At 67.8% G+C, this 55,864-nt stretch carries 53 protein-coding genes (1 of these 53 cut by a window edge); 30 read left to right on the top strand and 23 right to left on the bottom strand.

Annotation, left to right across the window (positions count from 1 at the left end; translation table 11 throughout):
* Positions 1–1,486, bottom strand: partial view of an ATP-dependent DNA helicase gene (locus VSR71_RS28805; RefSeq protein WP_342917065.1) — the 5' portion only. Its footprint begins 836 nt before the window's first position; 1,486 of the gene's 2,322 nt are visible here — the first part of the coding sequence; the start codon lies at positions 1,484–1,486; its stop codon lies beyond the left edge, outside the window.
* Positions 1,487–1,625: 139 nt separating this feature from the next.
* A complete protein-coding gene (locus tag VSR71_RS28800; protein WP_342917064.1) occupies positions 1,626–2,588 on the bottom strand; it encodes a DNA-binding protein in 963 nt (320 codons plus the stop codon).
* A 100-nt stretch (positions 2,589–2,688) separates the two neighbouring features.
* On the opposite strand from VSR71_RS28800, the gene VSR71_RS28795 reads away from it, so the two are divergent.
* Entirely contained in the window at positions 2,689–3,798 is a 1,110-nt protein-coding gene (locus VSR71_RS28795) for a site-specific integrase (RefSeq protein WP_342917063.1), read from the top strand.
* Positions 3,799–4,024: 226 nt separating this feature from the next.
* On the top strand, positions 4,025–4,450 hold the full coding sequence (locus tag VSR71_RS28790; protein WP_116322148.1) for a hypothetical protein: 426 nt from the start codon (positions 4,025–4,027) through the stop codon (positions 4,448–4,450).
* A 126-nt stretch (positions 4,451–4,576) separates the two neighbouring features.
* Here the strand turns inward: VSR71_RS28790 and VSR71_RS28785 are convergent, their stop codons facing one another.
* The 3 genes from VSR71_RS28785 to cls form a co-directional block, all read right to left on the bottom strand.
* Positions 4,577–4,906, bottom strand: a complete 330-nt coding sequence (locus VSR71_RS28785) for a hypothetical protein (protein ID WP_342917062.1) — start codon at positions 4,904–4,906, stop codon at positions 4,577–4,579.
* A 314-nt stretch (positions 4,907–5,220) separates the two neighbouring features.
* A complete protein-coding gene (locus tag VSR71_RS28780) occupies positions 5,221–5,865 on the bottom strand; it encodes a TetR/AcrR family transcriptional regulator (protein WP_342917061.1) in 645 nt (214 codons plus the stop codon).
* 112 nt (positions 5,866–5,977) lie between these two features.
* A complete protein-coding gene (gene cls / locus VSR71_RS28775) occupies positions 5,978–7,414 on the bottom strand; it encodes a cardiolipin synthase (protein WP_342917060.1) in 1,437 nt (478 codons plus the stop codon).
* Between the two features lie 485 nt (positions 7,415–7,899).
* On the opposite strand from cls, the gene VSR71_RS28770 reads away from it, so the two are divergent.
* Positions 7,900–8,655, top strand: a complete 756-nt coding sequence (locus VSR71_RS28770) for a response regulator transcription factor (RefSeq protein WP_428979470.1) — start codon at positions 7,900–7,902, stop codon at positions 8,653–8,655.
* Here VSR71_RS28770 and VSR71_RS28765 read toward each other — a convergent pair.
* A complete protein-coding gene (locus VSR71_RS28765; protein ID WP_342917058.1) occupies positions 8,652–10,490 on the bottom strand; it encodes a phosphodiesterase in 1,839 nt (612 codons plus the stop codon). The genes VSR71_RS28770 and VSR71_RS28765 overlap by 4 nt on opposite strands.
* Positions 10,491–10,746: 256 nt before the next feature.
* Here VSR71_RS28765 and VSR71_RS28760 point away from each other — a divergent pair, with 256 nt between their 5' ends.
* The 3 genes from VSR71_RS28760 (at position 10,747) to VSR71_RS28750 (ending at position 13,685) form a co-directional block, all read left to right on the top strand.
* Entirely contained in the window at positions 10,747–12,366 is a 1,620-nt protein-coding gene (locus tag VSR71_RS28760) for a methyl-accepting chemotaxis protein (protein WP_342917057.1), read from the top strand.
* 211 nt (positions 12,367–12,577) lie between these two features.
* Positions 12,578–13,174: an HAD domain-containing protein gene (locus VSR71_RS28755; RefSeq protein WP_342917056.1), complete on the top strand. Its 597-nt coding sequence runs from the start codon at positions 12,578–12,580 to the stop codon at positions 13,172–13,174.
* A gap of 142 nt (positions 13,175–13,316) precedes the next feature.
* A complete protein-coding gene (locus tag VSR71_RS28750) occupies positions 13,317–13,685 on the top strand; it encodes a 5-carboxymethyl-2-hydroxymuconate Delta-isomerase (protein ID WP_342917055.1) in 369 nt (122 codons plus the stop codon).
* Positions 13,686–13,932: 247 nt separating this feature from the next.
* Here the strand turns inward: VSR71_RS28750 and VSR71_RS28745 are convergent, their stop codons facing one another.
* Together VSR71_RS28745 and VSR71_RS28740 are read right to left on the bottom strand one after the other, a co-directional pair.
* Positions 13,933–14,391, bottom strand: a complete 459-nt coding sequence (locus VSR71_RS28745) for an HU family DNA-binding protein (protein ID WP_029047420.1) — start codon at positions 14,389–14,391, stop codon at positions 13,933–13,935.
* A 270-nt stretch (positions 14,392–14,661) separates the two neighbouring features.
* Entirely contained in the window at positions 14,662–14,901 is a 240-nt protein-coding gene (locus VSR71_RS28740) for a hypothetical protein (protein WP_342917054.1), read from the bottom strand.
* Positions 14,902–15,008: 107 nt separating this feature from the next.
* On the opposite strand from VSR71_RS28740, the gene VSR71_RS28735 reads away from it, so the two are divergent.
* From VSR71_RS28735 to VSR71_RS28725, 3 genes are read left to right on the top strand one after another with little or no spacing between them, the layout of a single operon-like run.
* Positions 15,009–15,371 (top strand): PepSY domain-containing protein, encoded by a 363-nt coding sequence (locus VSR71_RS28735; protein ID WP_342917053.1) that lies wholly within the window; start codon positions 15,009–15,011, stop codon positions 15,369–15,371.
* Positions 15,372–15,410: 39 nt separating this feature from the next.
* Positions 15,411–16,109: a response regulator transcription factor gene (locus VSR71_RS28730; RefSeq protein ID WP_342917052.1), complete on the top strand. Its 699-nt coding sequence runs from the start codon at positions 15,411–15,413 to the stop codon at positions 16,107–16,109.
* On the top strand, positions 16,110–17,453 hold the full coding sequence (locus VSR71_RS28725) for a sensor histidine kinase (RefSeq protein ID WP_342917051.1): 1,344 nt from the start codon (positions 16,110–16,112) through the stop codon (positions 17,451–17,453).
* Between the two features lie 18 nt (positions 17,454–17,471).
* Here VSR71_RS28725 and VSR71_RS28720 read toward each other — a convergent pair whose 3' ends face one another.
* Entirely contained in the window at positions 17,472–17,969 is a 498-nt protein-coding gene (locus VSR71_RS28720; RefSeq protein WP_342917050.1) for a DUF962 domain-containing protein, read from the bottom strand.
* A 187-nt stretch (positions 17,970–18,156) separates the two neighbouring features.
* On the opposite strand from VSR71_RS28720, the gene VSR71_RS28715 reads away from it, so the two are divergent.
* The 5 genes from VSR71_RS28715 to VSR71_RS28695 all read left to right on the top strand — a co-directional run bounded on the left by VSR71_RS28715 (position 18,157) and on the right by VSR71_RS28695 (position 23,613).
* Positions 18,157–18,927, top strand: a complete 771-nt coding sequence (locus tag VSR71_RS28715; protein ID WP_342917049.1) for a Crp/Fnr family transcriptional regulator — start codon at positions 18,157–18,159, stop codon at positions 18,925–18,927.
* Positions 18,928–18,954: 27 nt separating this feature from the next.
* On the top strand, positions 18,955–19,812 hold the full coding sequence (locus tag VSR71_RS28710; protein ID WP_342917048.1) for an arylamine N-acetyltransferase: 858 nt from the start codon (positions 18,955–18,957) through the stop codon (positions 19,810–19,812).
* A 266-nt stretch (positions 19,813–20,078) separates the two neighbouring features.
* Positions 20,079–20,843, top strand: coding sequence for an SDR family oxidoreductase (locus tag VSR71_RS28705; RefSeq protein WP_342917047.1), 765 nt, complete (start codon positions 20,079–20,081; stop codon positions 20,841–20,843).
* A 141-nt stretch (positions 20,844–20,984) separates the two neighbouring features.
* Positions 20,985–22,733: a class I adenylate-forming enzyme family protein gene (locus tag VSR71_RS28700; protein WP_342917046.1), complete on the top strand. Its 1,749-nt coding sequence runs from the start codon at positions 20,985–20,987 to the stop codon at positions 22,731–22,733.
* Between the two features lie 37 nt (positions 22,734–22,770).
* Complete coding sequence (locus VSR71_RS28695; protein ID WP_342917045.1) at positions 22,771–23,613, top strand: phosphatase PAP2 family protein; 843 nt, start codon at positions 22,771–22,773, stop codon at positions 23,611–23,613.
* A gap of 16 nt (positions 23,614–23,629) precedes the next feature.
* Here VSR71_RS28695 and VSR71_RS28690 read toward each other — a convergent pair whose 3' ends face one another.
* The 3 genes from VSR71_RS28690 to VSR71_RS28680 form a co-directional block, all read right to left on the bottom strand.
* Positions 23,630–24,106 carry a CreA family protein gene (locus tag VSR71_RS28690; protein WP_428979469.1) on the bottom strand — a complete coding sequence of 159 codons (477 nt, stop codon included), beginning with the start codon at positions 24,104–24,106 and terminating at the stop codon, positions 23,630–23,632.
* A gap of 16 nt (positions 24,107–24,122) precedes the next feature.
* Entirely contained in the window at positions 24,123–24,608 is a 486-nt protein-coding gene (locus VSR71_RS28685) for an acyl-CoA thioesterase (protein ID WP_029047410.1), read from the bottom strand.
* A gap of 169 nt (positions 24,609–24,777) precedes the next feature.
* A complete protein-coding gene (locus VSR71_RS28680; protein ID WP_029047409.1) occupies positions 24,778–25,059 on the bottom strand; it encodes an HU family DNA-binding protein in 282 nt (93 codons plus the stop codon).
* Positions 25,060–25,554: 495 nt separating this feature from the next.
* Here VSR71_RS28680 and VSR71_RS28675 point away from each other — a divergent pair, with 495 nt between their 5' ends.
* Both VSR71_RS28675 and VSR71_RS28670 read left to right on the top strand, forming a co-directional pair.
* A complete protein-coding gene (locus tag VSR71_RS28675) occupies positions 25,555–26,757 on the top strand; it encodes an ammonium transporter (RefSeq protein WP_342917044.1) in 1,203 nt (400 codons plus the stop codon).
* Between the two features lie 174 nt (positions 26,758–26,931).
* A complete protein-coding gene (locus VSR71_RS28670; RefSeq protein WP_342917043.1) occupies positions 26,932–27,774 on the top strand; it encodes a mechanosensitive ion channel family protein in 843 nt (280 codons plus the stop codon).
* A 4-nt stretch (positions 27,775–27,778) separates the two neighbouring features.
* On the opposite strand, the gene VSR71_RS28665 is transcribed toward VSR71_RS28670, so the two are convergent.
* Entirely contained in the window at positions 27,779–28,996 is a 1,218-nt protein-coding gene (locus tag VSR71_RS28665; protein WP_342917042.1) for a Bcr/CflA family multidrug efflux MFS transporter, read from the bottom strand.
* A 407-nt stretch (positions 28,997–29,403) separates the two neighbouring features.
* On the opposite strand from VSR71_RS28665, the gene VSR71_RS28660 reads away from it, so the two are divergent.
* Positions 29,404–30,006 (top strand): hypothetical protein, encoded by a 603-nt coding sequence (locus VSR71_RS28660; RefSeq protein WP_342917041.1) that lies wholly within the window; start codon positions 29,404–29,406, stop codon positions 30,004–30,006.
* A 162-nt stretch (positions 30,007–30,168) separates the two neighbouring features.
* Here VSR71_RS28660 and mdoH read toward each other — a convergent pair whose 3' ends face one another.
* The 3 genes from mdoH to VSR71_RS28645 form a co-directional block, all read right to left on the bottom strand.
* Positions 30,169–32,778, bottom strand: a complete 2,610-nt coding sequence (mdoH, locus tag VSR71_RS28655) for a glucans biosynthesis glucosyltransferase MdoH (RefSeq protein ID WP_342917040.1) — start codon at positions 32,776–32,778, stop codon at positions 30,169–30,171.
* Positions 32,751–34,346, bottom strand: coding sequence for a glucan biosynthesis protein G (locus VSR71_RS28650; protein WP_342917039.1), 1,596 nt, complete (start codon positions 34,344–34,346; stop codon positions 32,751–32,753). The genes mdoH and VSR71_RS28650 overlap by 28 nt, the downstream gene beginning before the upstream one ends.
* A 401-nt stretch (positions 34,347–34,747) precedes the next feature.
* Entirely contained in the window at positions 34,748–35,113 is a 366-nt protein-coding gene (locus VSR71_RS28645) for a hypothetical protein (RefSeq protein WP_342917038.1), read from the bottom strand.
* Positions 35,114–35,385: 272 nt separating this feature from the next.
* On the opposite strand from VSR71_RS28645, the gene VSR71_RS28640 reads away from it, so the two are divergent.
* Positions 35,386–35,820 (top strand): RT0821/Lpp0805 family surface protein, encoded by a 435-nt coding sequence (locus VSR71_RS28640; protein ID WP_342917037.1) that lies wholly within the window; start codon positions 35,386–35,388, stop codon positions 35,818–35,820.
* 39 nt (positions 35,821–35,859) lie between these two features.
* On the opposite strand, the gene VSR71_RS28635 is transcribed toward VSR71_RS28640, so the two are convergent.
* The 3 genes from VSR71_RS28635 to VSR71_RS28625 form a co-directional block, all read right to left on the bottom strand.
* Positions 35,860–37,581, bottom strand: coding sequence for a mechanosensitive ion channel family protein (locus tag VSR71_RS28635; protein ID WP_342917036.1), 1,722 nt, complete (start codon positions 37,579–37,581; stop codon positions 35,860–35,862).
* A gap of 333 nt (positions 37,582–37,914) precedes the next feature.
* Positions 37,915–38,148: a hypothetical protein gene (locus VSR71_RS28630; protein ID WP_342917035.1), complete on the bottom strand. Its 234-nt coding sequence runs from the start codon at positions 38,146–38,148 to the stop codon at positions 37,915–37,917.
* Positions 38,149–38,293: 145 nt separating this feature from the next.
* A complete protein-coding gene (locus VSR71_RS28625) occupies positions 38,294–38,857 on the bottom strand; it encodes a surface-adhesin E family protein (RefSeq protein ID WP_342917034.1) in 564 nt (187 codons plus the stop codon).
* 359 nt (positions 38,858–39,216) lie between these two features.
* On the opposite strand from VSR71_RS28625, the gene VSR71_RS28620 reads away from it, so the two are divergent.
* Positions 39,217–39,765 (top strand): acyloxyacyl hydrolase, encoded by a 549-nt coding sequence (locus tag VSR71_RS28620; RefSeq protein WP_342917033.1) that lies wholly within the window; start codon positions 39,217–39,219, stop codon positions 39,763–39,765.
* Here the strand turns inward: VSR71_RS28620 and VSR71_RS28615 are convergent.
* On the bottom strand, positions 39,740–40,669 hold the full coding sequence (locus VSR71_RS28615; RefSeq protein ID WP_342917032.1) for a helix-turn-helix transcriptional regulator: 930 nt from the start codon (positions 40,667–40,669) through the stop codon (positions 39,740–39,742). The two genes, VSR71_RS28620 and VSR71_RS28615, sit on opposite strands and share 26 nt — an antisense overlap.
* A 180-nt stretch (positions 40,670–40,849) precedes the next feature.
* On the opposite strand from VSR71_RS28615, the gene VSR71_RS28610 reads away from it, so the two are divergent.
* From VSR71_RS28610 to VSR71_RS28600, 3 genes are all read left to right on the top strand, one after another.
* Complete coding sequence (locus VSR71_RS28610; RefSeq protein WP_342917031.1) at positions 40,850–42,166, top strand: hemolysin family protein; 1,317 nt, start codon at positions 40,850–40,852, stop codon at positions 42,164–42,166.
* Between the two features lie 287 nt (positions 42,167–42,453).
* The gene (locus VSR71_RS28605) at positions 42,454–43,794 is read left to right on the top strand and encodes a GGDEF domain-containing protein (protein ID WP_342917030.1); all 1,341 of its coding nucleotides are present in this window, start codon (positions 42,454–42,456) and stop codon (positions 43,792–43,794) included.
* 150 nt (positions 43,795–43,944) lie between these two features.
* Positions 43,945–44,076 carry an entericidin A/B family lipoprotein gene (locus tag VSR71_RS28600; protein WP_010814145.1) on the top strand — a complete coding sequence of 44 codons (132 nt, stop codon included), beginning with the start codon at positions 43,945–43,947 and terminating at the stop codon, positions 44,074–44,076.
* Between the two features lie 123 nt (positions 44,077–44,199).
* Here VSR71_RS28600 and VSR71_RS28595 read toward each other — a convergent pair whose 3' ends face one another.
* The 3 genes from VSR71_RS28595 to VSR71_RS28585 form a co-directional block, all read right to left on the bottom strand.
* On the bottom strand, positions 44,200–44,844 hold the full coding sequence (locus VSR71_RS28595) for a bifunctional 4-hydroxy-2-oxoglutarate aldolase/2-dehydro-3-deoxy-phosphogluconate aldolase (protein ID WP_342917029.1): 645 nt from the start codon (positions 44,842–44,844) through the stop codon (positions 44,200–44,202).
* 75 nt (positions 44,845–44,919) lie between these two features.
* Positions 44,920–45,858: a sugar kinase gene (locus VSR71_RS28590; RefSeq protein ID WP_342917028.1), complete on the bottom strand. Its 939-nt coding sequence runs from the start codon at positions 45,856–45,858 to the stop codon at positions 44,920–44,922.
* 13 nt (positions 45,859–45,871) lie between these two features.
* Entirely contained in the window at positions 45,872–47,140 is a 1,269-nt protein-coding gene (locus VSR71_RS28585; RefSeq protein WP_342917027.1) for an amino acid deaminase, read from the bottom strand.
* A gap of 206 nt (positions 47,141–47,346) precedes the next feature.
* Here VSR71_RS28585 and VSR71_RS28580 point away from each other — a divergent pair, with 206 nt between their 5' ends.
* The 8 genes from VSR71_RS28580 to VSR71_RS28545 form a co-directional block, all read left to right on the top strand.
* Positions 47,347–48,252 carry a MurR/RpiR family transcriptional regulator gene (locus VSR71_RS28580; protein WP_342917026.1) on the top strand — a complete coding sequence of 302 codons (906 nt, stop codon included), beginning with the start codon at positions 47,347–47,349 and terminating at the stop codon, positions 48,250–48,252.
* Positions 48,253–48,254: 2 nt separating this feature from the next.
* Complete coding sequence (locus VSR71_RS28575) at positions 48,255–49,709, top strand: D-aminoacylase (RefSeq protein ID WP_342917025.1); 1,455 nt, start codon at positions 48,255–48,257, stop codon at positions 49,707–49,709.
* Positions 49,710–49,760: 51 nt separating this feature from the next.
* Positions 49,761–50,153, top strand: a complete 393-nt coding sequence (locus VSR71_RS28570) for a RidA family protein (RefSeq protein ID WP_063240271.1) — start codon at positions 49,761–49,763, stop codon at positions 50,151–50,153.
* 234 nt (positions 50,154–50,387) lie between these two features.
* The gene (locus VSR71_RS28565; protein ID WP_209761678.1) at positions 50,388–51,749 is read left to right on the top strand and encodes a GntP family permease; all 1,362 of its coding nucleotides are present in this window, start codon (positions 50,388–50,390) and stop codon (positions 51,747–51,749) included.
* A gap of 148 nt (positions 51,750–51,897) precedes the next feature.
* Positions 51,898–52,815 (top strand): aldo/keto reductase, encoded by a 918-nt coding sequence (locus VSR71_RS28560; protein WP_342917024.1) that lies wholly within the window; start codon positions 51,898–51,900, stop codon positions 52,813–52,815.
* A gap of 15 nt (positions 52,816–52,830) precedes the next feature.
* Positions 52,831–54,207, top strand: coding sequence for an NTP/NDP exchange transporter (locus VSR71_RS28555; protein WP_342917023.1), 1,377 nt, complete (start codon positions 52,831–52,833; stop codon positions 54,205–54,207).
* A 238-nt stretch (positions 54,208–54,445) separates the two neighbouring features.
* Complete coding sequence (locus VSR71_RS28550; protein ID WP_342917022.1) at positions 54,446–55,552, top strand: S-(hydroxymethyl)glutathione dehydrogenase/class III alcohol dehydrogenase; 1,107 nt, start codon at positions 54,446–54,448, stop codon at positions 55,550–55,552.
* 10 nt (positions 55,553–55,562) lie between these two features.
* A partial coding sequence (locus VSR71_RS28545) for an alpha/beta hydrolase-fold protein (protein WP_342917021.1) occupies positions 55,563–55,864 on the top strand: 302 nt, incomplete at its 3' end.

The raw sequence follows: 55,864 nt of genomic DNA, 5'->3' as shown, positions 1-55,864 counted from the left end.
CATCGAGCTGCTCTGACAGCCGGCTGAAATGCAGGGCATCGAAATAAAACCGCTGCAGCGCCGGGGCGATCGCCGCGGGCTGTTCGGTCATGTGCGCCAGCACTGCCGCGCAGCAATCATCGAGCGCGCGCAGCAGGGGCGCGGGCACTTCCGGCAAGACTTCATAGGCCACGTCGGCCTGCCGCGCCAGCGCGCTCCAGTGGCGCGCCAGCCGGGCCAGCGGCCTGGCCACTGCAGCGGGAGCGCTGCGCCGGGCTTCGCGCAGCGCCTGCGGATCCAGCTCGGCGGTGTACATGGCGCGGCCGCGCTCGACCAGGTTGTGCGCCTCGTCGACCAGCACGCCCGCGCGCCAGCCGTTGGCAACGGTCAGCGCGTACAGCAGCGCGCTGCGGTCGAAGTAATAGTTGTAGTCCGCCACCACTACATCACTCCAGCGCACCAGTTCCTGCGCCACGTAGTAGGGGCAGATGCCATGCGCCAGCGCCAGCGTGCGCACCGCGGCACGGTCGCGCACCGGCACCTCGCCGGCGGCTTCGCGCGCGGCGGGCAGGCGATCGTAGAAGCCGCGCGCGAGCGGGCATGATTCGCCGTGGCAGGCAAGTTCCGGATGCTCGCAGGCCTTGTCGCGCGCCACCAGTTCGATCACCCGCAGCGGCTGCGCGCCGTGGCTGCGCAGCGCCTGCGCCGCGTGCAATGCGACGCCGCGGCCGGTGGAGCGCGCCGACAGGAAGAACGCCTTGTCGATGCCATGCCCCGGCATCGCCTTGAGCAGCGGGAACAGCGTGGCGATCGACTTGCCGATGCCTGTCGGCGCCTGGGCCAGCAGGGTGCGCCCGGCGCGGTTGGCGTTGTAGACCGCCTGCGCCAGCTCGCGCTGGCCGGGGCGGAATACCGGATGCGGGAAGGCCAGTCGCGCCAGCGCGGCATCGCGGGCCTGCCGGTGTGCCAGTTCGGCTTGTGCCCATTGCAGGAAGCGTTGGCAGGTCTGGACGAAGAACGCATCGAGATCGACCGCGGTGAAATGCTGCACCACCGGGTGCTCGCGCTGCCCCACGATGTCGAAATAGACCACGGCCACGTCGATCCCGGGTAGCCCGAGCTTGCGGCACATCAGGCATCCATAGATCTTTGCCTGCGCCCAGTGCAAATGGCGGTGGTTGTCCGGCACGGCGGCCTCGCCGCGCACGGTCTTGATTTCTTCCAGGCGGTTGGCGTCCGGATCGTAGCCATCGGCCCGGCCGCGCACGTGCAAGGGACCGAAATCCGCCGACAGCGGCACTTCCGCCTGGTAGCCCGGGCCGCGCCTGCCTGTCACCAGCGCGTGGCCGGCGACGCCTTCCTGCGCAGTTGGCGTCGGCACGAAGCGCAGGTCGAGATCGCCTGCCTTGGCGGTGAAGTCGCACAATGCGCGCACGGCGACGACGTAGGCAGGGGCCTGCGCAGGGGCTGGGAGCGGAACGGGGGCGTCAGGTGGGTCGACGGGCACGCGGCTGGAACGGCTGGAACGGCTGGAACGGCTGGAACGGGAAGGCTGTATGAATATACAGTATCGGAGCCGATTCACCCGTCCTGCGCGGCAGCGGCGGCATAAGACGCGCTGGCGGAACAGTGAGCCGCGCCAAGATTCAGCCGCCCGGGGCCGCACGCGTCCGCAGCAGGCCGCTCGCGCCGCCGGCCAGTGCCCCACGCGCCGGGCGCCCACGCCGGCCCGCAGCGGCAACGCTCCGGATGCCGGCTTCCTTCTGTTCGCGATACTCGACCAGCATCGCCTCGCGTTGGCGGATGCGTTCTTCCAGTACGGCAATCGACTGGCTCAATCGCGTCATTTCGCTGCCCTGGCGCGAAGCCGATTCGGCAGCATGCGCGAGCCGCTCGAGCGCGGCCTTGCGTTCTGCTTCCAGCAACTTCTGCGCTTCCTTGCCCGCCACGCGGGCCGCATCCAGTTCCAGCGCCAGCCGGCGTTCGCTGGCCGTGGCGCGGGCGGTCATGGTTTCGCGCTCCTGGTCCCACGCGGCGCGCTCGGCGGCAAATTCCCGCTGCAGGGCGGCACGGGCCCCCAGCGCGGCGCCAGCCTCGGCGCGTAACGTTTCGACCTGCTGCTGCAAGACGGTAGCGCGGGATTCAGCCTGCGCGCCCCGCTCCAGCGCCTCGTCCCGCGCGCGCGTCATCTCCGCCATTGCCGCTTCGGCACCGTCCAGCCGCGCCTGCATGAGCAGGCGCTCCTGCTCCAGCGTTTCCCGTTCCCTGGCCAGCGTCGCCTGCGCCTCGGCCAGCGTCGTCTCCCGCTGGGCCAGCGCGGCTTCGGCCTGTGCCCGGGCGACCTGCAATGCGGCCTCCCACAGGTAGCGCGCCGCTTCGCTGACCGGTTCCGGGCAACCCGGTTTCGGCGCGAAGCCTTGCGGATCCTGCAATCGCCCGCCGAGCGCGGCAAACCATGCGTCGAGGTGGGGGCTGACGGTGTTGGGCGAACCGCGCCCCAGATGCAGGCGGATGCGTTCGATGGTCGGACGCTGGCCTGCCTTGAGCAGGCTGTCGGCGGCGGCCCAGACGTCGTCGCGGGTGATGCCTCGGGAGCGGAGTGTTTCCATGGTCAGTCCGGGAAAGCCAAATTAAGGTTCGATAATGGAGACTTATCGAGCGCTATCTGATATTTATGTATGATATAATACAGCATACATCATATTTATTATGATACCAATCAACCCATCCCAGCCTGTCTCCGATGTCGAATTTCCGGCGCCGCTTCGCCCGTCTGAACTGGATCCACTCGCCGAGCAGGCCGCGAACGCGCTTCGCCGCGAAGGCGAGTCGCCCAACACCGTGGCGAGCTACCGGTCTGCCCTGCGCTACTGGGCTGCCTGGCATGGGCTGCGCTACCGCCAGCCGATCCGGCTTCCGCTTGCTGCTGCCGTCGTGGTTCAGTTCATCGTCGACCACGCTACGCGGCAGACGCCGCACGGGCCTGTCTGCGAACTGCCCCCGGCGATCGATCAGGCGCTGGTCGCTGATGGATACAAGGCACGACCCGGCGCGCCCGCGCTGTCCACGCTGACGCACCGCCTTGCGGTGCTGGCCAAGGCCCACCGCTTGCAGCAGTTGCCCAATCCCTGTGCCGACGCCTCGGTGCGGGAGCTGATGTCCGGCATCCGCCGCGCCTATGCGCGCCGCGGACAACGTCAGGCGCGCAAGGCCGCGCTCACGCGCGACCCGCTGCTGCGGCTGCTTGCTGCCTGCGATGACTCATTGCGCGGCGTGCGCGACCGCGCGCTGCTGCTGTTCGCATGGGCCAGCGGCGGCCGCCGCCGTTCCGAGGTCGCACGGGCGACGGTGGAGAACCTGACGCGTGTCGCACCGGGCGAATTCGTCTACGTGCTGGGCTGGTCCAAGACCAACCAGTCGGGCCGCGATCATGCCGATGCCGCCAAGCCCGTGACCGGTGCAGCGGGCCAGGCGCTGGAGGCATGGCTGGCCGCCTCGGGCATTGCCGACGGACCGCTGTTCCGCCGCATCCGGCGCGGGGGCCATGTGGGTGAAGGATTGTCCGACGCTGCCGTGAGCCGCATCGTCAAGGCGCGCTGCGCGCAGGCGGGACTGGAGGGCGACTTTTCCGCGCATTCGCTGCGCGCGGGCTTCGTCACCGAAGCAGCATCGCAACAGGTGCCGCTGGCCGAGACCATGGCGATGACTGGCCACGCCAGCGTAGCCACGGTGGTGCGCTATTTCCGCGCGGCGGACATGCAGCGCTCGCGCGCGGCGGACCTGCTCGGGTCGGCACAAACGGAAGAGACAAAGCGCTAGCGGGCGCAGAACGCGCCGCAAATGCGGGTATTTCGCTATCCCCGTGCGCTGGCCCGGCATGCCTCAGGTGCCTATACTGGCAGGCGCGCCGGACATTGCCAGATGCGCTGGCCGGCAGCACCCTGAGGTCCGGGGCAGGTGATGGCGGCCCGCCCGGACGAACCCACGATGTGCGCCGGAACGCGTGCCGGAGCGGCTGCCGGGCCAGACCAGTGGAAACGCGGAGATGGGCATGCCCAACGAACAATTCCTCGCCACCCAGGAAACTCGCCGCTCGGGGCTGCAAGCCTTGCGGGCGGCCTTGCTGCAAGTTCACAAGGAAGTCATCGGCTACGACCGCAGCCAGTACGAACGGCTGAACGGCCCGATCCCGGCCGGACTGTTTGTCCAGCTGGTCACGGAGGACAACTTCTTTCGCTGGCTCGATCCGCTGTCGCGGCTGATCATCGAGGTCGATGAGGAGCTTGAATCGAAGGAGCATCACGACGACACCTGCCGCGCCGTGGCGCGCGCGGCCGAGAAGCTCTTCAGCGACGGTGCCGATCCTGGCTTTCGCAGGCGCTATCAGGAAGCATTGCAGGACGAATCGGGTGTCATCGTGGCGCACGGGCGCCTGATGTCCGTGATCGGCCAGTTGCGCCAGCTGCCTTAGCTGTCGTGGTGTCCGCCCGGGACGCAGCGCCAGGCGCGCGGCCGTAGCACACCTCGCCATCAAACGAGATGGCCCGGAAGCCGTGCGCCCTGGCCATCCCCACCGGCCATCCTGGCCGGACAGCCGTCACCGGCCCCTGCCTCCGCCACGTCCGGCCCACCCGCCTCTGCCACGACCGCCGCCGTGCCAGCCGCGGTGTCCATGGTGACCGTGCTTCCAGCCGTGACCGCCGCCGCCATAGATAAAGGCAAAGCTGCCGTAGTAGCTGCCGTATCCGGGGCCGTAATAGGGGTAGCCGGGCGACACCGGATAACCGCTGTAGTACGGATAGCCGCTGTAGTACGGCGAGCTGACCGGGTATGCGGGATAGGCCAGGTAGTCGTCGCCGGCATAGGGATAGGCCACGCACCCGCTGACCAGCGCGGCCGCCAGCAACACTCCATATCCGTAGCGCATGGGTCCCTCCTTGCATCGCCAGCCTGGATTGCGGGCACAGGGTTAGACCGCCGCGGCCGGCACGCAATTCCACCAGCACCCGGCCCGCAATTTGCGTGGCCTTGACTGGCACCGCGCCCAGCAAAATGCGACTAACGACAATTCACGCACATAATTAGGAATTGTCCGATTTTTGGATGAGAAAGCCCGTATTACATTGCCTTTGCACCCGGCCCGCGGGTGCCCCGACAGAGCCAGGTTGACCCCCTTCCTGGCTCCTTTCACTGCCACGATGGTCCCCGCCATCGTGGCAATTTTTTTGTCCGCGCCGCGGGTTACAGGCCCTTCTCGACCATTTCCAGCAGCCGTTGCCCGAGCGGCTCCGCCATTTCGCGCGCGCGGCTGCGCAACGGGCCGTCGATCAGCAGGATCGCCAGGCCGTGCACTGCGGACCAGGCCAGGTATTCGGCCCCGGGCCGCCGCTCGGATGGCAATGCGCCGGCTTCCACCAGCTTGTCGAGCGCAGCGCCAAGCAGCTGGAACGGGTTGAGACCGCTGTTGCCCGCCTTGGCGGGATCGGCGTCATCCTCGACTTCATCCGGCACGGAAAACGCCGTGCGGAACAGGCCGGTTTCCGCCAGGGCGAAGCGCAGGTAGCCCGTGCCGACCGCGCGCAGGCATGCACGCGCATGGGCGGCGGCACCACGGCCCGGGCGCAATCCGCCGATCTCGGCCTCCATGGCGATCGCCAGCGACGACAAGGCCGATGCTCGCACCGCCTGCAGCAAGTCCTGCCGGCTGGCAAAGTGCCGGTACGCCGCATTGGGAACGACGCCGGCGCGGCGCGTGGCTTCGCGCAGCACGATGGCTTCAGGGCCGCCTTCGCGGGCCAGGTCGATGCCTGCGTCAAGCAAGGCGCGGCGCAGGTCGCCATGGCGGTAAGTGGCGCGCGCCGGGGGCGCGGGGACGGCCGGCTTCATGCGGCTCCCCTGTGATGCTGGATTCGGTTCATTATCTGTAGGCGCTTATAGTGAACAGTGTACACAAACATAGCGCCACCGGCTTGCCGCAGGCCGACATCCGCAGCCGGTATCAGAGGATGGGGGCGAACAGCTTGGCCACGTGCATGGCCACGCGCAGCGGCGCGGGCGCGCCCAGGAACTCGTCCGGCCCGATGCGTTTCGCGTTGGCGAAATCGGTTTCCAGCATGGCCGCCACGTCGCCAGCGAAGCCCTTGTCCGCCGTCATCACCATCAGTTCGAAGTTGAGCCGGAACGAGCGATTGTCGAGGTTGGCCGTGCCCACCGCGGCGGCTTCATCGTCGATCAGTATCACCTTCTGATGCAGGAAGCCCGGCTGATAGCGATACAGCTTGATTCCCGCGGCGACAGCCTGATACGCATAGATGGTCGATGCGGCGTAGACCACCAGGTGATCGGGACGCGCCGGTATCAGGATGCGCACATCGACGCCGCGCAGTACCGCCAGCCGCAGCACGGCGAACACCGCCTCGTCCGGCACGAAATACGGCGACGTGATCCAAAGCCGGTGCCGCGCCGACTGGATCGCCTCGACAAAGAACAGCGAACACGTTTCCTGCGAGTCCGCGGGACCGGTCGGAACCACCTGGCAGGTCATGCGGCCGCCCACCTCGGGTGGCGGCATCAGCAGGTGCGGAACTTCGCGCGCGGCCCAGTACCAGTCTTCGGCAAAGGACATCTGCAGGTCCAGCACCGCGCTGCCGCGCAATGCGATATGGGTGTCGCGCCACGGCGCCAGCGGCGGACGCTCGCCCAGGTACTCCACGCCGACATTGTGGCCACCGATAAACGCCTCGCGCCCGTCCACGATAACCAGCTTGCGGTGGTTGCGGAAGTTGAGCTGAAAGCGGTTGACGAAGCCGCGATGCGTGGAAAACGGCCGGGCGTCGACGCCTGCCTCGAGCAGGGTGCGCACGTAGCGTCGCGGCATCGCATGGCAGCCGATGCTGTCGAACAGGAAGTAGACCTTGACGCCGGCCTGCGCGCGCTCGCACAGCAGTGCCTGGAGGCGCCTGCCCAGCGCATCGTCGTGCACGATGAAGAACTGCACGATCAGCACCTGCCTGGCCTGGGCGATCGCGGCAAAGATGGCATCGAAGGTCTGCGCGCCGTTGACGAGCAGGCGCACGTCGTTGTTGGCCAGGCACGGCATGCCGGTCAGCCGCGGCAGCGCGCGCATGCAGACCTGCGTCGGCGCGTGCACCACGCTGGCGCTGCGGGCCTCGCGTTCGCGCGGGGTCATGCCGTGGCGGATCTCGCGCAGCCGGTCGTCATTGAAGCGGCGTGCATCGACATAGCCGGCAAAGGTGCTGCGCCCGAAGATCAGGTACGGGACCAGCGTGAAGTACGGCATCATCACCAGCGACCCTGCCCAGGCGATGGCGCCAGGCGCCGTGCGCACCGTCATGACGGCGTGCAGCGCCGCCATCACGCCGACGACGTGAAAGGCCAGGAGGATGAAGGCGATGACACTCGGGCTCTGCAGCATCGGTGGCTTGAGTCCCCGGACCGGAACACGATGCGCGCTATTTTGGCACACCACGGGCCGGATGTTGATGCCGCGCCGCACGCCTGCCTTCTTTTTTGGCACGCCGATGGGATGACGGTGTCATGCGGCCGCCAAGCCTGGGGCCAGCCCGTTGTCCACAGGATCTGTGGACAACTTCGCCCCCCTCGCAAGCCCCTCTGGCCATCAATGGCTGCCCGTTACCGCACCGGAACAAGAATGGCAAAAACGGCAGGCTTTTCGGAAACGTCCGATTGCTCCACGGCACGCGGCTTTTTACCCTTTGAGGCCGCGAGGTGCTCCTCATTCGCAGCCTGGCATGCGCGGCGCTTCGGTTCCGATCCCGTTCAACGCTGTCCGAAAGCCGCCCGCATACCCGTCCGATAGTCGCCCGATAGTCGTCCCATAGTTCGTCACCTTCCTGCCGTTCTCACACGCCGTCACGCTCGCTTCGTATGCCGTCGCCGATCACTATTGCGCTGCTGCTGGGCAGGTCGCCCCAGTTGCAGGACGTTCCAGACCTGCTGGTGCGCTCGGGTTTTCGCTGCAGCGTCTTCGACGCAGGCCGCGACCTGATCCACAGCGCCCTGCAGCAAACCTACGACATGCTGCTGCTTCCCGACGAAGTTGCCGACATCCCGGCCATCGACGTGATCCGCGCGGTGCGCAGCGCACGCTCGCGCGATGTGCCGATCATGATGCTGGGCGGCGACAGCTGCGAAGACCGACTGGTCGATGCGCTCGATGCCGGTGCCGACGACTACATGTGCCGTCCGCTCAGCCACCGCGTGCTGCTGGCGCGCATCGCCGCGCTGCGCCGCCGCGTGACCGGCGAGCGTCTGCGCCAGGGATTGGTGGTGCGTGCCGGCCCGTACCAGCTCAACAGCGTCGGGCGCTTCGCCACGCTGCGCGACGAGCGCATCGAGCTGACGCCGAAGGAGTTCGACCTGGCCATGCTTCTGTTTTCCAATGTCGGCCGGATGCTGCCCAACAGGCGCATCGAGCAGACGGTATGGCGCCATGAATTGCCGCCGCTGTCGCGGGCGCTGGCGGGGCTGATGTCACGGCTGCGCAAGACGCTCCGGCTTGGCATCGAGAACGGCATCATCGTCACCGTCGTCTACGCCCATGGCTACCGGCTCGATGTGCTGGAGGAAAGCAGCCTGCCGCGGCTGCCGGCAGCCGGCCGCGAGCCGGCCGAGCGCAAGCCTTCTGGCAGCTAAGCCTGCAGCGCTGCCGCCAGCGACAGGAAGTCGAGCACCGCCATGCCCGTGGCTGAACGCTTGGCCTCGCGCTTGGCGACTGCGGCGGCGGCGCCGATTTGCTGGCTGCCCAGGCGCTGCAGCGCAGCCACGCCCTCCCCGCTGACGCACACCACGCCCGCCGCCATCGATACCGGAGGAAAGAACACTGGCTGGCCGTGCCGGTCTTCGCCCTGCATGCCGCCCGCGGCACGATCTCCCGGCGCATACATGGCGAGTGCCGCATCGTTGAAGCGCCGCACCGCCTCTTGCGTCCGCGCCGGCCAGTCGCTGCTCTGGAACAGCACCAGGAAGTCGTCGCCGCCGACATGGCCGATGAAATCGCGCGCCGGGTCGCACGCCTCGACCAGGATCGCGGCAGCGCCCTTGAGCATTTCGTCGCCCTTCCAGTAGCCGTACTTGTCGTTGAACGGCTTGAAGTGGTTCAGGTCGACATAGCACGCGTGGAACTCGCTGGCGGCGTCGATCAGGCGCTCGATATGCTGGTTGAGCGGGATATTGCCCGGCAGGAACGTCAGCGGATTGGCATAGCGTGCCGCCTCCATGCGCACTTCGGTGATTGCGCGGATCAGGTCGGCGCCTGTGCCCAGCCCGATATAGCGGCCTTGCTCGGTGATCAGGAAGCCATCGGCCAGCGAGCGGGTGTTCTCTCCGGCCAGGATCTGCGCCATTTCCTCCAGGGTCGCGTGGCGCTCGAAGCAGGCCGGTTCGCGGTTGGCCATGGCAATGCAGGCCTTCTTGCCATACAGCTCGCGGTGGAACGGTGCGGCGTAGCGGTCGATAAAACCCTGGCGGCCGATGATGGCAAGCGGCCGTCCATCGTCATGGACCACCGCCATGGCATGCAACTCGGGCTGGTCCTGGAACATGCGCAGCACCGCGTCGTTGCTGGCGGCCGGCGATACCGTCGGTGCCGGACGCAACAGCCGCCCGGCGGTCATGCCGGACCAGCCCGATCGCACCAGTTGCGGAAACACGGCGATATGCCGGGACGCCAGCGTGCGCCGCACCTGCGGGGCCACCTGCGTATCCGGGCGCGCCGACGGCCTGCCGATGTAGTAACCCTGCGCGCCGGTCACGCCGAGGTCGCGGACCACCGCAAGTTCATCCTCATGCTCGATTCCCTCGGCAATGACGCGCCCGCCGAAGGCGCTCATCATGCGCATCACCGCACGCAGTATCTCCAGCCGTCGCGAACACGAGGCGATGCCGCGTATCAGCGACTTGTCGATCTTGACGAACTGCGGCGACAGTTGCGCCAGCAGATCCAGGTTGGCATGGCCGGAGCCGAAGTCGTCCAGCGCATACTGCATGCCCAGCTCGCGCAGCAGCGACATGGCCGTGCCGAAGCTGGCGGCATCGCCGATCGGAGTCTGCTCGGTGACCTCGACCACCAGCCGCGACGGTGCGATACCGGCTCGCAGCAACGCCGCCGACAAGCGCTCGCGATCGGCCAGCAGATGCCGCAACGTCATCGGACTGAAATTCAGGAACAGCTTGCCGGGCAGTTCCAAACCGCGCCAGGCGGCCAGCGCGGTGCGCGCCGCCTCGATTTCCAGCGCGATGGTGTCCTCGACACCCTGCGCAAGGCGAAACAAGGCTTCCGGCAATGCGTAAGGCGAGTCCGCCGGGCCGCGGACCAGTGCTTCGTAGCCGAGCAGCTCGGCATTGCCAGCCTGCACGATCGGCTGGAATACCGCATGCAGCGGCGGGATCTGCACGCGTGGCACCGCCGGCCCGGCAGGGATGCCCGGGATGAGGTGGAACGGTGGCAGTGCGGCGTCGTGGCCGGGCATGATGGATCCGGGAGGCAAGGCAGATTGGCAGGGCACAAGACCCCGCGGCGGGCCACATTGCATGACATACATATGACAAGACGATGACAGTCCCATGTCTGGAATGTCACGCGGGCGTCACGTTTATCCGTGACAATGCGCGCGCCGCCCGCGACCCTCCCGCACGAGGAAGGCGCGACGGCAAACCGGGTCAAGCCCGGGCTGCGCTGCCGCCCGCTGCGGTTGGCTGGACGCGCGCCCGTCAGGAGTCATCTCCGTGTTGCACGTCATCAAGTCAAGCCTGCCGGGCCGCCGCCCGGTTTTTTCCGCGCTGGGCCGGGCCGCCTCGCGTCTGAACCGCCTGCCGCTGGTCGCACGCCTGTGCGCCGCCTTTGCCCTGGTCTACCTGTTCGGGGCCGCGGTCGGGTTGACCGGGATCGCCAACCTCGTCTCGATCAAGGCGCGCACCGATACCCTCTACCAGCAGGACATGCATGGCGCCATGTCGGCCGAGCGCGCGCATTCGGCGCTGGCCGTACTCGGGCGCGCCCAACTGGCGCTGACGATGGCCACAAGCGGCACCGAGCGCGACACCGCCGCCGGCGAGATCGAACAGGCGCTGGCGCGGCTCGACGCGGCGCTGGCCGGCGTGCGCCAGGCCAATGCCACGCTGGCGGGGCCGCTGCTCGACGCGCGGCAACGCGCCGCCGAGCTCGTGCAAGGCTATATCGCGCTGCTGCGCAAGCAGCCGCTCGATCCGTTGCAGTTCGACAGCGCGGTCTCGGTCGAGGGCCACTTCGTCACCGAGCAACTGCAGGCCCTGAGCCAGCGTATCGAGGCGGTGCGTGTGCAGCAGGAGCGGCAGGCCGCCGCGACCGTGGCAAGCGTCGCCAGCAGCCAGCTGCGCGCGCAGGCATGGATGGTGGCCCTGCTCGGCGCCAGCCTGCTGGCCGCCGCAGGGCTGGCGTGGATCGCCGCGCGCAGCCTGCGAGCGGAGCTGGGTGGCGAGCCGCGCGACGCCGCCGAGATTGCGCGGCGCATTGCCGCCGGCGACCTGACCGCCACGATCGCGCTGCATCCCGCGGATCGCAGCAGCATGCTGCACCACGTGGCGGGCATGCGCGACCAGCTCGCCGGCGTGCTGGCACGCATTCATGGCTCCGCGCAGGAGATCGCCGCGGCCAGCCAGCAGATCGCCGCCGACAATCACGCATTGTCGGCCCGGACACAGCTGCAGGCCAGCGCACTCGATGCCGCCGGTGCCAGCATGGAGGCGCTGGCGGGGCGCGTTGCCGACGCGCACGCCCAGGCAACCGAATCGAGCCTGCTGGCCGACCAGGCGCGCGCCGCCACCGATGCCGGCGCGGACGTGGTGCGGCAGATGCGCGGCGCCATGGATGCGCTGCACGGCCACTCGCGCCACATCGCTGAAATCGTCAGCGTGATCGAGGCCATCGCGTTCCAGACCAATATCCTCGCGCTCAACGCCGCCGTCGAGGCCGCCCGGGCGGGTGCGGCCGGACGCGGCTTTGCCGTGGTCGCGCAGGAAGTGCGCGCGCTGGCCCAGCGCAGCGCCGACGCCGCGCGCGAGATCGGCGGCATCATCGGCACCGCCACGCATGAAATCGGCCTGGGCGCGCGCCTGAGCGGTGACGTGGTGGCAGCCATGGAGCGTATCGCCACTGCCGTCCAGCGCAGCCATGCGCTGGCCGGAACCCTGTGCACGCTGGCCGACCAGCAGGCCGCCAGTGTGCAGGCGGCTGCCGGATCCGTCACGCAGCTGCGCCAGACCGCCCAGCAGAATGCCGGGCTGGTCGATGAGCTCGGTGGACAGGCCGGACGCCTCGATCACCAGGCCGCGGTTCTGGCCAAGGATGTGGCGCGTTTCCGCTTCTGAGCGGCAAGCCTTGTCGCTTCCCGGATTCGCCAATGCGTCTGGCAGATGTGTCTGCGCGAAACATTTGACATGGCGAGGTAACCGGCATTTACGTCTTCCTCGACAAAGTTACAGATCTGTTTCAACTGAAGCGGTGCCGGTTACGTGCAAGCCCCTGGCTGCCTAGTAATCTTGCCTCACACCAACTGAACTGGCATCCGCCCAGGAAACCATGGCTGAACGACTGATCATGCTGGACGTACCGGGCGTCCTGTACTCCGACCGCTCCCGTGCCCGCCTCGGCGGCATTCCGGATTCAGGCACGCTGCGCGATGTCAGGTTCTTCGACCCGATCGCGCTCGGCTTCGTCCGCCGCCTGTTCGGTGTCGCCGGTGCGCGCGTGGTGGTGTCCGATGCCTGGCGGCGCGGCACGCCGGCAGCGATCCTGCAGCAGCTGGACCTGCAGATCGAAGCCATGACCCCGGCCGCCACGGGCGGCCATGGCGCAGAGATCGCCGCTTACTTTGCGCAGGCTGCGGCGCCCGTCCATTACGTGATCCTGTCATGCGCCGCCCCCGAGTCCATGCCGGAAGCCATGCGCGATCACCTGGTCAGCGTCGATCCGGCGCTCGGGCTGACGCTGGAAAACTTCCAGCAAGCGCTCGGCATCCTTGGCGTGGCCTGCCCGTCCACGGTGATGCCCGCGCCCAAGCTCGATGCCGGGCTGAAGGCCAAGCTGGAACAACTGCAGCAGCTGGCGCGCGAGAACCCGGCGCGCTTCGCCACGGAGCAGGCTGCGCAAGTCATGCGTGAGTACGTCCACGTCTGATCCGCAGCCACCTGTGCGGCAAGCCAAGCGGGGCGCCTTCGGGCGCCTCGTTTGCATTCCGCGTAACGCGCGATCCCGTATCATGCTCGCTGCCGCCGGCATTCCCGCCGGCACCACCGCCAGGATCATCCAGGATATAGCCATGCCCCACCTCGTCATCGAACTCACGGAAAACACCCGCCTGAACTGCTCGCAGGAAGAGTTGCTCGATGAAGCCAACGCCGCGTTGCTGGCGTCGGGGCAATTCCAGGAGGCCGATATCAAGTCGCGCTGCATCACGCTGTCGACCTACCGGCAGGGTGTGGATGCGGCGGATCGCGCGTTCGTCCATGCGCGCCTGTCGATCCTCGATGGCCGCGACACCGCGGTGCGCCAGGCGTTGGGCCAGGCCGTCTGCGACGTGATCGCCGATGCCGTGCGCACGGGCGTGGACGGTGGTCAGTCGGTGCAGGTCTCGGTGGAAGTGTGCGAGATGCAGCGCGCCACCTTCGCCAAGCAGGTCATTGGCTGAGCCACGGCGACGCGCCAATACTTGCCGGCCAATAAAAAGCCCGCGGCCCTCTCAGGCCGCGGGCACCAGCTTCGGGGAAGACGCCGAAGCCTGTCACGGGGAGCGCCCCCGCACCCATGACGTCTGGAATTCTAGGGGGACGTCCGCGCCGGCGGATTGACCTGGATTAAATGCCCCACATTGTCCCAGCCATGAAAAAAGGAGCCGCGAGCGGCTCCTTTTTCATTGGGACAGGCTGTGGCGCAAATCAGGCCGCGGCGTCCTTCAGCTTCTTCAGCGGGCGCACCTTCACCTTGACGCTGGCCGGCTTGGCCGGGAACCAACGCTCTTCACCGGTGAACGGGTCCTTGCCGAAGCGCTTCTTCTTGGCCGGTACTTGCTGCGCCGTCACCTTCAGCAGGCCCGGCAGCGTGAATTCACCAGCGCCCTTCTTGTTCAGCGCGCTGACGATGGTGTTTTCCAGATGGGCCAGAACCGTCTTCACGGTCTTGGCTTCCAGTTCCGTCTGGGCTACCAGGTGAGCGACCAGGCTCGACTTGTTGAAGGTGTCCTTCAGCGGGCGCGCAACGGGCGCAGCGGCGGGAGCAGCCTTCTTGGCCGGCGCGGCCTTCTTGGCGGCAGCCTTCACGGGTGCCTTGGTTGCCGCAGCCTTCTTGGCAGCGGGCTTGGTTGCAGTCTTCGCGGTCGGTTTCGCTTTGGTCGCCATATCGATATACGTAAGTTGAACGATGGATGCCGGCTCATCGTTTTGCATCGCTCAGCAGCGCTGCGCAAAACGCCTTGTCGGCGCCCACTGAATCATAGCGGAAACAGCCGTAAGTCAAGGGGTTTTCGTGCATGCGAAGCGCAAAACCCCGTGAAAACCCCGGGTTTTGTCGCGGCTTTGCCTCAGTGAAAACGCGAAAAGGGCCTACGTACCCCCGTTTTGGCACTTGCGCATGCTGCGCGACGAGACCACGCAACCGGATTCAATGCCTCAGCCGGGCACCGCAAGCGCAAGCAGCGGGCCTGCAAACAGCGCGCCGAGCGCAAGCAGCGGCAGCGATGCATCGGCCTGCGCCCATGCGCGCGACAGTGCCGGCAGACTGGCCTGCATGCCGAACACGCTGGCCACGCACAGCAGCGAAACCGGCGCAACGGCGAAAAGCGCCAGCGTGCGCAGAGGCCTGCCGCCAAGGGTCGGCGCATTGCTCGCGAGAGTCTTGGATCGGGACATGTCCGCTTCCTGGGATGAGATGCGGGCATTGTCGGCGGCGCTGGCTGAACCCGGCCTGAGCGTTTCGTTCAGCCAGCGTTCAGGCATTTTGATGCAAACTTCGGGCCATGAAGCGTTTTCGCGCGCCGCTGGAGCGCCCTGCCCGCCTGCTGTCCGCTGCCGCACTGGCAGCGCTGCTGGCGCTCGCGGCCGTGCCTGCCGCGCATGCCGACAAGGATGCCGACCGTGCCCGCGCGGCGGTGCAGTCGGGCGAAATCCTGCCGCTGTCGCGCATCCTCGAGACCGTCTCGCGGCAGTATGCCGGCGACGTGATCGGCGTCGAGCTGGACCGCGACGACGGCATCTGGCTGTACGAGGTCAAACTGCTGCTGCCCGGCGGCTCGGTGGCCAAGCTGGAATACGATGCGCGCACCGCCGCGCTGATCAAGGCCAAGGGCCGCGGCCTGGAAGAGGCGCGCAAGAAGCCGTGAGCGCGCGCCGCCCGCCAACCTGCCCACGGGGAGACACTGATGCGCATCCTGCTGGTTGAAGACGAAGCTGCCCTGGCTGCGCAGGTCCGGACCAGCCTCTCCGATGCGGGCTACGCGGTCGACGTCGCCGCCGACGGCATCGATGCCTGCCACCTGGGCGAGCACGAACCGTACGACGCCGTGATCCTGGACCTTGGCTTGCCCCGGCTCGACGGCCTGTCCGTGCTAAGACGCTGGCGCGCCGGGCAGGTCAATGTGCCGGTACTGATCCTGACCGCGCGCGACAGCTGGACCGACAAGGTCGAAGGCATCGACGCTGGCGCCGACGACTACCTGGCCAAGCCGTTCCGCATGGAAGAACTGCTGGCGCGCATGCGTGCGCTGATCCGGCGCGCGCACGGCATGGCCGTGCCGGAGCTGCAATGCGGTCCGGTGCGGATGAACCCGCGCGCCGGCACCGTCACCGTGGACGGCGCGACGGTGGTGCTGACCTCGCATGAGTTCCGCGTGCTGGACTACCTGATGCACCACCCGGGCGCGATCGTCAGCAAGACCGCGCTGACCGAACACATCTACGCCCAGGATTTCGACCGCGACAGCAATACCATCGAGGTCTTCGTCGGCCGGCTGCGCCGCAAGCTGGGCGTGGACGTGATCGAGACGGTGCGCGGCCAGGGTTACCGACTGCGGCCGCCACCGGGCCCCGGCAGCGCGGGCGCGCCTTCGGCCCGGGCATAGATGCCCATCCGCCTGCGCCGTTCGCTCGCGCTGCGCCTGCTGGCGCTGGCCGCGATCTGGCTGGCCGCTGCGCTTGGCGGCAGCGGCTGGCTGCTGTCGGCGCTGTTCGAGCGCCACGTCAACGATACCTATGTGCGCCAGCTCGACCACCAGCTCGCCAGCTTGGCCGCGGCGCTGGACTGGGATGCCAGCGGCAAGCTGGTGCTGACGCGCGCGCCCGCCGATCCCCGCTATGAATTGCCTTACTCCGGCGCCTACTGGCAGGCGCGCGCGCCGGGCGCACTGCTGCGCTCGCGCTCGCTGTGGGACACCGAGATGCCCACCGCTGTGCAGCGGCGCCTGGCCGGCTCGCAGGCGGAAGTGCGCCCCGGGCCCAACGATCAGTCGCTGCTGGTGGTGTCGCGCCGGCTGGTGCTGGCCTCGGCGGATACCCCGGTGGAAGTCTCGGTCGCGCTGGATCGTACCGAACTGCGCACCGCCCGGCGCAATTTCAACCGCATGCTGGCATGGTCGCTGACGGCGCTGGGACTGGGCCTGATGCTCGCCGTGGCGGCACAGGTGAAATTCGGCCTGGCGCCGCTGGCACGGCTGCGGCGCGCGCTGGAAGCGATGCAGTCGCGCCGCGAAGCGCGCCTGGGCGGCGACTGGCCGACGGAAGTGGAACCGCTGGTCAGCGAAATCAACGCGCTGCTGGCGCGCAACGCGCAGGCACTGGAACGCTCGCGCCGCCAGGCGGCGGACCTCGCGCATGCGGTCAAGACGCCGCTGGCGGTACTTGCCAATGAGTCGGCGGCGCTACCAGGCAATGCCGCCTCCGCCGTCGTCGCCACGCAGGTGGAAGCGATGCGCCGCCAGGTCGACCGCCATCTGGCGCGGGCCCGCGCCGCCGGGGCGGCAGGCGCGCGCGGCGTGCGCATCGAGGCCGGGCCCGCCGTGCGCGAGCTGGTGCGCGCGCTGTCGCGGCTGCATGCCGCGCGCGCGCTGGCGCTGGAAGTGGAAGGCAACGGTCATTTTGCCGGCGACCGCCAGGACCTGGTCGAGATGCTCGGCAACCTGCTGGACAACGCCTGCCAGTGGGCGCGCACGCGCGTGCGCGTCACGCTGCGCGAGGCCGGCGGCGAACTCGAAATTACGGTCGAGGACGATGGGCCGGGCATGCCGCCCGAGGCACGCGAACTGGCCACCGCCCGCTTCGGCAGGCTGGACGAGTCGGCAGCCGGCAGCGGACTGGGCCTGGCGATCGTCACCGAAATCGCCGCGATGTACGAAGGCAGCCTGGGGCTGGCGACCAGCCCGTTGGGCGGGCTGTCGGCACGCCTGCGGCTGCCGGCGGGCCTGCCCTGATCCGATTCGAAATGCCCGTCAGTGCGCGCGTGCCTCCATTTCTTCGCGCGTATCGCGCGCCAGCCCCAGCGCGAAAGCGGTTTCCGCCACCAGGAACAGCGGGCCGATCAGCAGGCCCACCAGGTCGTCGACAAACGCGGGCTTGCGGCCTTCGTAGTAATGGCCGACAAACTGGATGATCCACCCCAGCACGAACAGCCCGACCCCGGCAGCCAGCCACGCGGCGGTCGGCATGGCGGCGATTTGCGCGCCGGCATAGAGGAACAGCGCCAGGATCGACGCCATCGCCACGCCGAAGCCCAGCGACAGGCGCAGGTAGAACAGGCACGACAGGATATACACCAGCATCGCCGGGGTCAGATGAGCCGAGCCGTCACCCAGCGGCATCGCCGGCCGCGCCAGCAACGTGGTCACCGCCAGCACGATCATCGGGATGCCGATGAAATGGGTGACGATATTGCGCGAATCACGGTGGTAGGCGGCGTAGTTGGCCAGGTGCTCGATCAGGGTTTTCACGGGGCGTCTCCTTGTGTGCGCAGGCGTGTGCGGAAGCTGCCGCCTGCTGCTGTGCGCGCTCATGTCGCAAGGTGGATTTATAGTAATGAGCGCGTACCGGCGGGTCTGTCTGGTTTTTGACAATCTGCCGGCACACCGGCTTTGTTATGGCCGGCTTTGACGACCTTGCGCCCCACAGGAGACCGGGATGGGATCCGCGCCCCCGCCGCACCGCCACACCCCGCTGCCGGCCAATGCCGCGCCAGCGCGCGCCCGGCCGGACGCCGCGCTGCCGGATGATGATCCGCTGGCCGCGGTGCGCGCCGGCGCCTGGTTCAGCCAGCTGCCGCCGGCGCTGCGCCAGGCGCTGCTCGACGATGGCTGCCTGCGCCGGCTGGTGCCAGGCGAAACCTTGTTTGCCCGCGGCGACCGCTTCGACGGCCTGTACTGCGTGGCCAGCGGCACCGTGCAGATCCATGCCAGCGGTGAATCGGGCAAGGCGGCGCTGCTGGGGCTGCTCGAGCCCGGTACCTGGTTCGGCGAGATCTGCCTGTTCGACGGCCTGCCGCGCACGCACGACGCGCGCGCAGTCAGCGCCGCCGCGCTGTGGCACGTGCCGCGGGCGCCGCTGGAGCGCCGCCTCGCGCAGCATCCGGCGTGGTGGCAGGCGTTCGGGCGGCTGCTTGCGGCAAAGACGCGCCAGGCCTTTGACTATGTCGAAGAGACGCAGCTGTTGCCGCCCACGGCACGCATTGCCCGGCGGCTGGCCGCTATCGCGCATGGCTACGGCAACCTGCCGGCGCATGCCGATGCGGTGCTGCGCGTGCGCATCCCGCAGGAGCAGCTGGCGCAGATGCTGGGGCTGTCGCGCCAGACCGTCAACCACGCCCTGCGCGAGCTCGAAGCCCGCCGCCTGCTGCGGCTGGAATACGGCGGTATCGAGCTGCTCGACCTGGCCGCGCTGGAAGCGCTCAACTGAATCCGCCACCGTGGAGGCTTGCCTGTCATGACCACACTCGATGCCGCCCGACTCGACGCCTATTGCGCGCGGCTGGGCATCTCCGCCCCGCCCTCGCCCACGCTTGAGGCGCTCGACGCCGTGATCGGCGCGCAGCTGGCCAGCATTCCGTTCGAGAACATCGACCCGCTGCTGCGGCGGCCGGTCAGCATCGATCTCGACACCGTCTTCGACAAGCTGGTCACGCGCGGGCGCGGCGGCTACTGCTTCGAACTCAACACGCTGCTGGCGGCGGCGCTGGGGGCGTTCGGCTTCGGCGTGACGCCGCTGGCCGCGCGCGTGCGCTGGGGCGTGCCGGATGCGGTCGAGACCGTGATATCGCACATGCTGCTGCGCGTGGAAGTAGCGCATCGCAGCTATCTCGCCGATGTCGGCTTCGGCGGACCCACGCCGTTCCGCGCGATGGCGCTGTCCGCGCCTGCCGATGACGACTTCCCCTATCGGCTCGCCAGCTCCCCGCCGGAAGCTGCCGGCAGCGCGTTCCACAGTTTCGACCTCGAGGCGCGCGGCGACGCGGGCTGGATCAAGGTCTACCGCTTCGACCTGACGCCGCAGCCATGGATCGATTTCGGGCCGCGCAACTGGTATGTCTCGACGCATCCGGACAGCCTGTTCCTGCGCCGGCTGACGGCCGCGCGCACCGACGGCGGCACTCGCGTGACGCTGGCAGATGGCGATCTGGCCGAGCGCGCGCCGGACGGCAGCGTGCGGCGCCAGCGGCTGGAAACGCCCGAAGCCGTGGTGCAGGCCCTGGACGAGCGCTTCGGCATACGGCTCGACGATGCGCTGCGGCAGGGGCTGATGACGGCGCTGCCGCAGCTGCTCGCCGCTGACGCGCGCACATGAGCATGGATTGCGCGGCTTGTGGGCCACCTTACGGTAATGCCATGCCGCGCTGCACCAGACCTCCATGCACGCCGCGCATTGCCCGCAGAAAGAATGCTGATATGAGCGCCAACGGGGCCGCGGCGCTGTGGACTCGGCTGGCGCGGCACTACCATAATGATCCGTCGATGCAGCGTTTGCGCCGCATCGCCAGGACAACAGCGCGGCACACCCGCCGCCTGCATGAAGCCGGCCGCTGACGCCGGCGCAGCTATACAGGAGACTCCATGTCATTGTTCGATCTGACGGGCAAGGTTGCCATCGTCACCGGCTCCTCGCGCGGCATCGGCCGTGCCATCGCCGAGCAGATGGCCGTCCAGGGCGCCAAGGTAGTGATTTCTTCGCGCAAGGCAGAGGCCTGCCAGGAAGTGGTTGACGCGCTCAATGCACGCCATGGCGCCGGCACCGCCATCGCGGTGCCCGCCAATATCTCGTCGAAGGAAGACCTGCAGCATCTGGTCGACGAAACCAACCGCACCTTCGGCAAGGTCGACGTGCTGGTCTGCAATGCCGCGTCCAACCCTTACTACGGGCCAATGGGCGGCGTCTCGGACGATCAGTTCCGCAAGGTGCTGGACAACAATGTCATTTCCAACCACTGGCTGATCCAGATGGTGGCGCCGCAGATGATCGACCGCAAGGACGGCTCGATCATCATCGTGTCGTCGATCGGCGGCCTGCGCGGCTCGCCGACCATCGGCGTGTACAACATCTCCAAGGCCGCGGATTTCCAGCTGGCGCGCAATCTCGCGGTGGAATTCGGGCCGCACAATGTGCGCGTCAACTGCATCGCGCCGGGCCTGATCAAGACCGACTTCGCGCGCGCGCTGTGGGAGGATCCCGAGCGCTACAAGCAATCGACGCAGGGCGCCCCGCTGCGCCGCATCGGCGAGCCCATCGAGATCGCCGGCGCGGCCGTGTACCTGGCTTCCGCCGCAAGCAGCTTCATGACCGGCCAGGCGCTGGTGGTGGACGGCGGCGTGACGATCTGACCGCTGTCCTGGCCGCATCCGAGTTGTCCCTGAGTCGTACCTGAGCTTCTGACGCAAGCGTTGCGCGTGCGCCGGCCTGTCCGGCGCACGCCGCTTTCTCTGCATTGCCCTCAACCTGCAGCGCAGTTACGGGAGGCAGTCATGTCAAGCAATCCGCAAGCGGCCGGCAACTGGCCGGTCATGTCCCTGGCCGAGGCCCATGCCCGGCTGACCGCGCCCGGCTCGCCCTTCGAGACCGAGTCGCGCGTGATCCGCGGCATCCCCACCACCGTCTGGAAGCACGCACCCGCGACGCTGTGCGACCTGCTCCACGCGACCAGTGCCTTCGGCGGCCGCACCTTCGTGGTCTACGAGGACGAGCGCGTTTCCTACGATGCGTTCCGGCGCGCCGCCATCGCGCTGGCGCACGCGCTGGTGCGAGACGGCGTGCGCAAGGGCGACCGCGTGGCACTGGCGATGCGCAACCTGCCGGAGTGGCCGGTGGCGTTCTACGGCGCGCTGCTCGCGGGCGCGATCGTGACGCCGCTGAACGCGTGGTGGACCGGCGCCGAGCTGGAATACGGCCTGGCCGATTCCGGCAGCCGCGTGGCCATCGTCGACGCCGAGCGGCTCGACCGCATCCTCGAGCATCTGCCCGGCTGCCCGGCGCTCGAGCGTGTCTATGCTTCGCGCATCGGCGCGGCCACGTGCGATGCCCGCGTCGCCGCACTGGAAAGCGTGATCGGCACCAGCGCCGACTGGGCCGCGCTGCCGCAGCAATCGCCTCCACAGGTCGAAATCGATCCGGAGGACGATGCCACGATCTTCTATACCTCCGGCACCACCGGCAAACCCAAGGGGGCGCTGGGCACGCATCGCAACTCCGCCACCGTCGCGGCCGCGGGCAGCTTCAGCCCGCTGCGCAACCTGCTGCGCCGCGGCGAGCCGATTCCGGCGCCGGATCCCGCCGCCCCGCAGAAGGCCATGCTGCTGGCGGTGCCGTTCTTCCATGTCACCGGCTGCATGGCGGTGCTCAACGGCGCGCTCGCCAGCGGCGGCAAGATCGTGCTGATGCACCGCTGGGACGCGCTGCGCGGCATGGAACTGATCGAGCGCGAGCGCTGCACCGCTGCCGGCGGCGTGCCCACCATCGCCTGGCAGATCCTGGAGCATCCGGAACGCGCGCGCTTCGACCTGTCTTCGCTGGAGAGCGTCAACTACGGCGGCGCGCCAGCGTCCCCGGAACTGGTGCGGCGCATCGGCGACGTGTTTCCGACGGCCGCGCCTGGCATCGGCTGGGGCATGACCGAGACCTCGTCGACCTTCACCAGCCACAGCGCCGAAGAGTACGTGCTGCGCCCCGACAGCAGCGGTCCGGCGCTGCCGATCGGCGAAATGAAGGTGGTCGACGGCCGCGGCCAGGCGCTGCCACCGGGCGAGACCGGCGAACTGCTGGTGCGCGGCGCCAACGTCGTACGCGGCTACTGGAACAAGCCGGAAGCCACGGCGCAGACCTTTGTCGACGGCTGGCTGCGCACCGGCGACATCGCGCGGCTGGACGAGGAAGGCTATGTCTATATCGTCGACCGTATGAAGGACATGCTGATCCGCGGCGGCGAAAACATCTACTGCATCGAGGTGGAAAGCACGCTGTACGAACATCCGGCGGTGATGGACGCGGCGGTGGTCGGCATCGCGCACAAGACACTGGGCGAGGAGCCGGCGGCCGTGGTCAGCCTCAAGCCAGGCATGCAGGTATCCGAAGCCGAACTGCAGGCATTCGTGCGCGAGCGGCTGGCGGCGTTCAAGGTGCCGGTGCGCATCCTGCTGTACCAGGAGATGCTGCCGCGCAATGCCAATGGCAAGATCCTCAAATCGAACCTGCGCAAGCTGTTCGACCCGGCAGCCTGACCCGCCGGCGGCAAACCATCACAACAAGGAACAAGAATTGACGGACCAAGCAAAGCGGGATCGAACCCTGCCCCATCCCTTGCGCCTTGGCGCCACCGTGGCGGCAGCCGCGCTGCTGGCCGGCTGCGCGGCCGGCGGCACCAACCTGTCCGCGGTGCCGGAATTCCGCCCGGGCGTGCCGGCCGGCTACCTGGCCGCCGATGCGCGCCCGGACAGCCTGAAGCTGCTGCCCGCCCCACCGGCACAGGGTTCGCCCGCGCAGGCGCTGGATGACGATGCGGCGCGGCAGGCCGGCACGCTGCGCGGCTCGCCTCGCTGGCAGGTTGCGGCCACCGACGCAGTACTCACCTTCCCGCAGGCGGCCAGCGCGTTTTCATGCGCGCTGGGAGTGCCCGTCAGCGCCCGGGACACGCCCTACCTGAACATCCTGCTGCGCCGCAGCCTGGTCGATGCCGGCCTGTCCACCTATGGCGCCAAGGACCGCTACAAGCGCACCCGGCCGTTCGTCGCCAACAAGACCGGGATGTGCACGCCGGATGAAGCCACCAAGCTGGAGAAGGACGGATCCTATCCCTCGGGCCACAGCGCCATCGGTTGGGCCTGGGCGCTGATCCTGGCCGAGGTGGAACCGGCCCGCGCGGATGCCATCCTGGCGCGCGGGCGCGCCTTTGGCCAGAGCCGGGTGGTGTGCAACGTGCACTGGCAGAGCGACGTCAACGAAGGCCGCATGATGGCCGCCGCAACCGTGGCGCGCCTGCATGCCGACCCGACCTTCCGCGCAGATCTTGAACAGGCGCGCCGCGAAGTGGCGGCCGCGCGTGCCGCCGGCGCCCGCGCGCCGGGCGATTGCCAGGCCGAAGCCGCGGCGCTGGCACCCTGATCGAGCCGGCAGCGCTTTACTTGACGGGAATCGCCGTGCCGGCCGGCACTGGCACGGCGGTCACGCTGTTCTGCGGGCTGCCGCTGACGATGCGGTCCGAATAGGTCAGGTAGACCAGCGTATTGCGCTTGCGATCGACCGCGCGCACCACGTGCAGGGTCTTGAACAGCACCGACATGCGCTCGGAAAAGACATGGTCCTGCTGCTTCAGCGGTCCCTTGAAGGCGATGGTTCCCACCTGCCGGCAAGCGATCGAGGCTTCCGGCGGGTCTTCCGCCATGCCCAGCTGGCCCTTGATGCCACCGGTGCGGGCCCGCGACACGTAGCAGGTGATACCGTCGACCTGCGGGTCGTCATAGGCTTCGATCACGACCTTGTCGGAGCCGGTCACGCGGAAATTGGTGCTGACGCTGCCGATCTCTTCGGCATGCGCGCCGCCCGTGGCCGCCGCGCAGGCGGCCAGGGCCAGGATCGTGCAGGATCGCTTCATCATGGCGTGGGGCAACGTGTCAGGTCACCGACGACTTGATGTCGCCGTGGCGCTTTTCCATTTCCTGGCGCAGTGCACGGCGCTGCTGGGCGGCGGCAAAGCGCTGGCGCTCGACCTCGTCGCGCGGCTCGAGCGGCGGCACTTCGGCCGGGGCGCCGTTGTCATCGACCGCCACCATGGTGAAGTAGCAGCTGTTGGTATGGCGCACCAGCTTGCTGCGGATATTCTCGGTCACGACCTTGATGCCGATCTCCATCGAGCTGCGGCCGGTAAAGTTGACCGAGGCCAGGAAGGTCACCAGCTCGCCCACGTGGATGGGCTGGCGGAACACCACCTGGTCTACCGACAGCGTCACCACGTAGCGGCCGGCATAGCGGCTGGCGCAGGCATAGGCGACCATGTCCAGGTACTTCAGGATGGTGCCGCCGTGGACGTTGCCGGAGAAATTGGCCATGTCCGGCGTCATCAGCACGGTCATGGAAAGCTGGTGGGACTGGTCGTTCATGATGCGTGGGAGTTCGGATTGCGGGGGCGGTCGCCCGGGCCGGCTGACGGCATCCGGGCGCCGGCAGTTTAACCCGGATCGGCCCAGCCGTTGCCGGTCATCGCGGCACGGCGCGGAAAACAAAAAAGCGGCCTGCCTGGCCGCTTTTCACGCTGTGGACGCAAACTGCTTACTTCTTCTTGTTCACCGCGTCCTTGAAACCCTGTCCGGCGGAAAACTTGACCGTCTTGGCGGCCGGGATCTTGATGGTTTCGCCGGTGCGCGGATTGCGTCCGGTGCGGGCTGCGCGCTTGCCGGCGCTGAAGCTGCCAAAACCTACCAGCGTAACCGAATCACCCTTTGCCACTGCCTTCTTGATGCTGTCCAGCGCTGCGTTGAGCGCGCGCTCAGCGGCGGCGTTGCTCAGTTCTGCTTCCGTGGCGATGGCCGATACCAGTTCACCTTTATTCATGGCTGATTTCCCTTGTTGGTCGTCGTCACCGATGTGCCTGCCTGACGGCAAAACATCGATCGGCGCAGTCTAATCTGCCCCTTGTGCGTTGAGCAATCCCCAGTGGCACCAATGCAACGAAAAAACCCGCAAATCCTTGCTTGAGGCCGGTTAGCGGGCAATTTCCCGCTCTATTCGCACTTGTCACGGGCCGGATTTGGGGGGCTGCGGCGTTATGGCGCAAGTCGGCGCCCGACTCGGTCCCGGATGGAACAAATGCCCGGAATTGGGGCGTTGCACCATAACGGATCAGCCGAGCATGCCGGCGAAGCGCCATTCTGGCGCATTTCCGGCACTGCCGGTGGCGCCCGCCTCCCCACGCCCTGCGTGCCCGCTTCGCTGCGCGCGGCATTCCGGTGCGGATCCTGCCCACTCCGGTGCAATCAGCACCAGGATGCAGCCGGAACTGGAATGCTTTTTGCATACTCATGCGCCCATTTTGAGCATGAGGTCACTATGGACAACTGGAAGACCGGCACCGACGCCATGTTTATCCTGCTTGGCGCCATCATGGTGCTGGCCATGCACGCGGGCTTTGCTTTCCTTGAGCTGGGCACGGTGCGCAAGAAAAACCAGGTCAATGCACTGGTAAAGATTCTGGTGGATTTCGCCGTTTCCACGATCGCCTATTTCTTTATCGGTTACACCATTGCCTACGGCGTGGAATTCATGTCAGGGGCAGAAACGCTGGCCCGGAAAAGCGGCTACGACCTGGTCAAGTTCTTTTTCCTGGCTACTTTTGCCGCCGCCATTCCGGCGATTATCTCGGGCGGTATTGCCGAACGTTCGCGCTTCAATCCGCAACTGGTGGCGACATTCGTGCTGGTCGGTTTTGTCTATCCGTTCTTCGAAGGCATTGCGTGGAACCAGCGCTACGGCGTCCAGGACTGGATCACGCAGGTTGCGGGCGCGCCCTTCCATGACTTTGCCGGCTCGGTGGTGGTGCATGCGCTGGGCGGCTGGATCGCGCTGCCCGCGGTGCTGCTGCTGGGCGCGCGGCGCGGGCGCTACCAGAAGGACGGGCGCATCAGCGCCCATCCACCCTCCAATATCCCGTTCCTGGCGCTGGGGGCGTGGATCCTGGCAGTGGGCTGGTTCGGCTTCAACGTGATGAGCGCGCAGACCGTCGACAAAATCAGCGGCCTGGTCGCGATCAATTCGCTGATGGCGATGGCCGGCGGCACCCTGGCGGCATGGGCCGCGGGGCGCAATGATCCGGGCTTTGCCTACAATGGCCCGCTGGCCGGGCTGGTGGCGGTATGCGCGGGCTCGGACCTGATGCACCCGCTGGGCGCGCTGATTACTGGCGGTATTGCGGGCGCCCTCTTCGTCTATATGTTCACGCTGGCGCAGAACAAGTGGCATATCGACGACGTGCTGGGCGTCTGGCCGCTGCACGGCCTGTGCGGCGCCTGGGGCGGCATCGCCGCCGGCATCTTCGGGGCCAGGGCGCTGGGCGGACTGGGCGGCGTGTCGCTCGGCGCGCAGCTGATCGGGACGGTGCTGGGGATCGTCGTGGCACTGGCGGGCGGCACACTGGTATACGGTGCGCTCAAGAAGCTGGTCGGCATCCGGCTCGATGCCGAAGCCGAATTCAACGGCGCGGACCTGACGCTGCACCGCATCTCCGCCACGCCGGAGCGCGAAACCAACTGGTAAGGCGAATGCGCCGCCCGGCGGCGCCTGGACAAGCTGGCCTGCCGGCCCGCTTGTCTTGACAATTATTTGCTTGCACTTCCAGGCACGGCATTCCAATAATTGCCGTGCCCACGTATTGCGCCGCGTCAGCGCGCAGGGGCCTGCACCACTCACCCAAACCGAGAGGACACGCCAATGGATGCCACGACTTTCGACAACCTCAAGACCCTGGTGGTCGCCTATGCCACGCAGTTCGGGGTCAAGATTCTGGCAGCGCTAGCGTTCTGGGTCATCGGCCGATGGCTGATCCATTTTGTGGTACGGATGGTGCAGAATGCGCTCGGCAAGCAGAAGGTCGACCCGACGCTGCTGCGCTATGTGGGTTCGATCGTCACGGTCACGCTGAACGTGGTGCTGGTGATCGGCATCCTCGGCTACTTCGGCATCCAGACCACCACCTTTGCCGCGCTGATTGCCGCCGCCGGGGTAGCCATCGGCATGGCGTGGTCGGGGCTGATGTCGAATTTCGCGGCGGGCGCCTTCCTGGTGGTGCTGCGGCCGTTCAAGGTGGGTGACTTCGTCACCATCGGCGGCGTCACCGGCACGGTGCGCGAGATCGGGCTGTTCGCGACGTCGCTCGATACACCGGACAACGTGCAGACCGTGATCGGCAATAACAAGATCTTCAGCGACACCATCCAGAACTTCACCGCGAACCCCTACCGGCGCGTGGAACTGAAGGCCCAGCTGGCGGGCAGTACCGACGTGGCCGACGCGGTGGCCCTGCTCAAGTCGCGCATCGCGCAGATCCCGAACGTGCTGCCGGAACCCGCGGTCGACGTGGAGATCCTGGAATTCACGCTGGTCGGGCCGGTGCTGGCGGTACGCCCGTATTGCCACAACGACCATTACTGGCAGGTCTACTTCGACACCAACCGCGTCATCCGCGAGGGCTTCGGCCAGGCCGGCTATGCCGCGCCCATGCCGGCACACATGGTGGTCGTACAGCAGGCCGCTGCCTTGCAGCAGGCCGCCTGATGCGTCAGGCAGCCGCCCGGCCAGCGCCGGAGCGGCCGTAGCAGCGCATCAGCACCGCGCCAGCGCCGCATAGCGCCATCACCACGGCCAGCGGCAGCGCGGTGCCGTCGCGCCACACGCTGACAGCCGCCCCGCCGAGCGTGCCCAGCGAAAACTGCAGCGTACCCATCAGTGCCGAAGCCGTGCCGGCGCGATGCCCCTGGTGTGCCAGCGCCAGTGCGGAAGCATTGGGCGTGACGCAGCCCAGCGCACCGATAAAGACGAAGAACGCCGCCAGCAGCACCGGCAGCGTCGCCAGCCCGGCCAGCGCCGCCACGGCCAGCACCGCCCCGGCCGCGCAAGGCGCCAGCAGTGCCCGTCCCAGGACATGGTCGAGCGTGCGACCGCGCACCAGCCGGCTGTTGAACTGCGACATGACGATCAGGCCCAGCGCATTGGCGCCGAACACGAAGCCATAGTGCGACGGCGCAATGCCGTGCAACTCGATCAGCACGAACGGCGAACCCGAGATATAGGCGAACATCCCCGCCGACCCGAAACCTGCCGACAGCGAGTAGCCGACGAATTCACGATCACGCAGCAGCTCGCCGTAACTGCCGGCGACGGCGCCAAGCCGCAGCGGTGCCGCCTGGCGCCGGTCCAGCGACTCCTCCATGCGCCAGTGCACCAGCAGCAGGATGGCCAGGCCGGCCGCCGCCAGCACCCAGAAAATCGTGCGCCAGCCGGCCGCCGTCAGGATCGCCCCGCCGATGACCGGCGCGAGGATCGGCGCCAGCCCCATCACCAGCATCAGTGACGAAAACGCGCGCGCCGACTCATGGGCCTCGAGCCGGTCGCGGATCACGGCGCGCGCCATCACCATGCCGGCGCAACCGCCCAGCGCCTGCAGGAAACGCCACAGCATCAGCGTCTCGGCACTGCGCGCCAGTGCGCATCCGATCGCCGCAACCACATAGAGGCCCAGTCCCAGATACAGCGGCGGCTTGCGGCCAAAGCGGTCGCTGAACGGCCCGTAGAACGCCTGCCCCAAGGCAAGGCCGACCAGGAACGTGCCGAGGGTCAGCTGTACCTGGCCGATATCGACGCCAAGGTCGCCCGCCAGTGCGGGAAAGCTTGGCAGGTACATGTCGATCGACAGCGGCGCAATCGCCATCAGCGAGCCGCAAATCAGAAGCCAGGCAGGAAAGCGCGCGTTCGAGGCAGCGCTCGGGGAACGGGACATGGAAAAGATCCGGTGCATCGGTTGCGTGGCGCGCACCGCCGCGGGCGAAGCCGGGGCGCGGTCGCAAGCCGTTGGAAAGGGGCAATTGTTGCACAGCATAACGAAAGCGATGCCGCAGCAGGTTGCACAGGTTTGAAACTCTCGTTCAGGAATATTGCCCTGCCAAGGTCGGGTTCGATGCAATCGCCAGGATTGGCAAACTTGGCAAAGGTGGAATCAAGCGAGCATCTGCCCGGAATGCATGGCATGCGTGCGCTGACGCGGAGCATGATGGCAAGCGTGGCGCGCCTTTCACGCCTGGCAAGGTGAAGGGTACAATGCCAGCCTGTCGGCGTGAGTGTCGCGTGACATGCGCCGCCGGCCACGCAGAGACGGACGACAGTACCGCCCCGGCAACGTTAGCCTGCATGAGAACACGACACACGCCGATTTCCGCTTCGCCTGGCCTCGCCGCCCTTGCATGGGTGGCCGCGCTGCTGTTGCCGCTGCCGCTGCATGCGGCGCCGGTGCCGGTGCCGCCGCGCAATGTCGCCGCGGCGTCGGCGTCGGCGCCGGTTCCCGCAGTCGACGAAGCCGAACCCCTGTCGCGCATGCTCAAGGGAGCGGCCACCGGCCAGAATACCGGCGCCGCCGGCGTGCCGGAACTGTTGCGCAACACCACTCGTCCCGATAACGTGCTGGCTCGCGCCTGCCGCCAGCTCAACGACGCCCTGCCGATCGAAATCGACGGCGAGACGCGGCTGCGCCGCTGCCAGTCGGTGCCCGGCAAGCACGTGCTGTTCCAGCTGGAACTGACCAATTACCGCGGGCCGATGCTGGATCTCGCCAGCTTCGAGGTCAACTATGCCGCGCCGCTGCAGCGCAATATCTGCGCCAACCGCGACGTGGAAATCCTGACCAAGCTCGGCGTCAGCCTGATGTTCCGCTACATGACCCGCAAGGACCGCGGTGAGCGCCGCATCGGCGATGTCTACATCAATGCGCCGATCTGCACGTCGGCGCTGCGCTGAAGCGGCAACCGGCCAGGAAACAAGAATCGATTGCAAGTGACACGCCGGCAATGCCGGTTGGTGCCGCCGTGCCGCCCCTGCCAGCAAAAAAATCGGCCCGCATCAGCGGGCCGTTTCTTGTTCAGCAGGCAATCGGCGTAGTCGGCGTATCCGACGGCGGCCTCATGCCGCACGCGGACGCAACGGCAGCACATTGGCCGCCCTGCGCACCAGCAAGCGCGTATCCTTCCAGCCGGCATCGGCCAGCGGCGAACCCCACACCAGCTCATGCAGCCGGGCCAGCGCGAACGGGTTGCCCAGCAGCAGGTGCTTCTGCGCCGCTGTCAGCGCGCGCGGACCATGGGTCAGCGCATGTTCGACCAGCGTTTCGTGGCGCCGGCGTGCCGCTTCGGGCTGCACCGGCCGCGCCGTCGCGGTCGCGCACATCAGCGCATTGGTGACCGGGTCCACCACCGCATCGACAAAATCAGGCGTGTCCGCGGCGTTCTCGACATGCTGCTGCGTCTCGACGATCTCGCGCGGCACCAGCGTTTCTTCCGGGATCATGAACAGGCCCGCATTGCGCGAGGCACGGCCCAGCGACACGCGCGACAGCATCACCGACAACGGGATCGACATTGCCAGCGACCCGACGATCGGCAGCAGCCACAGCACGTACGCCGGGTTCAGCCAATAGACCAGCCCGCCCCACGCAAGCCCCAGCGCGGTATGCCAGCCGTGGCGGCGGAACGCCTCGCCCCAGGTGGTCTCGGCGTCTTCGCGCGGCGGCGATTTCCACGAGATGCCCCAACCGCTGTAGGCGGCAATCACGAACTTGGTATGGAACAGCATCCGCGTCGGCGCCAGCAGCGCTGACAGCAGCACCTCGACCAGCATGCTGGCAAAGAGCTGTACCGCGCCGCCGTAGCGCCGCGCCTGCTTCATCAGCAGCACCACGCTGGCGAGCTTGGGCAGGAACAGCAGCGTGGCGGTCGCCGAGAACAGCGCCAACGCCTTCTCCGGGTGCCATTCGGGCCAGGTCGGGAACATCTGGTACGGTTGCGTGAAGTACTCTGGCGGCACCAATGCATGCTTGGCCAGCATTGCCGTGGACAGCAGCAGGAACAACAGCCACAGCGGCGCCGACAGGTAGGCCATGATGCCGGTCAGGAACACCGCGCGGTGCACCACGTGGAAGCCCTGCTTGAGCCACAGCCGGAAATTCATCAGGTTGCCCTGGCACCAGCGGCGGTCGCGCTTGACTTCGTCGAGCAGGTTGGGTGGCAGCTCTTCGTACGAACCTTCGAGGTCGTAGGCGATCCACACACCCCAGCCGGCCCGGCGCATCAGCGCGGCTTCGACAAAGTCGTGCGACAGAATTTCGCCGGACAGCGGGCCGCGGCCCGGCAGCGGCGCCAGCGCGCAATGCTCGATGAACGGCTTGACGCGGATGATGGCGTTGTGGCCCCAGTAGTGCGATTCGCCCAGCTGCCAGTAGTGCAGGCCCGCGGTGAACAGCGGCCCGTACACGCGCGTGGCGAACTGCTGCACCCGTGCATACAGCGTCTCGCGGCCCACGGCCAGCGGCGCGGTCTGGATAATGCCGGCACCGGGGTTGGCTTCCATCAGCCGCACCAGCGTGGCCAGGCAGTCGCCGCTCATCACGCTGTCGGCATCGAGCACCACCATGTAGCGGTACTTGCTGCCCCAGCGGCGGCAAAAGTCGGCGACGTTGCCGGTCTTGCGCTTGACGCGGTGGCGGCGCCAGCGATAGAAGATGCGGCCGAATCCGCCGACCGCGCGGCACAGTTCCATCCACGCGTCGTGTTCGGCGGTGCGCAGGTCCGGGTTGCCGCTGTCGGACAGCACGATGAAGTCGAAATTGGACAGGTGGCTGGTGCGCGCCATCGATTCGTAGGTCGCGCGCAGCCCCGCGAACACCCGCGTCACGTCCTCGTTGCAGATCGGCATGATGATCGCGGTGCGCGCCTCGGGCGCAAGCGGCCCCTCGGGTGCGGCGGAGCGCGAGACCAGATGGCGGTCGCCGCCCTTGGCCAGCACCAGGAAGCCCATCATCGCAGTCCAGAAGCCAGCCGACACCCACGAGAACAGGATGGCGAACAGGCCCAGGATCGCAATCTCGAGCGGATCGGCGCCGTGGTACGGCAACACGCTGGTCATGAAGTACGTCGCCAGCACGGTCTGGATCACGACCAGCGCCAGCAGGAACCAGCGGCGGTGCGAGCCGGCCGGGTGCCACTTGCCTTCGGCATCGGGGCCGTCGTGCAGCGTGTCCCAGGTCTCAGGCACGGGCGGGCGGCCCAGCATGCGGCGCCACGTATTGCGCAGCCATCCGGTGACGATATGCGGCGGCCACTGGCGCGGCACCATCGAGCTGCGCTCAGGCTCGGGGCCGGTGTCAACCTTGACGGTGCCATCGTCGCGCCGCTGCAGCAGCGGCTCGCCACCAATCTGCGGGTTGCCATAGGCGATGGTGAAACGGCGGCCGACCGATGCGTAGGCACCGCCGCCCTGCGCGGCGGGCGCGTCCTTGGCGGCAAGGCGCGACTGCAGGCGCGAGATCGCTTCCTGCGTGTCGCGCCCGTCGCCGCTGACCGGCATGATCGGGCTGACCGGCGCCAGCGATGCCACCGGCGCCGCGGCCGCGCCGGGCATATCGGCCAGCAGTTCGCTGCGGATTTCAGGCGATACGGGCAGGCGGTCGACATAGCGCTCGCATGCCGCTGCCTGGGCCGGTCGCTGCTTTAGCCTGGGGGTAAGATGTAGCTCCACGTCTCGGATAGGGTTGTATTGCCGTTGCGAAGATAGCCGCGCAACTCTACCGGCTTGGTTTCATCCTTGCGGCGCATCACCATGGTCATGCGCCAGCCGCCGGTCGCTTCATTGCGCTGTACCGACGTCTTCAGCAGTTCACCGTTGGCATCGGCCGAAACCACCGGGTCGATGCGAACGTCCGCGGGCAACTTGCGAAAGCCTGGGCCTTCGAAGTCCACCACCAGCGAAAAGCTCGTGTCCTCCTTGCTCGCCGACTGGCCCTGGCCCAGCCGGGTCTGGCTTACCCACGACAGCGGCGGCAGTTGTTCGCCGTCCTTCTGCCACAGCAAGCGGTACTCGTAGTCGAAGGGCTGCTTCGGCTTGGGCGGGTTGTCCGGCACCCAGTACGCGACGATGTTGTCATTGGTCTCGTCCGGTGTCGGGATCTGCACCAGTTCGACCCGGCCCGAGCCCCAGTTGCCGCGCGGCTGCACCCAGCCGCTCGGGCGGCGTTCATACCAGGCGCCCAGTTCCTGATAGCTGTTGAAGCTGCGGTCGCGCTGCATCAGCCCGAAGCCCTGCGGGTTGGTCGCGGCGAAGGACGTCACCAGCAGGCGCTTGGGATTGACCAGCGGGCGCCAGACCCATTCACCGGTACCCAGGTGGATCGACAGGCCGTCCGAGTCATGCACCTCGGGGCGGAAATCCTGCGTCGGCGCCGGCTGGTTCTCGCCGAACAGATACATGCTGGTCAGCGGCGCCAGGCCCAGCTTGGTCACGTTCTCGCGCAGGAACAGTCGCGACTTGACCTCCATCGCGGTCTCCGCGCCCGGCTTGATGGTGAAACGGTAGGCGCCGCTCATGCGGCGCGAGTCCATCAGCGCGTAGATGGTGATTTCCTTGGCGTTGGGGCCCGGCCGTTCGATCCAGTATTCAACGAAGCGCGGGAATTCCTCGCCGGAATTGAGCGCAGTGTCCACCGCCAGGCCTCGCGCCGAAAGGCCATACCACTGGTCCTTACCGAGCGCACGGAAATAGCTGGCACCAAGGAACGACGCCAGTTCGTCCTTGCGCTTGCCCTGGTTCAGCGGATACAGGATGCGGAAGCCGGCGAAGCCCAGCCCTTTGAGCTTGGCGGCGTCGACCTTGTGCGGTCCGTAGTTGAACGCGGCGGGATCGAAGCGGAATTCACGCACGCTGTTGCCCACCACTTCATGGATGCGCACCGGCTGGTCGAACACCATGCCCTCATGGAAGAACGACAGCTCGAACGGCGAGCGCGTGCCGCGCCAGGCGAAACGCTCGGGCTTGTATTCGATCTCGCGGTAGCGCTCGTAGGTCAGTTCGCGCAATTCGCGCGGCAGGTTCTGCGGCGGAGCCTTGTATGGCGATGCCGCCAGCTGCCTGGCACGCGCGGCGACGGTATCGAAGTCGAACGCCTGCGCCGTCATGGCGCACAGTGCCAGGATGCTGCCGCCCAGCCATGCCGCGATCCTTGCGCCGGCTCGCGCGCTGCGGCGGCGGGCCGGCCCGGGGGCGGGCACGGTAGATTTTGCGGACAAGCGTGGCGTGGCGATCTGTGACATGTATGCCAGGAGGAACAGTTAAAACGGGGTGACCGGCATCGGCGGTCGGGGCGAAGAGCCTTGCAGGCGGCACAGCAAGGCACGACACAGCGAGAGACAGGCCGGGCCAAATATGGCGTGGCCCGGACACGGGTCTCGGCGCCCGCGGGCACTGTGTCCGGTTTGTTGCGATGCGCAATAAACCATAACAATTCGAGACGCCAAAGTCACGTTTCGATCACGCAAGGTTTGAAACAAATTGTTGGTGAGGTTGCCCGAAAGCCGCTCCGGGCAAGGCTTTGCGGGCGTTCAGGTCACACCGTCGCAAGCGCAGGCGAGCGCTAAGCCCGCCGGACCTCGCGACCAGCATGATTGACCGGGCTGCCGGCCGGCAGCCCGCGCGCCACACTTTTAATACGGTGTTACTTTTTAGCGCCTTCGCTGTAGGTATCGAACTTGCCGCTCTTGGCGCCTTCGGAATACGTATCGAACTTGCCGCTCTTCATGCCGCCCTGGCTGTATGAATCGAACTTCTGCGCGCCGCCCTGGATCGGTTCCATCTGGTCAGGCCGCGCACCGGGGTTGAGCGAGGTCACGTTGTCGCTTTTTGCGCCATCCGAATACGGACTGAACTTGTCCTGCTTGGCCCCATCGGTGTACGTGCTGAATTTGTCCTGCTTTGCGCCGTCGGTGTAGGGATTGAACTTGTCGGTCTTGCCGGTCTGGGCGTTCACTGTACCGAAGGCACAGGCGCCAGCCAGGCCAATGATGAGATTGCGCAGCTTCATGGGATCTCCTCTCGCGGGAAAGGCGCTTGCCCTTGCGGTGTACACCACTGACAGCCGCTGCGGAACAGGGGATGGCAAGCGTTGGGGCAGCAATCAACGCTAGGTCAGCGCTACGCCAGTGTCAACCGCGCCGGCACCGCCGCAATGCGGCAAAGTGGTCGTCGCCAGCCCGGCATTGCGCTTACAATGCCACCCAAAAGACCCATCCGGCTTGCCCGCGCAATGCCCTCCCTTGGCTTGCGGCACGCCAACATGAAGCCAAAGGAATCGTCATGCTGCCTCGGCAAACAGACCGCACTGCTTACCTGGCCACCCGCGCCGCCATCCGCGCCAGCATCGCCGGCGTGCTCGGCTCCACGCTGTTGCTCGCCATGGCCGCGCCGGCCCACGCATACTTCGACAACTACCTGAGCGGTTCCATCATCGGCACGCTCAACGAGAAGGAAGGTGCCTCGCTGTCGCAATCGGTGCGCAAGGCGCTCAACGATACCGCCGACGGCCAGTCGGTAACGTGGACCTACCCGGCCAGCGGACGGCGCCAGCAGGTCGATGGCACCATCACTCCCGTCGAAAGCAAGACCGACAAGGGACAGCAGTGCCGGCGGCTGGAGTCGGAACTGAAGCGCGGCAGCTCGCAGGAGCACTGGAAAGGCTGGTTCTGCAAGCAGCCCAGCGGGCAATGGAAGGCCCGCCACGTCGACGGCTGAAGCAGGCAACTGTGCGCGCGATCAGAGCGCCGGCCGCGCTCAGGCAGCGCGCGACGGTGCCCGGTGCGGCCGTGCGGCCGGATCGATCTGCGCGCTGCCCGGCTGCTCGAACCATCTGGCTTCGGGCACGTTGACAGCCTGGGCAGGCTGCGCCATGAAGTGCGGCGACATGATCTGCACGCCGTGCGTGTTGAACTGGTCCTGGATCGCCGCGTGCAGCGCGGATAGCGCAAAGAAGCGGTTGCGCGGATCATCGAGCGCGGCAAACAGTTCGTATTCGACATAGAAATCCGACAAGCCACGCTGCAGCACGAACGGCGTCGGTGACTCCGCCACGTGTTCGGCCTGCGCGGCGGCGGCCAGCAGCATCGCATGGACCTGCCGCCACGGCGTGTCGTAGCCGATGGTGACCGAGGTCGAAACCATCGCGGCCTGCCAACCCTCTTTCATGCCGGTATCGCGCACGCTGCCGTGCCGGGTGTAGTTGTGGATCGCGCTGCCGACCACCACCGCGTTCGGCAGCGTCACCTCTTCGTTGCGCAGGTTGATGACCTTGACCGACAGCGCGTCGAGCGTAGCCACCGTGCCGACGGTATCGCCGATGCATACCATGTCCCCGCGCCGCAGCGCGCGCGAGTACACCACCACCATGCCGCTCATCAGCTGGTTGACCACGTTGGCCGAGCCCAGCGTCACCATGAAACCGAGCAGCACCGACAGGCCCTTGAACACATCGCTGTCCGAGCCGGGGATATACGGGTAGGCAAAGGTGAACCCCAGCGCCCAGATCAACACCGCGGTCAGGCGCCGCGTGGCGCCGGCGGTCTCGGCATGCATCCCGGGCACCGAGATCTGGCCCTTCTGCACTGCCTTGAAGATATTCGAAACCAGCCGCTGCACCGCGCGCGTGATCAGCAGGATCACCGCCACCGTCACCAGCCCTGGTACTGCCCCAACCATCGACAAGGCAATGCCCGACAGCAGGTGGAGGATGAACGCACCCATGCGGTCGCCCATCGGCTGCGTCAGCGGAAACTGTTCGAGCGCGAACTCCAGCCAGGCAAAGGCCAGCACCAGCACCACGCCGACCGCAACGATCTGCACCAGGCGCTCTACCAGCTGGTAGAGCGTGCCGGTCCAGTCGAACTGGCCGGCCCTGCGTTCGAGGTGCCGCGCCACGTGGTGCTGCAATGCCGTGCGCAGGCGCGCGCGCAGCGCCACGCTGGCGCGCACGACGCCCCAGGCCAGCGCGGCCAGCACGCCCAGGCCGAGCAGGCTCAGCGCCGCGCCGCGGAACAGGTTGGGCCAGTGCAGGTGCGCGTGCCGCGCGGCAATAGCCTGGCGCAGTGCCGCCGCGGCCTGCGCGCCGGCAGCTTCCAGCGTGAGGTTGTCTTCCGCAGCAAGGTCTTGCTGGGCCAGGGCGAACAACAGCCGGTCACCAAGCCGGAACGCGATCATCGGCGCATCGCCGAGCGTGCCGCTGAGCTGCCCGAGCGGCTGGGCCAGTTCGGCCTCGGTAAGACCGTCGAACAACTGCTGCGCACGCGCCACGCGCATGGCGGGCGTCGCGCCGCCGACCGCTGCACGCAGCGTGGCGATGGGGCGATCCATCAGCCGCAGTTCCGCGACTTCGCCGCTGGGCACGGCGATCGGGACTGAGGCCTGTGCCGGTGCCGGCGTGGCCGCCCATGCCGGCTGGCACAGCAGCGCCAGCGTCCACAGGATTGCGATTCGCCGCCACCATGCTGCAAGCGCTGCCATAGATGCTCCTGTCCGAGGGTTGCATTGCGCCGGCGCAGCACGGCACGCCAGGCGGGCACGATGCCCGCTAGCATAGCGTGCGCGACAGCGCACGCAAAGCTGCCGCGCTGGAACAAAAAAAGGAGGCCGTAGCCTCCTGTCTCGATCCGCCGCAACGACCCTGCCTTTCCCCCCGGAAGGCACGGCATGGCGTGCCACAGGATTGTCGTTCGCGCGGCAGGGACGTGCCCCGCCCGCGTGCCACGCCATCGCAGCGCGGCGGCATGGCGGTACGGACGCCGCCTGCTTCCCCGCATGCCGGGGAGCGGGCGCCCGCCGCCATCGGCAGCGCGCTCAGGCGCCTTTATTTGTCGTCGGGGCCTTGGCAGCGGGAGCGTGGCTCTGCTTTTTCTTGGCGCTGGTCTTCTTGGCCTTGGCCTTGTGCTTGCTGTCGGCCTTGGCCGGTGCAGCCTTGTCGGCAGCCGGTGCCGCCGGCGTGGCGGGGGTTGCCGGAGCGGCCGGCGTTGCCTGCGCCATTGCGCCCGCACCGAACATTGCCAGCGACAGCATGACGATCCACTTCTTCATTTCGGTCTCCTCGTGAGCCCTGCGTATGGGAATGCCTGCAATGACCGGCACGCGATTCGCGCCGGGTCATTCGCATCAACGAGGACGGTTTGCACGCGGTTGACCGGGACAAACCCTGACAGGGGAGCGCCAGGGGACGCTCAGCTCAGCGGCACAGCCTGCGCAGCAGTTCACCCGCGATCGTGCCGGGGCCGGCGGGCTGGAAGGTGCCGTACTGCGGCGCGCGGATCGTATAGAGCGAACTGCCGCGCGCATAGCGCTTGCTGTACAGCGTCTGCTCGACCACCGCGAACATCGACGTGGCACAGTCGAGCACCATGCGCTTGAGCGACGAGCGGATCGGTTCGCCGTTGGCGGTGCGGATCACCCCTGACGGTGAATTGCGCATCAGCACGACACCCACCTGCGTCCCCTGGCGCCGGGTCGCCGACTGGTCGAAGTACGAGATCACGCCGTTGGCACCCATCAGCGGCAACCAGCGCTGCGGGTCAGGTGCGCCAGGGTCGGGCGCTGCCACCAGACGGCAGCCTTCCCTGGGCGTCGAGCGGAACACGGTGCCGGCGTCCGGCGCCTGGCACTCGTAAAGGCCGGCGGCCGCGGCCGGACGCTGCGCCGGCATGGCACTGCCTTCGGCATGAGCGGCCGGCACGGCCAGCCCGAGCATGCAGCCGGCCAGCGCGGCAGCATGCCTAAAAATGCGGAACATCATTGAATTGCCCTCGTATAGACGGGAAAAAGCGAGCCGCATTGTCGCACAGGACGCGCGCCATCTGGCGGCTTTGCAGCGGTTGCGCACGCGCTCGCGAATGGCGTCGCCCCCTCGGCCAGCAATGTGCCAACCCGTGTACTACAAATAGGGTATGGAGGCCGGCCATGCATGGCGACGCCCGTTGCGGCGCCGCGCCATGCAAGGTCCAACAGCAACGCAGCACCCCAAGCCTTGCGCCCATGCCACGACAAGACCAAGAAGCCAGTCAAGACTGCCGTGCAAGTTGTTGCGATCTCCCTCCCGCGCCTGCAGCACATACCAGTCTGCGGCACCGACAGCGTCGCTTGGCAGCGCGCCCGATGCCGCAGATCGTGCGACACGCCGCCGCGGCGAGCCTGCTGGCCCTCCCCCTTTGCCTCGGCACGGCGCACGCCGCGCCCGCCGTGCAGCTGGGCTACGGCTTCGACGAGACCCACCACGTGCAGAAGGTCGAGATGGCCATGCTGTGGGATTCAGGCTTTGCGTGGGGCAATCCGCAGGGCTGGCTGATCGACCTCCAATGGGAAGTCAATGTCGCGCGCTGGAACAGCAGCAGCGACAACAATCCGCATGACCTGTGGGAGTTCGGCGCCTCGCCGGTGGTCCGCATCGGCTGGTGGAAGCACGCGTGGGCGCCGTTCCTCGAACTGTCGGTCGGGCCGCGCTTGCTGACGGGAACGCGCACCTCGGACGACCATGTCATTTCCACGGCGTTCCAGTTCTCGGAATACGCGGGCCTGGGCGTAACCTTCGGCTCGGACCGGCGCTTTACCGCGGGCTACCGCTTCCAGCACCTGTCCAATGCCGGCATCAAGGAGCCCAATCCTGGCACCAGCTTCCACGTCATCTACCTGCGCTACCGCTTCTGAACGCCGGTGGCTGCGCGGCGCCCAGCGCTTCGAACAGGGCGCGCGTGGGTTCGTCGGCGGGAAAGAAGGACTCGATGCGCAGTTCCTGCAGCGTGATGTCCTGCGGAATGCCAAGCGTGGTCAGCGTCGAAAACAGCGACGCACGGAACGCGCCGGCATGCAGCACGACCGGCAACACCGGCAGCGGCGGTCCTTCGGCGCCGTCGTCCTCGGGCAGCAGCACGCCGCCGGGGCCGACCATGTCGGGATGCCACGCGGCGATGCGCCGCAAGATCTCGCGCGCGGTCTGGTCGTGCGCCTGGCTCTGCAATTCCTGCCAGACGCGCCGCAGCAGGTAGCGTCCGACCTGGCGCGCGTTCTCGATTACCGGCCACAATCCTTGCGGATCGAATACGGACAGCATCAGGTTGACCCGGCGCAGATCGCCGCCCCGGCCGCCCTGGCCGCCCTGCCCACCTTCGTCCTCCAGCGACGCGGGCGCGCGCCCGTCGAGCAGCGTATCGAGCATGCGCCGGTATGCCTGGTTGGCGTCGACCAGGTTCCAGAACCGGTCCAGCACCACGGCCGGGTACGGCTCCTGCTTGGACAGGATCAATGCGATCGCCTGCTGCACCATCTGCAACGGCGGCGAGGCCAGCGCATGTTCGCTGTAGGCCGGGGCGAAGCCGCCTGCCAGCAGCATGCGGTTGCGCTGGCGCAGCGGCACGCCGAGGCGCTCGGCCAGCGCCAGCACCATTTCACGGCTGGGGCGGGCGCGGCCGGATTCCAGGAAAGAGATGTGGCGCTGCGACACCCCGGCGGCCAGCGACAGCGCCAACTGGCTGTAGCCGCGCTTGCCGCGCCAGTAGCGCAGCAGGCCGGGGAAGTCGAGAGTGGCTTCTGAGGCGGGAGTCAACGTTTCCATGCGCGTATTACAGCATGGCCTCGCGCTGGCAGCGACTACCTGCCAGGTAATAGCAGCAATTCCCTGTCGGCCCTGGCTGCCGCCCCTGAGACGCAGGCGTCACTGTGACGACTCCCTGTAACAACCGAATGGTATGCTTGGCCTTTTTGAACACCCGGCGCGCAAAGGGCGCGCACTTTGATGGAAATTGCCATATTACTGGCGCTGATCCTGCTGAACGGCGTGTTCGCGATGTCCGAGATCGCGCTGGTCACCGCGCGCAAGGCGCGCCTGCAGCGGCAGATCGAGAACGGCGACCGGGGCGCGATCGAGGCCGTGAAGCTGGGCGAGGACCCCACACGCTTCCTGTCGACCGTGCAGATCGGCATCACGTCGATCGGCGTTCTCAACGGCGTGGTCGGCGAATCGACGCTGGCGCAGCCCTTCGGCGACTGGCTGCACAGCAGCGTTGGCATGGCAGAGTCCACCGCCGGCTACGTCGCCACCGCGATCGTGGTGGCCGGGCTGACCTACTTTTCCATCGTACTGGGCGAGCTGGTGCCCAAGCGCCTGGGCCAGATGGCCCCTGAAGCCATTGCGCGCCTGGTGGCGCGCCCGATCTCCTGGCTCGCGGTGGCGTCCACCCCCTTCGTCAAGCTGCTGTCGAGCTCCACCCGGCTGGTGCTGCGCCTGCTCGGCACCAAGACCGACAGCGGGCCCGGCGTGACCGAGGAAGAAATCCACGCACTGCTGGTCGAAGGCTCCGAAGCAGGCGTGATCGAGCAGCACGAGCACACCATGGTGCGCAACGTGTTCCGCCTCGACGACCGCCAGCTGGCCTCGCTGATGGTGCCCCGCGGCGACGTCATCTACCTCGACGTGGACGCGCCGCTGGAAGAAAACCTGCGCCGTATCGAGGAATCCGACCACTCCCGCTTCCCGGCGGTGCGCGGCGGCATGCATGACATCGTCGGCGTGGTCAGCGCGCGCCAGCTGCTGGCGCGCCGCCTGCGCGGCGAAGAGGCTGACCTGATGGCAGTGGTGCAGCCGGCGGTGTTCGTGCCCGAAAGCGTGACCGGGATGGAGCTGCTGGAAAACTTCCGCGCCTCGGGCGGCCAGGTGGCCTTTGTCATCGACGAATACGGCGAGGTGCTGGGCCTGGTGACGCTGCAGGACCTGATCGAAGCCATCACCGGCGAGTTCAAGGCCGAGGCCGCCGGCGAGGAATGGGCGGTGCAGCGCGACGATGGCTCGTGGCTGCTCGACGGCCTGATCCCGATCCCCGAACTGAAGGACCGCATCGGCCTGCGCCAGGTGCCGGAAGAAGAAAAGGAGCGCTACCACACGCTGTCGGGCATGCTGCTGTTGCTGCTCGGACGGCTGCCGCAGGTCGCCGACCGCGTCGAGTGGGGCGACTGGCGCTTCGAGATTGTCGACATGGACGGCAAGCGCATCGACAAGGTGCTGGCCTCGCGCCTGCCACCCGAAGACGGCCCGGAAGAAGAAACGACCGGCTGATGCCGCGCGTGTGTTCAGTCAACCCCATTCAGTGACGCGCTAGCGCCGCATTGATCTCTGTCAAACGATAGGTGCGTAGTCCGCAACTTGTCGCAACTTGCAAGATCCTGCCCCCCGGCTTGGCTTATGATCTGGCCTTGCGGCCCGTTGCGGCCGCAGCAGGCGTGCGCCGTCACGCCTGACGAGAGCAGCCGGCCCGCGCCAGCGGTCCTGCCAGACGTAGAACACTGACAACGGGGAGACGCGGGACAGCGCCGCCAACACGGCCGCCGCCCGCAACACGATTCATGCATCCAGATGCCGACGATCCCGGCGGGACGCCATCGGGCGGCGCACCACTGCCGTCCGATGCGAACGTCCCGGCGCGGCCGGCCGGACTGCTGTCCGCGCTGGCCGCGCGCCGCGCCGACGGCGCGCCGCCGACCGCTGTGCTGGCCATCCGGCTCGACCGCTTTGCCAGCGCGGGCGAGACCCTTGGCCCGCGCCGCGCCGCCCGCCTGCAGGCGCTGGTGCAGGCCCGCATTGCAGCCCTGCTGCCGCAGGGAGCGGTCATGCAGTGGGTGGCCGTGTCTGACCTGGGCGCGGTCACGGCACTGCCGGCCGGCGGCACGGATGCCGGGCCGATTGCCGAGCGCATTGCCGCCGACCTGTCCCGTCCGTTCGAGCTTGATGGCTTCGAGCTGTTTATCTCCAGCAGCATCGGCGTGGCCACCGACCACCCGGACATCCCCGCCGAGCGCAGCGTGCAGCAGGCCTTCGATGCCATGCTGCGCGTCGTCCGCCAGGGCGGCGACGGCCTCGCGCGCGCCGACAAGGCCGCCGCTCCGCCCACCGCACCGCTGCTGGCGGCCCTGCCCGAGGCGCTGGAGCGCGGCGAACTCAGCCTGCAACTGCAGCCGCGCGCCAACTTCGCAGGCGCCCGTGTCAGCGGCTATACCGTGCGCCTGCGCTGGCACAGCCCCGTGCTGGGCCGCGTGGCGCCGCAGGACTTTTTGCCGGCGGTGGAATCGCTAGGGCTGGTCGGACGCATCGGCGCCTGGCTGCTCGACAGCGTGCTGCCGCTGGTGCGCAGCGCCGAAGCGCTTGCGCCGCTGCAATTTACGCTACTGGCCTCCAGCGCGCAGCTGCACCGCCCGGAGATGGTCGATGCGCTGGCGCAGGCCATCACGGGCGGCATCGCCGCGGAGCGCCTGTGCATCGAGCTGCCTGCCAGCGCGGCGCCCCAGGACACCTGCGTCCCCGAGCGCTTTGCAGACTTGCGCCGCCTCGGGGTACAGCTGGCGCTGGGCGATTTCGACGACAGCCCGGGCAGCCGGCTTGCGCTGAAGGCGCTGCGGCCCGATAGCGTCTCGCTCGATGTACGCCGGCTGGGCCATAGCGGCGCGCGCGGGGCCAGCCCGGGCCTCGCCGAGCGGCTGCACAGCGCCTGCGTCATGGCGCGCCGCGCCGGCGCGGCGGTCTGCGCCAAGGGCGTGGAAAGCCGGCAGCAACTGGAGGCGGTGCGAGCCTGGGGCTGCCACAGCGTGCAGGGCTACCTGCTGGCGCAACCTTTCCCGGCGGCATGGCTGGTGCAGACCCACGCGGCCATCCAGCAGCGCGCCCGCGAGCTGCTGGCGCCGGCTGGCTGAAGTGTTCAAGCCGGGCCGCGCCAGCAGCAGCGGCAGCAACTGTTGCATCGATTGCACGATTTACAAATTGGCACATACCAGATATCAACCGCGCTGACAGCGGCAGTAAAATCTGCTTCAAACCCTCAACCGAATGGAAAGGAGCTCGGCGTGAAGAAAGGTTGGATCTGGTGCGTTCTGTTTGCCACCCTGTTGGCTGGCTGCAACACGATGGCAGGACTCGGACAAGACATTCAGCGCGGCGGCCAGAAGCTGGAAAGCTCGGCAGACCGGCACAAGTAAGCCGGACCGCCAAACCGCGCAACGACGCGGCCTGGCCGCGTCTGCAACCAAAAACGGCACGCCCCTCGGCGTGCCGTTTTGCATTGCATTGCCTGGCTTTGACTTGATTACGGCCCGGCGCGCTCAGCCCTTGCTGCGCAGCGCGCGGGCCTGCTCGGCCAGCGCACGGATTCGGCCCCAGTCCTTGCCGGCCACCGCGTCCTTCGGCACCACCCACGACCCGCCCACGCAAACCACGTTGGGCAAGGCCAGGTAGGTCGGCGCCAGCGCGGCATCGATGCCGCCGGTCGGGCAGAAGCGCAGCTGCGGCAGCGGTCCGCCCAGCGACTTGAGCATCGGTACCCCGCCAGCCGCCTGCGCCGGGAAGAACTTCAGGAAGGTGAAGCCGGCTTCCAGCGCCAGCATGGCCTCGCTGGCCGTGGCCACCCCCGGCAACAGCGAAATCCCCGCACCCTGCGCCCCCTCCGCCAGCGACGGGGTCAGGCCGGGCGACACGGCAAACTGCGCGCCGGCATCGCGCACGGCATGCAGCTGCTCGACGCTCAGGACCGTGCCCGCGCCCACGCAAGCCTGCGGCAGCGCGGCGGCCACGGCCTTGATGGCTTCCAGCGCGACCGGCGTGCGCAGCGTGATCTCCAGCAGCGGCAGGCCGCCGGTGACCAGCGCCTCGCTGACGTGCAGGGCCTCGTCGACCGAATGGAATTCCAGCACGGGGATCACCGGCACGTCGGCCAGCAGGGGGAGCAGCGGGGAAGTCTGGTTTTGCATATCGGTCTCGGGATGAAGGGTTCAGGAAAGCAAAGTCAGGGAATGCAGCCGGCTGAGCCGCCGCTCAGTCGCAGCTCAGCCGCCGATCACGGAGACCGATTCGGCCAGCCGGGCCATCACGGTCTGCGCATCGGGGATCGGCGCCACCGCGCCATAGCCGGTGGTGGACAGCGCCGCGGCCACGTTGGCGTAGCGCGCGGCCTCGAACGGGTCGGCGCCCGCCGCCAGCCGCGCGACAAAGCTGCCGCCGAAGCAATCGCCGGCGCCGGTGGCATCGACCGGCTTGACCGGATACGGTGCCACCAGCGTGCGCGATTCGGGTGTGGCCACGTAAGCGCCCTCCTCGCCCAGCTTGAGCGCCACCAGGCCGATGCCGCAGCCGAGCAGGTAATCGACGACGGCATCGCGGTCGTCCAGCCCCGTCAGCACGGTGATGTCGTCCCAGCTGGGCAGGCACACGTCGGTCAGCGCGAACGCTTCGCGCATGATGCCGCGCGCGCGCGCCAGCGACCAGAGCCGCAGGCGCAGGTTGGTGTCGAGCGTGACCCTGGTGCCAGCCTTGCGCGCATGCTCCATCGCCGCCAGGCCCGCATCGCAGGCGCTGGTGCTGATGGCCAGGCTGATGCCCGACAGGTGCAGGTAGCGCGCCGCGGCAATCGCGCCCAGCGGCAGCTGCTCATGCTGGTAGCGGCTGGCGGCGGAACCTTCGCGCAGGTAGTCGAAGCGATGGCCGTGGTTGTCGTGCGAGACAAAATAGACGCCGGTGGGCGCGGACGGGTCCACATGGACGTGACGCGTATCGACCCGCTCCTGCGTCCACAGCGCGCGCAGGCGCTCGCCGAAGGTATCGGCGCCCACCGCGCTGATATAGCCGGTGCTGGCGCCCTGCCGGGCCGCGGCAATGCAGAAGTTGGAGGTATCGCCGCCAAAGCCCTGCAAATAGCGGTCGGGATCGTCGCGCTGCTGGTTGAACTCCACCAGCGGCTCGCCGTAGGCCAGGATATCGATGCTCATGGGGCGTTCCGCTTCAGAAGAAGGTTTGCACGATGTCGATCACGCGCAGGTCGCGATCCAGCACCGGGATATGGCGCCACTTGTCGAAGGTCAGGCAAGGGTGCGAGATATCGAAGGCGATCATGTCGCCGACCCGGATGTCGTCGCCCGGCTTGACCTGCAGGTAGGCGTGCTGGTCCATCATGCCGGTCACTTCCCAGTGCGCGGGCACGTCGACCGGCGCCTCGCTGCCCGGTCGGTACAGCCGCGCGGGGATCGGCATGCCGGCATCGAAGGCGGCGTCGCGCTTGCCCATGCCGATGATGACGCGGTCCGGCTCGGGGATCGACTGCACGTAGGCCCATAGCTGCAGCGCGGGCAGCAGGCCCTCGCGCATCTTCTGCGCGACCGGGTTGCTGGCCAGGATGCGCTGCTGCGCGGCGCGGTAGATGCCTACGTCGTGGGTCAGGTAGCAGCCGGGGCGCAGCACGATGTCGATCGGCGTGCCGATGTCGGTGCGCGCGAACTCCTCGGCGACCACGTCATACCAGGCCGAGCCCGCGCCCGACATCACCACCGGGCTGCGGCCGAAGCGGCCCTGCCGCGCCAGTTCCCGCGTCACTGCCACGGTGCGCTGCAGGAAGGCGCGGATATCGGCCTCTTCCTTCAGCACGCCTTCATAGATTTCGACACCCGCCAGCGACAAGGCCTGCGGCCAGCGCGCCAGCGCGTCGAGCACGGCCTGCTGCTGCGCGTCGTCGCGTACGCCGGTGCGCCCGCCCGCCACGCCCAGTTCCAGCAGCACCTGCAGCGTCTGCCCGCGCTCCTGGAAGAACTTGCCGAGCTGGTCGACCAGCGCGGCGGAGTCCACCAGCGCGAAGAACTCGAAGCCAGGATCGTCGCGCAGCAGGTCCGCAACGATCTCCATGTTGCGGCGGCCCACCAGCTGGTTGGCCATCAGCACGCGCTTGACGCCGTGCGCATGCGCCGCGGCGGTCTGGTGCGCGGTCGCCAGCGTGATGCCCCACGCGCCGGCGCCGAGCTGGCGCGCGAACAGCTTGGGCGCCATGGTGGTCTTGCCATGCGGCGCAAGCTGCACGCCGTACTCCCCCATGAAGCGGCGCATCCATTCCAGGTTGTGCGCAAGCCGGTCTTCGTAAAGCACCGCGGCCGGCAGGCTCAGCTCTTCCTGCAGCAGGCTCCAGCCGGTGCGGGCGGCGTCCGGTGCCAGCGGGGCTTCCAGGCGCCCCAGCGCCTTGTTGAGCGGATCGATCACGCCGGCCTGATACTTTATTTCACGCATGCTTGCCGTCACCCTTAAAAAATCTGATTGACGTAATGATAGCCCTGAAAATAAGATATTTCATCTTTGTTATAAAGTAACACGCTGACAGCACACAGGACCGCAGAGGCAACGCGCAAGGCCGCGTCAGTCACTGTTATAGCCCCTGCCGACAGCATCTGCCGCCTGCGCCACTTTGCCTCGCGGCCCTGCCCAGCCACCCAACCATGACCGCGCCCTTCGACATCCTGACCCGCATTGCCGAGCGCGGCCCCGCGCTGCGCCTGGCCGAGCAGAAGGTCGCGCAGGTGGTGCTGGAAGACCTGGCCGGCGCCGCGGCGGCGAGCATCAACGAACTGGCGCGCAAGGCCGGCGTCAGCGAGGCCAGCGTGACCCGATTCGCCAAGGCCATCGGCTGCCGCGACGTGCGCGACCTGAAGCTGCGGCTGGCACAGGCCACCGCAGTGGGTGCGCGTTTCCTGCAACCCGGCGGCGCCGATGCAGCTGCCGAAGCACCGGCGACGCTCGCCGACAGCATCCATGCCGACATCCTGACCGCGCTCGAAGTCAACCGCGGCCTGATGGACGCGCAGCGCATCGAAGACGCCGCGCGGCTGTTGCTGGGCGCACGCATGGTCTACGCTTTTGGCATGGGCGGCGGCTCGTCGTTCATGGCCGACGAGGCGCGCCACCGCCTGGCGCGGCTGGGCCAGCCGGTGGCCAGCTACCAGGACGGGCTGCTGCAGAAGATGGTGGCGGCCACGCTGAGCCGCGACGACGTGGTGCTGGCGTTCTCGGCCAGCGGGCGCGTGCCGGAGATGCTGGCCAGCTGCGAGATCGCACGTGAATACGGCGCGAAGCTGGTCGCGGTGACTGCGCTGGGCTCGCCGCTGGCCGCGCGCGCCGACGTGCTGCTGCCGGTGCGCACGCTGGAGACGGATTTCATTTTCAAGCCGTCCGCGTCGCGCTACGCGATGCTGATGGTGCTGGACGTGCTGGCCACCCAGTGCGCGTTGCTGCAGCAGGACCAGAGCAAGGAGCGGCTGCGCCGGCTCAAGTACGTGCTGGACAGCCACCGCGGCGAGACCGGCCCCGGCCTGGGTCCTGACAGCCGCCAGCCTCTGGGAGACTGACCATGCCACACCTGTTCGATACCCTCATCCGACTCGTCACGCTGATAGACGGCTCCGGCGCCGCCGCGCGCCTGGCCGACGTGGCGCTGCGCGACGGCCGCATAGCCCGCATCGATGAAGGCGGCGCGATCGATCCCGATGCCGCCGCGCATGTAGTCGAAGGCCACGGCCTGGTGCTGTCACCGGGCTTTATCGACGTGCATACGCATGACGATACCAACGTCGTGCGCCAGCCCGAGATGACGCCCAAGCTGTCGCAGGGCGTGACCACCGTGATCGTCGGCAACTGCGGCATCAGCGCCGCGCCGGTAACGCTCTCGGGCGACCCGCCCGACCCGATGAACCTGCTCGGCCATGCCGACGCGTTCCGCTACCCCAGCTTCAAGGCCTACGTCGACGCCGTCGATGCCGCGCAGCCCGCGATCAACGTCGCCGCCCTGGTGGGCCATACCGCGCTGCGCAGCAACCATATGGACCGCCTCGACCGCGCCGCCACGCCCGCGGAAATCGCGGCCATGCGCGCGCAGCTGGAAGAATCGCTGCAGCACGGCGCGCTGGGCCTGTCCACCGGACTTGCCTACGCTAATGCCTTCAACGCGCCGACCGAGGAAGTGCTGGCGCTGGCCGAGCCGCTGGCCCATGCCGGCGCGCTCTATGCCACGCACCTGCGCAGCGAGTTCGCCGAGATCCTCGACGCCATGGACGAAGCCTTCCGCATCGGCCGCCATGCACGTGTGCCGGTGGTGATCTCGCACCTGAAATGCGCCGGCGTTGACAACTGGGGCCGCAGCACCGAAGTGCTCGACGCCCTCGACGGCGCGCAGCGCTGGCAGCCAGTCGGCTGCGACTGCTATCCCTATACCGCCAGCTCGTCGACGCTGGACCTGAAGCAGGTCACCAGCGACTTCGACATCATGGTGACGTGGTCCGAAGGCGCGCCCGAGATGGGCGGCCGGCTGCTGGCCGATATCGCCGCCGAATGGCGGGTCGACCTGCTCGAGGCCGCGCGCCGGCTGATGCCCGCCGGCGCGGTCTACCACTGCATGGAAGACGCAGACGTCGACCGCATCCTGAGCCACCCCGCCACGGTGGTCGGCTCGGACGGCCTGCCCAACGACCCGCTGCCGCATCCGCGCCTGTGGGGAGCGTTCCCGCGCGTGCTGGGCCACTATGCGCGCGACCGCGAGCTGTTCCCGCTCACCGTCGCCGTGAACAAGATGACCGGCCTGTCGGCCGAGCGCTTCGGCCTGCATGGCCGCGGCTTCGTGCGCGAAGGCTACTGGGCCGACCTGGTGCTGTTCGACGCCGCGACCATCCGCGACGCCGCCAGCTTCACCGACCCGATGCAGCCCGCCGAAGGCATTGCCGCGGTCTGGGTCAACGGCGAGCTGTCATGGCAGCAGCGGCAGTCGACCGGAATCCGCGCAGGACGCTTCCTGGCGCGCGGCGCCGACTGATTCGCTTCCTTTTCTTCGATTTTTCCCCAGCAACAAATTCCAGGAGTACCCATGGACATCAAACGATTCGGCGTGGAAGGCGGCACCGGCCAGGGTGGCGCGCACATGCCGTTTGCGCGCGCAGTAGCGGCCGACGGCTGGCTCTACGTTTCCGGCCAGGTGCCGATGGTCGGCGGCGAGCTGATCGATGGCGGCATCGTGCCGCAGACCCACCAGGCCATCAAGAACGTGCTGGCGATCCTGGCCGAGGCCGGCTACGGCCCCGAGCACGTCGTCCGCTGCGGCGTGTGGCTGGACGATGCGCGCGACTTCGCCTCGTTCAACAAGATCTTCAAGGAATACTTTGGCGCCAACCCGCCGGCGCGCGCCTGCGTGCAATCGAGCATGGTGGTGGACTGCAAGGTCGAAGTGGACTGCATCGCCTACAAGAAGCCGGCGGCCTGAGCCTGCTGCCTGCTTGCTTGATTGACTCATTCCTGACTGTTTGCTCCCCTCTCCCGCGCGCGGGAGAGGGGCCGGGGGAGAGGGCCGGCGCCACCACGAAGTGAGCCGCCACGGTGCTTGCCACGCGCCCGCCCTCTCCCCCAACCCCTCTCCCGCAAGCGGGATAGGGGAGAAAACAACAAGCCTGAACCTCTGCCGCACACAAGCGGCTTTTTTTCCACGCAAGGAGACAATATGGGTGCCGTCACCGGAACCACGCTCTTGGTGTATGCGCTGATCGCCGTGATCGCCCTGGTGGTGCTGATCGCGCGCTACAAGCTCAACCCCTTCATTACCCTCGTTGTCGTCTCGGTGCTGCTCGGCTTTGCCGTGGGCATGCCGATGGGCGACATCGTCAAGTCATTCGAAGCCGGTGTCGGCGGCACCCTCGGCCATATCGCGCTGGTGGTGGGCCTGGGCACCATGCTTGGCAAGATGATGGCCGAGTCGGGCGGAGCGGAACGCATCGCCAACACGCTGATCGACTTCTTCGGCGCGAAGAACGTGCACTGGGCCATGGCGACCATTGCCTTTATCGTCGGCCTGCCGGTGTTCTTCGAGGTCGGCTTCGTGCTGCTGGTGCCGATCGCCTTCAACGTGGCCAAGCGCACCGGCACGTCGATGGTAGTGGTCGGCATCCCCATGGTGGCCGGCCTGTCGGTGGTGCATGGCCTGATCCCGCCGCATCCGGCCGCGCTGCTGGCCGTGACCGCGTACGGCGCGGACATCGGCAAGACCATCATGTACGCGCTGATCGTGGGCATTCCCACGGCGGCCATTGCCGGCCCGCTGTTTGCAAAGCTGATGGACCGCTATGTCAAGCTGCCCGAGGTCAACCCGCTGGCCGACCAGTTCACCGAAGAGGATGAGCGCGTCAAGGAATCGCACGAACTGCCGGGCTTTGGCATCACGGTGTTCACCATCCTGCTGCCGGTGATGCTGATGCTGATCGGCAGCTGGGCCGACGTCTTCACCACGCCCAAGACCTTTGCCAACGACTTCCTCAAGCTGATCGGCAACTCGGTGATGGCGCTGCTGATCGCCGCGCTGGTGAGCTTCTACACCTTCGGCAAGGCGCGCGGCTTCAACCGCGAAACCATCCTGAAGTTCACCAACGAGTGCGTGGCGCCCACCGCGATCATCACGCTGGTGGTCGGCGCCGGCGGCGGCTTCGGCCGCATCCTGCGCGACTCGGGAATCTCCACCGCCATCGTCGATGTCGCCACCAGCGCGCAGGTGTCGGTGCTGGTGCTGGGCTGGCTGGTCGCGGTGATGATCCGCATCGCCACCGGCTCGGCCACCGTCGCCATGACCACCGCCGCCGGCATCGTCGCGCCGATCGCCGCCAGCGTGCCCGGCACCCGTCCCGAGCTGCTGGTGCTGACCACCGGCGCCGGCTCGCTGATCCTGTCGCACGTGAACGACGGCGGCTTCTGGCTGGTCAAGGAGTACTTCAACATGACCGTGACGCAGACCTTCCAGACCTGGTCGGTGTGCGAGACCATCATCTCGGTGGTGGCGCTGCTGCTGACGCTGGGCCTGGCCACGGTGGTCTGAGGCGCGAAAGCCGTACCGCGCACCCTTAGCCAGGTGCGCGCGGCGCGGCGTGCCGGATAGCGCACTGAAGCAGCGGTTTACAAGGCTCTGGCCAGCGCCTAAGGTCAACCAGTGTATGACCCGCCTCCAACCGCTTCCAACCGCTCCCATGCCACTCGACCGCCGCTCATTCCTGGCCCTGGCCGCCGGGCTGACCGCCACCGGCGCCCTGCCCGCCCTTCCCGCCGACGCCGCCACCGTTGCCGTGCCCCTGCGCCGCAACATCCCGGGCACGACCGAGGCCCTGCCCGTCGTGGGCATGGGCACGGCCGACACCTTCAACGTCAGCAGCGAAGCCACCGAACGCAAGCCGCTGGCCGAAGTCATGGCGATGCTGTTGCGCACCGAAGGCTCGGTCATCGACACCGCGCCCAGCTATGGCAGCGCCGAGGCAGTGACCGGCGACCTGCTGCGCGCGGCCAACGCCCGGCAGCGCGTATTCCTGGCGACCAAGATCTCGGCCCAGTCCGGCGCCCCGGCGCAGGCGCAGTGGGGACGCTCGCTGGCCGACCTGCGCGTCGACAAGGTCGACCTGCTGCAAGTGCACAACCTGATCGACTGGCAAGGCAACCTGCGCTTCCTGCGCGAGTTGAAGGAGCAAGGCCGCATCCGCTACCTGGGCATCACCCATTACCGCGACGACGCGCACGAGGCGCTGGAGCGGATCGTGCGCAACGAGCGCATCGATTTCGTCCAGGTCAACTACTCGGTGGCCGAGCGCAATGCCGAGCGCACGCTGCTGCCGCTGTGCCAGGAGCGCGGCGTCGCGGTGCTGGTCAACCGCCCGTACCAGGACGGCCGCCTGTTCCGCGTGGTCAAGGACCGGCCGCTGCCGCCGTGGGCCGGAGACATCGACTGCGGCTCGTGGGGCCAGCTGTTCCTGAAATTCATCGTCAGCCATCCGGCGGTGACCGCCGCCATCCCCGCCACCTCCAAACCGCGCAACATGGCCGATAACCTTGGCGCCGCGCTGGGGCGCATGCCCGATCCTGGCCAGCGCGAGCGCATCGCCGCGCTGCTGGCCTGACGCGCGCCGGGCCGCATGGACGAACCCGATCGCGACACACCCGCCGGCGGCGGCCTGGCACGGCTGCGGCGCGGCTTTGGCATCCGCCCCGGCGAGGGGAGCGCGGTAGTGGCCGGCTTCCTGTTCTTCTTCTGCCTGTTCGCCAGCTACTTCATGCTGCGCCCGGTGCGCGAGACCATGGGCATCGCCGGCGGCGTGAAGAACCTGCAATGGCTGTTTACCGCGACCTTCGTCGTCATGCTGGCGGCGATCCCGCTGTATGGCGCGGTGTGCGCGCGGCTGCCGCGCCGGCGCTTCGTGCCGTGGGTCTACGCGTTCTTTATCGCCAACCTGCTCGCCTTCGCCTTCGCCACGCGCGCATGGCCTGACGATGTCTGGCTGGCGCGCGTGTTCTACGTGTGGCTGTCGGTGTTCAACCTGTTCGTGGTGTCCGTCGCGTGGAGCCTGATGGCAGACGTGTTCCGGCCAGAGCAGGCGCGGCGCCTGTTCGCGCTGCTGGCCGCGGGCGCCAGCGCCGGTGGTCTGGCCGGGCCGGTGCTGGGCGGCTGGCTGGTGCCGCAGATCGGGCTGACCGGGCTGATGCTGTTGTCCGCCGCGCTGCTCGCCGCGACGCTGCCGGGGGTGGGCTGGCTGTTCGGCTGGCGCCGCCGCGCCGGCGCGGGCCATGAAGTGCACGCCGATATTGCCAGCGATCCCGCCAGCGACCCTGCCAACCCGGTCGGCGGCGGCCTGTGGGCGGGGCTGGCGTTGTTGCTGCGCTCGCGCTACCTGCTCGGCATCGGCCTGTTCGTGATCCTGCTGGCCACTGCCAGCACCTTCCTGTATTTCGAGCAGGCGCGGCTGGTGGCCGAGGCCTTCCCCGAGCGCACCCGGCAAACCCAGGTCTTCAGCGCGCTCGACGCCACGGTCCAGGCGCTGACCATCCTGATCCAGCTGTTCTTCACCGGCCGCATGGCACGGCGCTATGGCGTCACGCTACTACTGACCGCGGTGCCGCTGGCGGTCGCGGCGGGCTTCGTCGTGCTGGCGCTGGTGCCGACCTTCGGCGTGCTGGCCGGCGTGATGATCCTGCGGCGCGTGGGCGAGTATGCGCTGCTGCGGCCCGGGCGCGAGATGCTGTTCACGGTGGTCGATCCCGAGACCAAGTACAAGGCCAAGAACGTGATCGACACCGCGGTCTATCGTGCCGGCGATGCGGTCAGCGCATGGGTCAAGACCGCCATCGATGCGATTTCCGGCCACCCGGCCACGGTAGCGCTGGCCGGTGCCGGGCTGGCGCTGGCATGGGCGGCGCTGGGATGGTGGCTGGGGCGGCGGCACGAGAACGAGCTGGCGCCGCGGGACACCAGCCGGCGCGCGGGAGCGGCCGGCGCGACGACGACTTCGCGCTAGCCGTGTCCAGCGCTCCGGGACGACCGCTTCAGCGCTTCGCCTTGTTCGCGACGGGCAGCATCTCGCCGGAGTCCGCCAGCGAAGACTCGATCCGGTGGATCTCGCGGCGCAGCTTGTCTAACTCCTTTTTGGTAATTCACTGTCCGGTGCGGCTGGCCGCGGCCCGGCAGATGGCCGTATAGTCATGGCCTCGGGCGCAGAAGCATCGCCCAGGACATTCCTGACCCCGGAGGACCCCATGAAGACCAAAGCCGCCATCGCCTGGAAAGCCGGCGCCCCGCTGACCATTGAAGACGTGGACCTGGACGGCCCGCGTGCCGGGGAAGTGCTGGTGGAAGTGAAGGCCACCGGCATCTGCCATACCGATTACTACACGCTGTCGGGCGCCGACCCGGAAGGCATTTTTCCGGCGATCCTGGGCCATGAAGGCGCCGGCATCGTCACCGACGTCGGCCCCGGCGTGACATCGCTCAGGCCCGGCGACCACGTGATCCCGCTGTACACGCCGGAATGCCGCCAGTGCAAGTTCTGCCTGTCGCGCAAGACCAACCTGTGCCAGGCGATCCGCGCGACGCAGGGCAAGGGCCTGATGCCGGACGGCACCTCGCGCTTCTCGCTCGACGGCAAGCCGATCTTCCACTACATGGGCACCTCGACCTTCGCCAACCACATCGTGGTGCCGGAGATCGCGCTGGCGAAGATCCGCCCCGATGCGCCCTTCGACAAGGTCTGCTACATCGGCTGCGGCGTGACCACCGGCGTGGGCGCGGTGCTGTTCACCGCCAAGGTGGAAGCCGGCGCCAACGTGGTCGTGTTCGGCCTCGGCGGCATCGGCCTGAACGTGATCCAGGCGGCGAAGATGGTCGGCGCCGACAAGATCATCGGCGTGGACCTGAACCCGGCGCGCGAAGCGATGGCGCGCAAGTTCGGCATGACGCATTTCGTCAACCCGAAGGACGTGGAGAACGTGGTCGACCACATCATCCAGCTGACCGACGGCGGCGCGGACTACTCGTTCGAATGCATCGGCAATACGCAGGTCATGCGCCAGGCGCTGGAGTGCTGCCACAAGGGCTGGGGCAAGTCGATCGTCATCGGCGTGGCCGAGGCCGGCGCCGAGATTTCGACGCGTCCGTTCCAGCTGGTGACGGGCCGCGAGTGGAAAGGCTCGGCCTTCGGCGGCGCGCGCGGGCGCACCGACGTGCCGAAGATCGTCGACTGGTACATGGAAGGCAAGCTCAATATCGACGACCTGATCACGCACACGCTGCCGCTGGAGCGCATCAACGAAGGCTTCGACCTGATGAAGCGCGGCGAGTCGATCCGCTCGGTGGTGCTGTACTGAGGCGCGCGCCATGATCGAACTGATCTCGCAACACGGCTGCCATGGCGGCGTGCAGCGCTTCTACCGCCATGAGTCGGCGGCGATCGGGCTGCCGATGCGCTTCTCGGTGTTCCTGCCGCCGCAGGCGCAGGGTGGCGCGAAGGTGCCGGTGCTGTTCTACCTGGCCGGGCTGACCTGCACCGAAGAGACCTTTATGATCAAGGCCGGGGCGCAGCGCTTTGCCGCCGAGCACGGCCTGATGCTGGTGGCACCCGACACCAGCCCGCGCGGCGCGGGCGTGCCGGGCGAGGCCGATGCGTGGGACTTCGGCGT

Origin of the sequence: Cupriavidus oxalaticus (assembly GCF_038900635.1) — a bacterium.
Classification (GTDB): Bacteria; Pseudomonadota; Gammaproteobacteria; order Burkholderiales; family Burkholderiaceae; genus Cupriavidus; species Cupriavidus oxalaticus_B.
This window is presented reverse-complemented; position numbering and strand designations above follow the sequence as displayed.

What these genes read in the sequence shown, in the direction of transcription:
- VSR71_RS28780 (WP_342917061.1), bottom strand. Translation starts at nt 5,865, where the DNA reads ATGAAGCCGGCCGTCCCCGCGCCCCCGGCGCGCGCCACTTACCGCCAT.
- VSR71_RS28700 (WP_342917046.1), top strand. Translation starts at nt 20,985, where the DNA reads ATGTCAAGCAATCCGCAAGCGGCCGGCAACTGGCCGGTCATGTCCCTG.
- VSR71_RS28620 (WP_342917033.1), top strand. Translation starts at nt 39,217, where the DNA reads ATGCCGCAGATCGTGCGACACGCCGCCGCGGCGAGCCTGCTGGCCCTC.
- VSR71_RS28705 (WP_342917047.1), top strand. Translation starts at nt 20,079, where the DNA reads ATGTCATTGTTCGATCTGACGGGCAAGGTTGCCATCGTCACCGGCTCC.
- VSR71_RS28735 (WP_342917053.1), top strand. Translation starts at nt 15,009, where the DNA reads ATGAAGCGTTTTCGCGCGCCGCTGGAGCGCCCTGCCCGCCTGCTGTCC.
- VSR71_RS28605 (WP_342917030.1), top strand. Translation starts at nt 42,454, where the DNA reads ATGCATCCAGATGCCGACGATCCCGGCGGGACGCCATCGGGCGGCGCA.
- VSR71_RS28595 (WP_342917029.1), bottom strand. Translation starts at nt 44,844, where the DNA reads ATGCAAAACCAGACTTCCCCGCTGCTCCCCCTGCTGGCCGACGTGCCG.
- VSR71_RS28635 (WP_342917036.1), bottom strand. Translation starts at nt 37,581, where the DNA reads ATGGCAGCGCTTGCAGCATGGTGGCGGCGAATCGCAATCCTGTGGACG.
- VSR71_RS28715 (WP_342917049.1), top strand. Translation starts at nt 18,157, where the DNA reads ATGGGATCCGCGCCCCCGCCGCACCGCCACACCCCGCTGCCGGCCAAT.
- VSR71_RS28740 (WP_342917054.1), bottom strand. Translation starts at nt 14,901, where the DNA reads ATGTCCCGATCCAAGACTCTCGCGAGCAATGCGCCGACCCTTGGCGGC.
- VSR71_RS28580 (WP_342917026.1), top strand. Translation starts at nt 47,347, where the DNA reads ATGACCGCGCCCTTCGACATCCTGACCCGCATTGCCGAGCGCGGCCCC.
- VSR71_RS28680 (WP_029047409.1), bottom strand. Translation starts at nt 25,059, where the DNA reads ATGAATAAAGGTGAACTGGTATCGGCCATCGCCACGGAAGCAGAACTG.
- VSR71_RS28660 (WP_342917041.1), top strand. Translation starts at nt 29,404, where the DNA reads ATGAGAACACGACACACGCCGATTTCCGCTTCGCCTGGCCTCGCCGCC.
- cls (WP_342917060.1), bottom strand. Translation starts at nt 7,414, where the DNA reads ATGCTGCAGAGCCCGAGTGTCATCGCCTTCATCCTCCTGGCCTTTCAC.
- VSR71_RS28640 (WP_342917037.1), top strand. Translation starts at nt 35,386, where the DNA reads ATGCTGCCTCGGCAAACAGACCGCACTGCTTACCTGGCCACCCGCGCC.
- VSR71_RS28795 (WP_342917063.1), top strand. Translation starts at nt 2,689, where the DNA reads ATGATACCAATCAACCCATCCCAGCCTGTCTCCGATGTCGAATTTCCG.
- VSR71_RS28610 (WP_342917031.1), top strand. Translation starts at nt 40,850, where the DNA reads ATGGAAATTGCCATATTACTGGCGCTGATCCTGCTGAACGGCGTGTTC.
- VSR71_RS28755 (WP_342917056.1), top strand. Translation starts at nt 12,578, where the DNA reads ATGGCTGAACGACTGATCATGCTGGACGTACCGGGCGTCCTGTACTCC.
- VSR71_RS28690 (WP_428979469.1), bottom strand. Translation starts at nt 24,106, where the DNA reads ATGATGAAGCGATCCTGCACGATCCTGGCCCTGGCCGCCTGCGCGGCG.
- VSR71_RS28630 (WP_342917035.1), bottom strand. Translation starts at nt 38,148, where the DNA reads ATGAAGAAGTGGATCGTCATGCTGTCGCTGGCAATGTTCGGTGCGGGC.
- VSR71_RS28790 (WP_116322148.1), top strand. Translation starts at nt 4,025, where the DNA reads ATGGGCATGCCCAACGAACAATTCCTCGCCACCCAGGAAACTCGCCGC.
- VSR71_RS28590 (WP_342917028.1), bottom strand. Translation starts at nt 45,858, where the DNA reads ATGAGCATCGATATCCTGGCCTACGGCGAGCCGCTGGTGGAGTTCAAC.
- VSR71_RS28685 (WP_029047410.1), bottom strand. Translation starts at nt 24,608, where the DNA reads ATGAACGACCAGTCCCACCAGCTTTCCATGACCGTGCTGATGACGCCG.
- VSR71_RS28725 (WP_342917051.1), top strand. Translation starts at nt 16,110, where the DNA reads ATGCCCATCCGCCTGCGCCGTTCGCTCGCGCTGCGCCTGCTGGCGCTG.
- VSR71_RS28570 (WP_063240271.1), top strand. Translation starts at nt 49,761, where the DNA reads ATGGACATCAAACGATTCGGCGTGGAAGGCGGCACCGGCCAGGGTGGC.
- VSR71_RS28745 (WP_029047420.1), bottom strand. Translation starts at nt 14,391, where the DNA reads ATGGCGACCAAAGCGAAACCGACCGCGAAGACTGCAACCAAGCCCGCT.
- VSR71_RS28550 (WP_342917022.1), top strand. Translation starts at nt 54,446, where the DNA reads ATGAAGACCAAAGCCGCCATCGCCTGGAAAGCCGGCGCCCCGCTGACC.
- VSR71_RS28615 (WP_342917032.1), bottom strand. Translation starts at nt 40,669, where the DNA reads ATGGAAACGTTGACTCCCGCCTCAGAAGCCACTCTCGACTTCCCCGGC.
- VSR71_RS28625 (WP_342917034.1), bottom strand. Translation starts at nt 38,857, where the DNA reads ATGATGTTCCGCATTTTTAGGCATGCTGCCGCGCTGGCCGGCTGCATG.
- VSR71_RS28800 (WP_342917064.1), bottom strand. Translation starts at nt 2,588, where the DNA reads ATGGAAACACTCCGCTCCCGAGGCATCACCCGCGACGACGTCTGGGCC.
- VSR71_RS28555 (WP_342917023.1), top strand. Translation starts at nt 52,831, where the DNA reads ATGGACGAACCCGATCGCGACACACCCGCCGGCGGCGGCCTGGCACGG.
- VSR71_RS28665 (WP_342917042.1), bottom strand. Translation starts at nt 28,996, where the DNA reads ATGTCCCGTTCCCCGAGCGCTGCCTCGAACGCGCGCTTTCCTGCCTGG.
- VSR71_RS28585 (WP_342917027.1), bottom strand. Translation starts at nt 47,140, where the DNA reads ATGCGTGAAATAAAGTATCAGGCCGGCGTGATCGATCCGCTCAACAAG.
- VSR71_RS28575 (WP_342917025.1), top strand. Translation starts at nt 48,255, where the DNA reads ATGCCACACCTGTTCGATACCCTCATCCGACTCGTCACGCTGATAGAC.
- VSR71_RS28710 (WP_342917048.1), top strand. Translation starts at nt 18,955, where the DNA reads ATGACCACACTCGATGCCGCCCGACTCGACGCCTATTGCGCGCGGCTG.
- VSR71_RS28675 (WP_342917044.1), top strand. Translation starts at nt 25,555, where the DNA reads ATGGACAACTGGAAGACCGGCACCGACGCCATGTTTATCCTGCTTGGC.
- VSR71_RS28565 (WP_209761678.1), top strand. Translation starts at nt 50,388, where the DNA reads ATGGGTGCCGTCACCGGAACCACGCTCTTGGTGTATGCGCTGATCGCC.
- VSR71_RS28730 (WP_342917052.1), top strand. Translation starts at nt 15,411, where the DNA reads ATGCGCATCCTGCTGGTTGAAGACGAAGCTGCCCTGGCTGCGCAGGTC.
- VSR71_RS28650 (WP_342917039.1), bottom strand. Translation starts at nt 34,346, where the DNA reads ATGTCACAGATCGCCACGCCACGCTTGTCCGCAAAATCTACCGTGCCC.
- VSR71_RS28670 (WP_342917043.1), top strand. Translation starts at nt 26,932, where the DNA reads ATGGATGCCACGACTTTCGACAACCTCAAGACCCTGGTGGTCGCCTAT.
- VSR71_RS28785 (WP_342917062.1), bottom strand. Translation starts at nt 4,906, where the DNA reads ATGCGCTACGGATATGGAGTGTTGCTGGCGGCCGCGCTGGTCAGCGGG.
- VSR71_RS28765 (WP_342917058.1), bottom strand. Translation starts at nt 10,490, where the DNA reads ATGCCCGGCCACGACGCCGCACTGCCACCGTTCCACCTCATCCCGGGC.
- VSR71_RS28750 (WP_342917055.1), top strand. Translation starts at nt 13,317, where the DNA reads ATGCCCCACCTCGTCATCGAACTCACGGAAAACACCCGCCTGAACTGC.
- VSR71_RS28645 (WP_342917038.1), bottom strand. Translation starts at nt 35,113, where the DNA reads ATGAAGCTGCGCAATCTCATCATTGGCCTGGCTGGCGCCTGTGCCTTC.
- VSR71_RS28560 (WP_342917024.1), top strand. Translation starts at nt 51,898, where the DNA reads ATGCCACTCGACCGCCGCTCATTCCTGGCCCTGGCCGCCGGGCTGACC.